The following is a 50,726-nucleotide window of genomic DNA, read 5'->3' as shown; positions in this document are numbered from 1 at the left end:
CCTGTGAGGCGCCGCCGGGCCACCGCGGGCCCTGACCGGCCACGCGGGGACGCTCAGTCCCGGCCGCCCTTGTCCTCGGCCGGCCACACGCCCGTGGACCGTTCGATCGCCTTGGCGCCGGTGCGGTCGGCCACGCTGCGGACCGCCGCGAAGATCGCACCCTGGACCGCGGCGGCCACCACGATCTCGCCCCAGCCGCGGTCCCGGTCCAGGGCGTCCGGCGCGTTGTCCTCGTGGCGGATCACCTTCCACGCCTTGCGGAACGCGAGCCCCGCCAGGGCGCCGCTCGACCAGCCCAGCAGAAAACCGACGGGCTTGTAGACGAGGGGGAGCTTCGTCTTCTTCTTGGCCACGTGTGTCTCACTCCTTCTGTGATGCGTGAACATGTGATGCGTGAACAGGGGTCTCAGGGCCGTCCCCGCGCCGGAACCTCCTCGTCGGCGCGGACCGGACCGGGCGGTGTCCCGGCGCCGAACGGACGGCCGCCGAGCTCCTCGCGGGCGTGGGAGGTGTGCCAGCCGGCCAGGTCCGGGCCGAGGGGGACGATTCCGGTCGGGTTGATACCGGTGTGCACCTGGTAGTAGTGCCGCTTGATGTGGTCGAAGTCGACGGTGTCGCCGAAGCCGGGCGTCTGGAAGAGGTCCCGCGCGTACGCCCAGAGGACCTGGTTCTCCGTCAGCTTCCAGCGGTTGCACTTGAAGTGACCGTGATAGACGGCGTCGAAACGCACCAGCGTGGTGAACAGCCGGATGTCCGCCTCGGTGATCGCGTCACCCACCAGGTAGCGCTGCCGGGCCAGCCGGGACGTCAGCAGCTCCAGCCGCCGGAAGACACCCGCGCACGCCTCCTCGTACTCGCCCTGCTCGCTGGCGAAACCCGCCCGGTACACCCCGTTGTTGACGTCCTCGTACACCTCGGCCATGACCGTGTCGATCTCGTCGCGCAGCCGGTCGGGGTAGAGGTCCGGGGCGCCGGGGCGGTGCAGGGCCGTCCACTCGGTGGCGAGGTCCAGGGTGAGCTGCCCGTAGTCGTTCGTCACCAGCTCGCCGCTGGGCACGTCCACGATCGCCGGCACACTGACGCCGCCCGGGTGGCCGGGCTCCCGCCGGTCGTACGCCTCTCCGAGCCAGCGGATGCCGAGCACCGGATCGAGGCCGCCCGGATCGAGGGTGAAACGCCAGCTTCGGTCGTCCTGGACCGGGTCGGCGATCGCCATCGACAGGGAGTCCTCCAGGCCGAGGAGCCGCCGGGAGATCACCGCCCGGCTCGCCCACGGGCAGGCACGGCTGACCACCAGACGGTAGCGGCCCGCCGTCAAGGGCCAGTTGTCCCGGCCGTCCGCGGTAATCCGGTCGGTGAAGTGACTCCGGGACCGCTTGAACGCCCCGTGCCCGTACGCGCCGTTCCCGTCACCCCCACCGCCACTCATGGTTCCTCCTGCCTGCCGTCGATCTCTCGTCCCTGTCTGCTGACCGCGTTCCCCGATTTCGGCCGACGGCACGGAATGACCTCGACCGGCCGGGGCAGTCGGCGTAGGTGACCGGGACACCTTCAGCGCGCAGCGCCGAACAGACAGCCGAACGGACCACCGAACGGACCACCGAGCGGGATGCCGGACGGGCAGCCGCGGACAAACCCCGGGAGGGAGGGGATCAGGCAGCGGAACCGAGCGCCGACCGCAAGACACGCGTCACCATTCTCGTAGCGCTCGCCGCCAACCTGGTCATCGCCCTCGCCAAGGCCCTGGGCGGTCTCTTCGCGGGTTCGCCCGCGCTGTTGTCGGAGGCCGCGCACTCCGTGGCCGACAGCCTGAACGAGGTCTTCCTGCTCGCCGCGCTGCGCCGCAGCCGGCGTCCCGCCGACGCGCGGCACCCCTTCGGCTACGGCAAGGAGCGCTTCTTCTGGTCGTTGCTCGCCGCCGTGGGGATCTTCGTCATGGGCGGCTGTTTCTCCTTCTTCCAGGGCGTCGAGGCGCTCCGCAGCGGCGCCGACGAGGAGTTCAGCGGCTATGTGGTGGGCCTGATCGTGCTCGGCGTCTCCTTCCTCGCCGAAGGCGTGTCGCTCCTGCGGGCCCTGCACCAGGTGCGCCGGCAGGGCGGTGGGCTCGCCGCCCTGCGCGACCCGGCCCTGCGCACCGTCGTCGCCGAGGACGGCACCGCGGTGCTCGGCGTCACCCTGGCGGCGATCGGCATGGCGCTGCACATGGTGACCGGGCAGGTCGTGTGGGAGGCGTCCGCCTCACTGGCGATCGGCGCGCTGCTCGTCTATGTCGCCTACCGGCTCGGCCGTGAGGCCCGCGACCAGCTCATCGGCGAGGCCGCAGATCCGGAGACCGGGGCGCGGATCCGCGCGCTGCTCGAAGCCCAGCCCGAGATCGACAGCGTGGAGGCGCTCTTCACGATGAAGATGGGCCTGGACTCGGCCCTGGTGGCGGCCCGCGTCGACCTCGTGCCGGGCCTGGAAAGCGAGCGGGTCGAGGAGATCGCCGTGCGCATCAAGCGCTCGATCGCCGGAATGATTCCCGAGGCGGACCAGATCTTCCTCGACGTGACCGACCGCAGCGCGGGAGAGGCAGCACAGAGCCCCGCCGCGACGGGGGAGCGCGGCGGGGCCTGACTGTCGGTTTCCCGGTGCGAGCACCTTCATGCGTACCGGAGACAGATTTTTCTACGGAAACCCTTGGAGGGGTTCGTTCCGCGTTCGTGGAACGAACCCGTCCAAGTGACGGCGGCCGGCGGCCGCCGTCTCAGCCCGCGTCGGCGGGCTCCACGACGAACACCGGGATCTCCCGGTCCGTCTTCTTCTGGTAGTCGGCGTACGGCGGATACGCGGCCACGGCGCGCTCCCACCACTCGGCCTTCTCGGTTCCGGTGACCTCACGGGCCGTCATGTCCTGCTTCCGCGGGCCGTCCTGGAGCTCCACCCGCGCATCGGCCTTGACGTTGAAGTACCAGACCGGGTGCTTCGGCGCCCCGCCGAGCGAGGCGACCAGGGCGTACCGGCCGTCGTGCTCCACCCGCATCAGCGGCGTCTTGCGGAGCTTGCCGCTCTTCGCGCCCCGGGTCGTCAGCAGGATGACGGGCATTCCGGTGTCCAGCAGCGTCGTCCCCTCGGTGCCGCCGGAGCGCTCGTACTGCTCCACCTGGTCGCGCACCCACTGCGTCGGGCTGGCTTCGTACTCGCCTTCGAGAGGCATGGCATCCGTCCCCTTCGTCATGTCGTGGCATCGTCCGCGTCACGTACGTCCGACCCGCACGGTGCTTCAACACCGGTGGCCGCGAGATTCATCCGTCCCCCAGGACACTCGCACATCTACACCACCATCCGTACGGCCAGCACCGTCATCACCGCGCTCGACACCAGCGCCGTCACCAGCCGGCCCCGGTGACCGGTCAGCGCGCGCCCCAGCAGCGCGCCGCCCCCGGCGAGCAGTACCTGCCAGCTCGCGGACGCGAGGAAGGCGGCCAGCACGAACACGCCCTGTTCCGTGGGCCGTGCGGACTCGGTAGTGCCGTTGCCGAGGACCAGCGCGGCGAAGTAGATCACGGTCGTCGGGTTCAGCAGGGTGATGCCGAGGAGGCTGAGGAAGGCCCGGGCCGGGCTCGGCGGAGCCGGCGCGGACCGGGTGCTGAGCCGGTGGGTCCGGTACCGGCGTACGGCCGTGACCGCGCCCCGTGCCGCGAGCGCCAGCAGGACCAGGGCCGAGGCCCAGCGCAGCGGTGTCAGCACCGGCCGCAACACCGCGGCGAGGGCCGATCCCCCGACCGTGGCGGCCAGGGCGTAGAGGCCGTCCGCCAGGGCGACGCCGAGCGCGGCGCACACGCCGGTGCGCAGCGAGGTACGGGCCGTGAGGGAGACGACGTAGGTCGCGACCGCGCCGACGGGTACGGCGATGCCGTAGCCCGCGACCAGGCCCGCGACGAGTGCGGCCGTCACGGTCGCGCGGTGCCGGGCCTCCGGGGACGGCCGGGCTGCTGCTGCGCCCGCACCGGAAGAGCGGCGGCGGAGGTCAGCGGCAGGAGGGCATCGCAAAGGGACATGGCCGGATCCTGCGGGCAGGAGCGGACCGGCGGCAACCGGATTTCCGCCCGCGCCCCCGGGAGGGCGGTTTCGGAGCGAATGGTTCCGGCCGTATCGCCCCATTCGTCGATCTGGCCGAACTGTGCGTCGCCCTATAGGTGCCCAGGGCATCTAATGAAGATCGGTACGACGCACTCTTCGTCTGCGAGGTCACCCATGACGAACACGACAGGCACGAACACGACAGGCACGACGAACAAGGCGAACACGGCGGGCACGACGGACCTGCTGGACGCGGCGGACACGACGGACGCGGCGGACACGGCGGACACGACGGACACGGCGGACACGGCGGACACGGTGGACCTGCTGGGCATGGCGAACACGGCGGGCACGGCGAACACGACAGGCGCGACGGATCTGCTGGACGCGGCGGACACGACGGACACGACGGACACGGCGAACACGGCGGGCACGACGGACCTGCTGGGCGCGGCGAACACGGCGGGCACGGCGGACCTGCTGGGCGCGACGGACAGGGCGGACCCGACGGAAGTCACGGGTCCGCCGGCCGCGACCCACGACACGGATGTCACGGACCCGCCGAACGGGGCGGCCGCCACGGAGGGGCCGGACTCGGTGCGAGGTCCGGCTCCCGTCGCCTTCCCGCAGGACCGCACCTGCCCCTACCGGCCGCCCGCCGCCTACGACTCCCTGCGCGCCTCCCGTCCGCTGGCCCGCGTCAGCCTCTACGACGGCCGCACCGCCTGGCTGGTCACCGGGCACGAGGCGGCCCGCGACCTGCTCGCCGACCCCCGCCTGTCGACCGATCGCACCCGTCCCGGCTACCCGGCGACCTCGCCCCGCTTCACGGCACTCCGTGACCGCCGGGCCGCCCTGCTCAACGTCGACGACCCCGAACACCACGCCCAGCGCCGGCTGCTGGTCGCGAACTTCACCCTCAAACGGGCCACCGCCATGCGCCCGGCCATCCGGCGGATCGTCGACGAGCGGATCGACGCGATGCTCGCCCAGGGACCGCCCGCGGAACTCGTGAACGCCTTCGCGCTGCCCGTGCCCTCCACGGTGATCTGCGAGCTGCTCGGCGTCCCGTACGCCGACCACGAGTTCTTCGAGGAACAGTCGCGACGGCTGTTGCGCAGCCGGGTGCCGGAGGAGGTGCGCGACGCGCGCGACCGGCTCGACGCCTACCTCGGCGCGCTGATCGACCGCAAGCTGGAGGGGCCGTCAGGCGACGGCGTACTCGACGCCCTGGTCCACGAGCAGGTGCGCGAGGGCGCGGTGGACCGGGAGGAGGCGATCGCGCTGGCCACCATCCTGCTGGTCGCGGGCCACGAGACGACCGCCAACATGATCTCGCTCGGCACCTACACCCTGCTCCAGCATCCCGAACGGCTGGCCGAGCTGCGCGCCGACCCCTCGCGGCTGCCGACGGCCGTCGAGGAGCTGATGCGGATGCTCTCCATCGCGGACGGGCTGCTGCGGCAGGCCACCGAGGACATCGAGGTGGCCGGGACGACGATCCGGGCGGGGGAGGGCGTGGTCTTCGCGACCTCCGTCATCAACCGCGACGAGAGCGCCTACCCCGCACCTGACACCCTCGACTGGCACCGCTCCGCCCGCCACCACGTGGCGTTCGGCTTCGGCGTCCACCAGTGTCTCGGCCAGAACCTGGCACGCGCGGAGCTGGAGATCGCCCTCGGCGCCCTCCTCGAGCGGCTCCCCGGTCTGCGGTTGGCCGTACCGGCCGACCAGGTCCGCTGGAAGCCGGGCGACACGATCCAGGGGATGCTGGAACTCCCCGTGGCCTGGTAGGGAGCAGCCGAGATGCACATCCACATCGACGCGGACATCTGTATCGGCGCCGGCCAGTGCGCCCTGGCCGCCCCGGGTGTCTTCACCCAGGACGACGACGGCTTCAGCGCCCTCCTGCCCGGCCGGGAGGACGGCGGCGGCGACCCGATGGTCCGGGAAGCCGCGCGGGCCTGTCCGGTCGGCGCCGTCAGGGTGTCCGGGACGGCCGCCGGCTGACGTCCGTCCAGGGGCGCTTCTCAGCCCAGGAGCAGCCGCGCCGCCTCACGTGCCTCCGCCGCCGGGGCGGCGCCGCCGCTGATCCCGGCCGTCACCATCGCGCCCTCCGCCAGCAGGAACAGCGGGCCGGTGAGCGCGTCGGGGAGCCCCGCCTCGGCCACGAGCCGGCCGAGGTACTCACGGAACGCCCGCTTGTGCGACCGCACCTGACCCGCGACCCGCTCCGAGGTCGCGCCCAGCTCGCCGTACGCGTTGATCCAGGCGCAGCCGCGGAAGTCCGGCTCGCCGAACCACTGCGCCAGCCAGTCGAAGACGGCCAGGATCCGCTCCCCGGGGTCCTGCCGCCGTGCGACGGACTCCGCCAGCAGTTCGCGCCAGCGCTCGTCCCGCCGCTCCAGATACGCCTCCACCAACTGCTCCTTGGCCGGGAACAGCTGGTACAGCCGCTTGAGCGACACACCTGAGGCGCCCCGGACGTCGTCCATGCCGACGGACTGCACGCCCCGCCCGTAGAACAGCTTCTCCGCGGCGTCGAGCGCCTGCTCACGAGCTGTTGCGCTGTCCATGGGCGACCACCGCTCCTCAGGGTTCCTTGACGGGAGAACGAACGTTCTCTACGTTAGCGGCCGCGTTAGATGACCAGAACTCGGCGCCCGCGCGTGTGACCGGTGCGGCTGTCGATGTGGGCCGCCGCGGCCTCGGCGAGCGTGTACGACTTCTCGATCGGGATGTGGAACTTGCCCCGCGAGATGAGGTCGGCGGCTTCGGCGAGCGCGGCCGGCATGCTCCCGGCCGCGCCGGAGAATCGGACACCGAGCTCCGGCGCAGCGAGATCGGCGATGGAGATCACCTTCTGTGGGTCCCCGGTCAGCTCGACGAGCTCGCGGATTACGCCCGAGCCGGCCAGGTCGAGGGCCGCGTCGACACGGCCGAGCTGCCGCACACGCTCGACCCAGCCCTTGTCGTACGTCGTGGCGAGGGCCCCCAGGCTGCGCAGGTAGTCCTGGTTCGCGGCCCCGGCCGTACCGATGACCGTGATGCCGCGGTCGCGGGCGATCTGCAGCACCGCCGATCCGACTCCGCCGGCCGCGCCGCTGACCAGGAGCGTCTGCCGAGGCCGCACCCCGACCTCGCGGAGGATGCGCAGCGCGGTCTCGACCACGGAGGGGTAGCCTGCCGCCTCTTCGAACGAAAGCCCCTCGGGCATGTGGGCCCAGGCCGACAGCACGGCGAACTCGGCATATGTACTTGCCCCTTCGCCGAAGACGTGGTCGCCGACCGCGATCCCTTCGACGTCCTCGCCGACCTCGTCCACCACCCCGGCGGCGTCCAGTCCGACCCCGGAGGGCAGCTCGATCGGATGAGCCCCCAGGACCTGGCCTTCGCGGATCCTCCAGTCGACGGGGTTCACGCCCGCCGCCCGCACGGCGATGCGTATCTGGCCGGGGCCCGCGTGGGGCTCCTCGGCATCGATGAGTTGCAGAACGTCCGGACCGCCGAACTCGGCGAAGCTCACTTTCTTCATGCGGCCGACCGTAACACTAACGGTTAGTGTTTAGTAACAGTTGCTGTTTTGGATCTGGTAGTGTAAGAGCATGACCGTGCCGACGACCGGACGCCGTGAGCGCAAGAAGGCCGCGACCCGCCAGAGAATCGCTGACACCGCCCTGCGGCTCTTCCTGGAACGCGGGTACGACGCGGTGGGTATCCGGGACGTGGCCTCCGAGGCCGACGTGGCCGTCACCACGCTCTTCTCCCACTTCGCCTCGAAAGAGGCCCTGGTGTTCGAGCGGGACGACGATTTCGAGCAGCGCCTCACGCAGGCAGTTACCGATCGGGCACAGCACGAGTCACTCATCCCTGCATTGCGCCGCGAGATCCACGCCCTGGTGCGCCATTGCACGGCCAACGGCGCCGCCCCGGTCTGGCGCCTGATCGACGAGTCGCCCGCCCTGCGGGAGTACGAGGAATCGATGCGGCTGCGCCACGCGGAGTCGTTGGCAACGGCGCTCGTCGCCGCCCCCGACCTGCGGCAGAGCACGACGGCCTGCCGCACGATCGCGAGGTTCGTGATCGATGCCTATTCACTGGCGCGTGAAGCGGTCGACCCACAGGCCGCGGTGGACGAGATCTTCCACATGATCGAGGCAGCCTGGAATGTCACCTGCCCGTCTGCGAGCGGTCGTCAGGGACCCGACGGGTCGCGGCTACGGGCCTGACAAGGCGTCGCTTACCGCGGCGACGCACGAGGTTGGCGTCGCCGCGGTAAGCGACGATGATCTGCTCGAACTCGTTGGCGGCCTGTGGCGCGGTGGTGACTGCAAGGACCGCCGAGGAAACGCCACGAAGTTGAGACTCCGACGTCCGACCCCACGTGAGACCACGGAAGAAGCTGCAGGCTACGAGGGCGCACTCCGACACCGGCCGCGGGACCCTACAGGAGCCGCCATGCCGGACGCCCGTCCACCCCTGCCGCCGTTCACCCGGGAGACCGCTCTCCTGAAGGTCCAGGCCGCCGAGGACGCCTGGAACACCCGCGACCCGCACAGGGTCGCCCTCGCCCACTCCGAGGACTCGGTCTGGCGCAACCGCGACACCTTCCTCACCGGCCGCGCCGCGATCGTCGCGTTCCTCACCGGCAAGTGGGCCCGCGAGCACGAGTACGCGCTCCGCAAGGACCTCTGGGCGTACGACGGCGATCGCATCGCCGTCCGGTTCCAGTACGAGTCCCGCGACGACGCCGGGCAGTGGTGGCGCTGCTACGGCAACGAACTGTGGGAGTTCGACGAGCGCGGGCTGATGACCCGCCGCGAGGCGAGCATCGACGACGTGCCGATCGAGGAGGCGGACCGCCGCGTCCACGGACCGCGCCCCGAGGCCGAACGAGGGCTGTCCTTCCCGCTTGAGTAGGGTGCGCGGGTGACCGAACAGGACGAACAGCCGCCCTTTCTCTACGTCGTCGTCTGCGCCGCCGGTATCGCCGCGGACGTCGGCAGGCTGATCGCCGCCGCCCGGGACCGGGAGTGGCAGGTGGGCGTCATCGCGACGCCGCACGCCATGAACGGTTTCTTCGACACCGCCGCCGTCGAGGCGCAGACCGGGCGCCCGATCCGCTCGGCCTGGCGTCGCCCCGGTGATCCGCGGCCGTTCCCGGAACCCGACGCGGTCGTCGTCGCCCCGGCCACCTTCAACACCATCAACAAGTGGGCCGCGGGCATCGCCGACACCCTCGCCCTGGGCACCCTGTGCGAGGTCTCGGGACTCGGCGTCCCCGTCGGGGTCCTGCCCTGCGTGAACGAGACCCTCGCGGGCCACCCCGCCTACCAGGACAGTCTGATACGGCTGCGCGGCATGGGCGTCCGGTTCGGGTATCCCCACGACCGGTCCGAGGGTGAGGAGTTCGGGTGGGAGCGGGCGCTGGACCTGATCGAGTGAGCCGGATCGAGCCGGCCGTACGGTGACCGCGCGGCGGCGCCGAAGCGCCGGCTCGGCCCCCGGAACGGTTCCGCCGGGCCGAAGTACGCTCCCCTCCTGTACCCCACACCGATCTCAGGAGCGGCGACGATGCAGTACGTGAAGCTCGGCTCGACGGGTCTGGACGTGTCACGGATCGGTCTGGGCTGTATGACCTACGGACTTCCCGACCGGGGCGCGCACGAGTGGACCCTCGACGAGGAGGCCTCACGTCCGCTCATCCGGCAGGCCCTGGAGGCGGGCGTCACCTTCTTCGACACCGCGAACGTCTACTCCGACGGCACCAGCGAGGAGATCGTCGGCAGGGCGCTGCGCGACTTCGCGCACCGTGACGACATCGTGCTCGCGACGAAGGTGCACGGCCCGATGCGGCCCGGACCCAACGGGGCCGGTCTGTCCCGCAAGGCCGTCCTGTCCGAGATCGACCACAGCCTGAGCCGCCTCGGCACCGACTACGTCGACCTCTACCAGATCCACCGCTTCGACCCGCACACCCCGGTCGAGGAGACGATGGAGGCGCTGCACGACCTGGTGAAGGCGGGCAAGGTCCTCTACATCGGGGCGAGTTCGATGTACGCCTGGCAGTTCTCCAAGATGCAGTACACGGCCGAGCGGCACGGCTGGGCCAGGTTCGTGTCGATGCAGAACCACTACAACCTCCTCTACCGCGAGGAGGAGCGCGAGATGCTGCCCCTGTGCGCGGACCAGGGCGTCGGTGTGCTGCCGTGGAGCCCGCTGGCCCGCGGCCGCCTCACCCGCGACTGGGGCACCGAGACCGGCCGCAGTTCCACGGACGGCTTCGGCAACTCCCTCTACCTGGAGGGCGATCGCGGCACCGTCGAGGCGGTCACCCGTATCGCCGCCGACCGGGGCGTCCCGCGTGCCCAGGTCGCCCTCGCCTGGCTCCTGCACCAGCCGACGGTGACCGCCCCGATCATCGGAGCCGCGAAGTCCCAGCATCTCGAGGACGCGGTGGCGGCCACCGAACTGGTTCTGACCGAAAAGGAGTTGGCGGAACTGGAGGAGCCCTACGCGCCCCACCCGATCGCCGGCCACTGAAACGCGCCCGTCAGGGGCGCGGGGAACTGCGCGCCCGGCTCCCGCGGACCCGCAACCGAGAAGCGGCAGGGCGCGCGGAGCGCTGGTGCGGGCCCTGCGGTACGAACTCGGTACCGCGGGGCCCCGCCCCCTCGCTGACCGCCGGCGGCACCGGGAATGCACGCGGCAATTACCGTCCCGACCCTCCCGAAAGGCACATGAAAGGGGCGTCAAAAGGGACACCGATACAGGGACCACCCCACAGGGCGTTCCGCCGTTGACGTTTGGTCAAAATTATTCGGGTCGCAGGCAATGCATGAAACCGCTGTATCCCTTGTTTCGCCTGGTCCGGCTGTGCAAAGGTGTGCCTTGTCGGCGCACGGACAACGTTTTCTCCACTGTGCGCGCGAGACACCTCCCGTTCACACCCCCCACGCTTCAAAAGAGCCGCCCCCCGCGGACGTCAGAGGTGCCGAACCCTGTGCGAGTCGATCCCGCTTCGTGCGGCGGGATCGCATACCCGATGGTATGTACTTTATGCCGCATGCCCCCGGAAGGAATGCAGACCGTGAATGACGCAGGCCTGTCGAATTCCCCTTCGGCGCGCCGCTTCGACGCGACGGACGAACAGCTGAGCTCCGAACTGAAGAAGTGGACGGGGGCTTCACCCGCACTGCATCCCGTCGGTGAGTTGCTGGACCGCCACTGGGCGGCCGCCTTCGCCTACGCGGGGCTGTGCACCGACGGCGAGCGCGCGGCGGGCATGCTCACCACGGCCGCCTTCACCCGGCTGTTCGGCGAGAGTCTGCGGCAGAACGGGCCGACGGCCGCCTGGCGCCCCCATCTGCTCGTCACCGTGCGCCGCATCGCCGGCGAATGGGACGCCGACGGGCGCCGTGACCTGCTGCACCCGGCGCTGCGCTCCGAGGGCGAGGACCGCGACCGCGCGGCCGCCCGGCTGCTGCCGCCGCTCAACCGGCGCATCCTGTCCCGGGCGTTCCAGCGGCTGCCGCAGTCCGCCCGCTGCCTGCTCTGGCACACCGAGGTCGAGGCCGAGCCGCTGGCGGTCCCGGCCGGACTGCTGGGCCTCGAGGAGGAGGGCGCCCGCGTCGAACTGCGCCGGGCCCGCGAGCGGTTGCGCGAGGAGACCCTCCAGGTACACCGCGAACTCGCCACCGACGACGAGTGCCACCGCTACGACCGGCTGCTGGACGTCACCTGCCGCCGCGGCGGCGCCGACCTCGACCCCGACCTGCGCGCCCACCTGGAGCAGTGCCGGCACTGCTTCCACACCGCCGACCAGTTGCGGCAGTTCGAGGGACTGTTCGGCGCCGCCCTGGCCGAGGGCGTCCTGGGCTGGGCCGCCACGGCCTACCTGGAACTCCGGATGTCCGGTGACGGCGAGCCCGTCGAGCCCCCCGCCGAGCAGCCCCGCGGCTACGCGGGTGAGGCCTTCACCGACGGGACCACCGCCCCCGCGGCGCCCCGCACCGGGGCGGGAGCCGGCGCGACCTCCCGCGCCGGACTGCGGACAGGGGCGATCTCCCGTATCGCGTCGCGGGTCGGCGCGACCTCCCGCACCGGGTCCGTTCCCGGCGACGACTCCCGCCCCGCGTCGAGCCGCTCGGCCCAGAAGGCGGCCCGCCGCGCCCGCCGGCGCAACCTCGCCGCCGCGGTCCTGACCGTGAGCGGGCTGGTGGTTCTTCCGCTCGGCGTATGGGCGGCCGTCGGCTCCGGGGACGGAACCGCCCCGACGGCAGGCAACGAGGCGGCGAAGACCAGGGCCCCGGGGACGGACACCGCCACCTCCGACCCGTCCCTGATCGGGGTCGGCGACGACACCCAGGGCACCCTGCGTGGCCGGCTGCACAACGTGGCCTCCGGGCTGTGCATCGGCATCGTCGGCTCCAAGGCTGTCAACGGCGCCGAGGCCGAACTCGCCACCTGCTCCTCCGTGGCCGGCCAGCAGTGGTCGTACGAACCGGACGGGCTGGTGCGCAGCGCCGCGAACGCCGATCTGTGCCTCGACTCCCACCTCGGCTACTCGGTGCGGCTGGCCCCCTGCGCGGGCGCCTCCCAGCCCAACCCCAAGAACGTGCGGTACGACTTCACCCTCCAGGGCACGCTGGTCCCGCGTTCGGGCCAGAACCTCGCGCTGGCGCCCGCCGCCACCGACGGATCGGGCGCCCTCGTCCTGAAGAACCGGGTGGACAGCGCGGCCCAGCGCTGGGTGATCGACACCTCACAGCCCGACCCGCAGATGCAGTTCGTCAACTGGGGCGCCGACAGCACCGCCTCGGACACCCCGGCGCCGGCCGCCACACCCAAGGCCGCGAAGTCCCCGGCGCCCGCGCCCACGCCGACCCCGTCCACCACTCCGAGCGCCAGCGGCCCGACGAGCTCCTCCTCGGGCTCGAACACCACGCCCTGCTCGTACTACTGCGCGCCGGGCAGCTGGCCGGGCTCGTCCGGCGGCTACGGCGGCTCCGGATACGGGTACGGCGGTTCCGGCTACGGCGGCTACGGCGGCTACGGGGGATACGGCTCCGGACGCCACTGACCTGGACGCCACTGACCTGGACGCCACCGACCAGAGCGGCCGGCGGTCAGCCGCCGACCACCTGGAGCGAGGCCCACAGTGCCACGACGGCCGGGACCAGCGCGGCCGGCACCGTGAGCAGACCCAGCCGGGTGAACTCCCCGAGCCCGACACGCTCCTCCCGCGCCTGCACCACGCGCCGCCACAACAGAGTCGCCAGCGATCCGGCGTACGTCAGGTTCGGGCCGATGTTCACCCCGAGCAGCACGGCGAGCACCGCCCCGGTCCCGGCCGGGGCGGCGAGCGGCACCAGGACCAGCACCGCGGGCAGGTTGTTGATCAGGTTGGCCAGGACGGCGGCCAGCGCGGCGACGGCGAGCAGGGCCGGCAGGCCCGAGCCGTCGGGCAGAACGTGCCGCAGCGCGTCGGCGAGCCCGTTGTCGACGACCGCGCGCACGACGATGCCGAGCGCCAGCACGAACGCCAGGAACCCCGGCGCGGCGGCCCGCACCACGGCGACCGGGGTCACCCGCCGCCGTACCAGCGCGCGCCCGGCCATGACCAGCGCCCCGGCGAAGGCGGCCCACGCCGGTTCGATCCCGACCGCGGACGCCACCACGAATCCGACGAGCGTGCAGCCGACGGTGACCAGCGCGAACAGCGGCAGCTCGGGTGCCGGACCGTCGTCGTCGGTGGGCTCGGCGGCGGGCAGGTCGTCGGCGAAGAAGCGCCGGAAGACCAGGTACTCGGCGCCGACCGCGACCACCCAGGGCAACGCCATCAGCGCGGCGAACCGGGTGAAACTCAGCCCGCTCGCCTCGAACGCCAGCAGGTTGGTGAGGTTGGAGACCGGCAGCAGCAGCGAGGCCGTGTTCGACAGGTGGGCGCACGCGTAGACGTGCGGCCTGGAGCGCACCCCCATCCGGGCGGCGGTGGCGAACACCACCGGTGTCAGCAGCACCACGGTCGCGTCCAGGCTGAGCACGGCCGTGATCACCGAGGCCAGCACGAACACCGCGACCAGCAGCCGCCGGGGGCTCCCCGCCGCCCGGCGGGCCATCCAGGCCCCGCACGCGGTGAAGAGGCCTTCGACGTCGCACAGGTGCGCCAGTACCAGCACCGCAGCGAGGAAGCCGACGACCGGCCCGAGCCGCTCGGCCTCCGCCAGCGCGTGCTCCGGCGAGACGGCCCCGAGGGCGATCACCACTGCGGCGGCGGGGACGGCGACCAGGGCCTCGGACCGCCCCGCGGGGCGCAGCACCGCCCAGCCGAGGGCGGCGGCGAGCAGGACGACGGACAGCGTTTCGGCGAGCGGGGCGTTGATGGGGATCTCCGGGAGCGGGGTACGGCGGTGCCCGCCCATCGAAGTGGTCCGGGTGTTCCTCCATGAAAACACGCGCGGGTAAAACGCCCGCCAAGTGGGCGGAAGGGCGTCTCACTCCTCTTCGGACAGGCTCAGCTCCGCCCAGATCGTCTTGCCCTCGGCGGTGTGCCTGCTGCCCCAGCGCTGGGTCAGCTGGGCGACCAGCAGAAGGCCGCGGCCGCCCTCGTCCCAGGTCTTCGCCCGGCGCAGGTGCGGGGCGGTGTGACTGGTGTCGGACACCTCACAGATCAGTGTCGTCGCGTCGTGGATCAGCCGGAGCCGGATGGGGTGGGAGCCGTACCGGATGGCGTTGGTGACCAGTTCGCTCACCACCAGTTCGGTGGTGAAGGACGCCTCGTTCAGCTCCCAGCGGGTGAGCTGCTCGACCGCCTGTCTGCGGATCGGCGCGACCAGAGCGGGGTCGGCGGGGATGTCCCAGGTGGCCACCTGGGAGGAGGGCAGGCCCCGGGTGCGCGCGAGCAGCAGGGCCACGTCGTCGGCGGCGCCGCCGGGCGGGAGCAGGGTGTGCAGGATCCGGTCGCAGGTCTCGTCCAGGGAGTCCGAGTGGGCCGCCAGCGTCTCGCTCAGCAGCCGGTGACCGGCGTCCACGTCCCGCTCGCGGGACTCGATCAGACCGTCGGTGTAGAAGGCGAGCACACTGCCTTCGGTGAGCTCCAGCTCGGCCGACTCGAACGGCAGCCCGCCCAGGCCCAGCGCGGGACCGGCGGGCAGCTCGACCCGCCGGGACGCGCCGTTCGGCCGGAGCACCACGGGCGGGGGATGCCCGGCCCGCGCCATGGTGCATCGCCGCGACACGGGGTCGTACACCGCGTACAGGCAGGAGGCGCCGACCTCGCCGGGGCTGCCCTCGCCACCGGCCTCCTCCGACAGCCGGACGACCAGATCGTCCAGGTGGGTGAGCAGTTCCTCGGGGGCGAGGTCGATGTCGGCGAGGGTGCGCACGGCGGTGCGCAGTCTGCCCATGGTGGCCGAGGCCTGGATGCCGTGTCCGACGACGTCGCCGACGACCATGGCGACGCGCATCCCGGACAGCGGGATCACGTCGAACCAGTCGCCGCCGACCCCGGCGCGGGCGGCCGGCAGATAGCGGGAGGCGGCATCGACGGCGGCGGTGCGCGGCAGGGTGCGCGGGAGCAGGCTGCGCTGGAGCGCGAGGGCGGTCTCGCGCTCGCGGGAGAACCGGCGGGCGTTGTCGATGCAGACGGCGGCCCGGGCCGTGACCTCCTCGGCCAGCAGCACGTCGTCCGGGGTGAACGGGTCCGGCCGGCGGAACCGGGTGAGGACCGCGACGCCGAGTGTGATGCCGCGGGCCTGGATCGGGACGGACATCGTGGAGTGGATGCCGAGCTCCCGCACGCGGGCGGCGCGTGCCTGGTCCCAGGCGAGCCAGGCGTCCAGACCGCCGCCCGCCAGGGTGGCGATGACGGTGTGCCCGGCGACCAGCGAGTCGGCCTGCGGCGATCCGGCCGGGTACTCCTGCGCCTCGCCGGGCTTGGCCACCGCCTCCGGGCTGCCGGGGTTCACCGAGTGGTGCGCGGCGCGCCGCAGGCTCAGCGGCGGGGCGAAGCGGCTCGGCGGCTCCCCGCCGTCCTGCGGGTCGAGCAGGTCGACGCTGACGAAGTCGCCGAGCGCGGGGACGCATACCTCCGCCAGTTCCTGCGCGGTGCGGATGACGTCGAGGGTGCTGCCGATGCGCACGCTCGCCTCGTTGACCAGCTGGAGCCGTTCGCGGGCGAGGTGGTTCTGGGTGAAGTCGTGGGCTACCAGGCACACCCCCCGCACCCGGCCGTCGGCGTCGGTGACGGGTGCCAGCCGGGCCAGCCAGGCGTGCGCCCGGGTCTCGCCGCCGGAGCGCGCGTACGTCTGCACGTCCTGCGGGCGGCCGCTGGTGAGCACGCGCAGCATGTGCTGTTCGATTTCCGCGCTGTGCGGGCCGCCGCTGATCTCGGCGAGCCGCAGCCCGCGGATGCGCTCCTCCGGCAGCCCGATGACCTCACGCATCGCGTCGTTGATCCGGCGCAGCCGCAGACGTTCGTCGTAGACCGCCATGGCGCAGGGGGACTGGACCAGCCCCGCCGTGGCGAGGAGGTCGTCCGAGGAGCCGGGGCCGCCCCCGGTCAGCGGGGTGACGACGAGCCAGTGCCCCGGATCGCCGGCCCGGGCCGGCGAGTGGTGGGCGAGCAGCCACACCCGGACCGGTCGGCCGTCGCGATGGCGCAAAGTGACCGTCCCGTCCCAGCGTGGTCCGGTGAAGACGGGCTTTCCGTCGGCCAGCAGTTCCGCGGCGGGCCGGCCCATGACATCGGCCGGGGTCCAGCCCAGCAGCGTCCGGGCTCCCTCGTTCCACCCGATGAGCGCGCCGGAGTCGTCGACGACCGCCCGGGCCGTCGCAGCCTCGTCGAACGGATACTCCGGGCTCATCTCGGCACTCCATCGCGGACACTCACAGTGAACAGGCACGTCACCTCCGTTCCAGCCTAGTGTGTCCCGCTCCCGCGTGGACGGGAACCCCCATGGCTCGGTACGACAGCGAGTTCCCGCCGAGGTCAAGGGGTAAAACCGGCCTATCTCGAGTGAGGGCGCCCGAATGCGCCACCGGGACGGGAGGCACCTCCGGGCCCTTGACGGACGGGAGTGGCCCGTCGTCAGATTCTGTTTGTTAACGATCAGTTGTGAGTACTTCTGGTTCCTGATGAGGGAGAGTCGACCATGACGGTCACTCGCAGATCGGTACTTCTCGCCTCCGCGGCCGCACCGGCCGCCGGCGCGCTCCTCGGCACGCCGGTGGCCCAGGCCGCCGGGGCGGCCGTGAGCGCCTCCGGCCGCCGCACGGTCACGCTGCGCGACGGCTGGCGCTTCGCGCTGGTCAACCCGGGCGGGATCACCGACCCGACCGGCCAGTACGCGGACGCCGCCGCCCCCGGCCACGACGACTCGACCTGGCGTGAGGTGGCGGTCCCGCACGACTGGAGCATCGAGCAGACGCCCACCACCCAGAACGGCACGACCAGCGGCACCGGGTTCTTCCCCGGCGGCCTCGGCTGGTACCGCCTCGCCTTCACCCTCCCGCCGGGCCACACGGGGCGGCGGATCTCGGTCGAGTTCGACGGTGTCCACATGGACTCGTACGTCTACTGCAACGGCACCGAGGTCGGGCGCCACCCGTACGGCTACACGGGCTTCGCCTTCGACCTCACCGACCTGCTGCACACCGACGGCACCACCGAGAACGTGATCGCGGTCAAGGTGCAGAACCGGCTCCCGAGCAGCCGCTGGTACTCCGGCAGCGGCATCTACCGCGAGGCCCGTCTCGTCGTCACCGAGCCGGTGCACGTGGCCCGCTGGGGCACGTACGTCACCACCCCCGAGGTCACCGACGAACGGGCCGTCGTCCGGGTCGCGACCACCGTGGCGAACGCGTCCGGCGCGAGCGCGGACGTCGAGGTCGTCTCCCGTGTCGTCACCCCGAACGGCCGCACCGTCGCCCGTACGTCCTCCACGGTCGGCGTCGGCGACCGGGACACCGAGACCCATGAACTCACCGTGACCGATCCGCTGCGGTGGGACTTCGAGACGCCGCACCGCTACACGCTGGAGACCGAGCTGCGCGTCGCGGGCCGGGTCACCGACACCTACCGCACCCCGTTCGGCATCCGCACCTTCCGCTTCGATCCGGAGGAGGGTTTCCACCTCAACGGCGGGTACGCCAAGATCAAGGGCGTCGACCTGCACCACGACCTGGGCGCGCTGGGCGCCGCGCTCAGTGTCGACGCCGTCCGCCGACAGATGACGATCATGAAGTCGATGGGCGTCAACGCCTTCCGTACCTCCCACAACCCGCCGTCGCCCGAGATGATCCGGGTCTGCGAGGAACTGGGCATCGTGATGCTGGTGGAGGCCTTCGACTGCTGGAGGACCGGCAAGACGCGGTACGACTACGGGCGGTTCTTCGACGAGTGGTGCGAGCGGGACGCCACCGAGATGGTGCTCGCGGCCCGCAACTCGCCCGCCGTCCTCCTGTGGTCCATCGGCAACGAGATCCCCGACTCCACCTCCACCGCCGGACTCGCCATGGCGGACCGGATCATCACCGCGATCAGGGCGGCCGACGACACCCGCCCCCTCGTCATCGGCTCGGACAAGTACCGCACCCCGCCCGCCAAGGGCTCCGCCGCCGACCTGATGCTCGCCAGGCTGGACGGCCTCGGCCTGAACTACAACACCGCCAGGTCCGTCGACATCCTGCACACGGCCTACCCGCACCTGTTCCTCTTCGAGTCCGAGTCGTCCTCACAGACCTCGACCCGCGGCACCTACCAGGAGCCGGAGCACCTCAACACCGGCGAGAACCACACACCCGGCCGGCGGGCCACCTCGTCCTACGACAACAACCTCGCCTCCTGGACGATGAGCGGCGAGTACGGCCACAAGAAGGACCGCGACCGGAAGTGGTTCACCGGGCAGTTCCTGTGGTCCGGCATCGACTACATCGGTGAGCCCACCCCGTACAACGTGTTCCCGGTGAAGGCGTCCTTCTTCGGCGCCGTCGACACGGCCGGGTTTCCGAAGGACATGTACCACCTCTTCCGGAGCCAGTGGACCGACGAGCCCATGGTCCATCTGCTGCCGATGACCTGGAACCACGAGGCGGGCGACACGGTCGAGGTGTGGGCGTACTCGAACGTCGACACCGTCGAGCTGTACCTCAACGGGAAATCCCTGGGTGTGCGGAGGTTCGAGACCAAGAGGACCACCGACGGCCGCGCCTACCTGGAGACCACCGAGGCCACCGGCGACGACAAGACCTTCACCACCGGCCCCTACCCCGGCAGTTACACCAGCCCCAACGGCAGCGCGGGCAAACTGCACCTGACATGGCAGGTGCCCTACCGGCCGGGCGAGTTGAAGGCGGTGGCCCGCCGGGGCGGCAGGACGGTCGCCACCGACGTCCTGCGCACGGCCGGCGCCCCGCACGCCGTACGCCTCACCCCGGACCGCAAGTCCCTTCCGGCGGACGGCCGTTCGCTGGTCTTCGTGACCGCCGACGTGATCGACGCGCACGGCACGGTGGTGCCCGACGCCGAACACCTCATCTCCTTCGAGGTGACCGGCGGATCCCTGGCCGGCCTCGACAACGGGCGGGAGGAGAGCGCCGAGCGCTACCAGGCCAGTACCCGCACCGCCTTCCACGGCAAGGCCCTCGCCATCGTGCGCTCCGGTACCGGGGCCGGCGCCCTGAAGGTGACCGCACGGGCGGACGGCCTGCGCAAGGGCACGGCCACCGTACGCACCACGCACGCCCGCTCGGTGGCGACCACTCCGGCCGCCGCCTTCGCCCCCGAGCACCCGGAACCCGTGAGCTACCCGTACGCGGACGCCAGTTACTCCGGCCGCCCGGACACCCTGCCCGCCGCCCTGCTGGACGGCGACCCGGCCACCGGCTGGTCCAACGCCTTCACCAAGGCAGCCACCGCCCTGCTGCCCGCGTTCGGCGGGGCCCGGCCGCGGGACTGGGTCTCCGTGGACTACGGGCGCGTCCGGGACTTCGACCGGGTGGAGGTGTCCTTCACCGTCGACGCCACGCACAGCCTGCCCGCGTCGGTCGAGGCCGAGGTGTGGGACGGCGAGCGCTACCGGCCGGTCACCGGGGCGGCCGTCGCCTGGGCCACCGCCTCGGACACCCCGACGGCTCTCACCTTCGACCCGGTACGCGGCTCCAGGCTGCGGCTGACGCTGATCAGCGGCGCACCGGGCACGGTCCAAGGGGCGGCCCGCATCACCAGGTTCGAGGCCTGAGCGCCTGAGCGGCGGGCCACCGGCGAGTCGCCCCGTCCGGACCGGGCCGAGCCAGGCCTGGTCCGGACCGGGTCGCCCGGCGCGGCGCACCCCGGCCCGGACCGCCCGAGGCCAGGAGAGCCCGGTCCCACCGCCGTCCGAGCCTCACTGCGGCGCGGGCCCCGGAGCCCGGATGCCGCCGCCTCAGCCGGCGTCGGCCGCCTCGAACGTCACCTTCGCCGTGTCCACCGTGCCCGCGCGGCGTCCGGGCGCCCGCTGCCCCGACCAGTACAGATTGGTGTGGGCTATCACCTGCTCGGGGGCGGGAGCGCCGTACCTGCTGAGGTCCTCCGTCACGTGCGCGTCGCCGACCAGTGTCACGTCGTACCCCCGCACGAAGGCGCCGTGCAGGGTCGAGCGGATGCAGGCGTCCGTCTGCGCGCCGGTGACGACTACCCGGCCCACCCCGTGCTCGGCGAGCACCGACTCCAGCTCGGTGCCCTCGAAGGAGTCCTGGTAGTTCTTGTGGACGAGGGGCTCGGCGTCCAGGCGGACCAGTTCCTCGACGTACTCCCAGTCCGCACTGCCCTGTTCGAGGTCCTCGTCGGAGTGCTGCACCCAGATGACCGGCACGTCCTGCGCGCGGGCCGCTCCGAGCAGGGTGTCGATGTTCGCGATCACCTCGTCGCGCCGAGGCACGCCCGCCACCACACCCTTCTGGACGTCGATCACGAGCAGGGCGGTGTTCGGCCGGTCGGGCAGGGTGGTCATGAGGACCTCCGGTTCCTTGTCGTCCGCGTGACGGGTGTTCGGACAGTCCAGATTAGGGCGCCCCACTGACAACGCCTCCGGAAGCCATCTCGTCCGGACCGTTGACGGGGTGTCATGACTCCAACAAGCATGTCCTCCGACCCCGCTCTGGGAGCGCTCCCATGCGATGGCACCCGGATCGCGTACGGAGCGTCCCGCACTCCCCGAGGAGCCTGGACGTGAAACGACGCAGAACCACCCTGCTGTGCCTCGCGGCCCTGCTGGGCGCGGCGCTCACCGCGCTGCCCGCGCAGCAGGCCGGCGCCGACGAGGTGGAACAGGTCAGGAACGGCGGCTTCGGCACGACCGCCGACCCGTGGTGGACCAGCAACGTCACCGCCGGTCTCAGCGACGGCCGGCTGTGCGCGGACGTGCCCGGCGGAACCGTCAACCGCTGGGACTCCGCCGTCGGTCAGGACGCGATCACCCTGGTGAAGGGATCGTCGTACCGGTTCTCCTTCAGCGCCTCCGGAGTGCCCGAGGGGCACGCGGTGCGGGCGGTCGTCGGGCTCGGGGTGTCGCCGTACGACACCTGGTACGAGGCGACGCCGGTGCTGGACGGGTCGGGGGACGCGTACACGTACACGTTCACCTCGCCGGTCGACAGCACCCAGGGGCAGGTCGCCTTCCAGGTCGGAGGCAGCGCCGATCCCTGGCGGTTCTGCCTGGACGACGTGTCGCTGCTGGGCGGGGTGCCGCCGGAGGTGTACCGGCCCGACACCGGACCACGCGTGCGCGTGAACCAGGTCGCGTATCTGCCCGCCGGACCGAAGAACGCCACTCTGGTCACCGATGCCACCGCGAAACTGCCCTGGCGGTTGAAGAACGGCGCCGGGAAGACGGTCGCACACGGCTGGAGCGTGCCGCGCGGCACCGACGCCTCCTCCGGACAGAACGTCCACTCCATCGACTTCGGCGGCTACCGCACACGCGGGACGGGCTTCACGCTGGTCGCCGACGGCGAGACCAGCCGCCCCTTCGACATCGGCACCGCCGCCTACGAGCGGCTGCGCCTGGACGCGGTGAAGTACTACTACACGCAGCGCAGCGGCATCGCGATACGGGACGACCTGCGGCCCGGTTACGGCAGGGCGGCCGGTCATGTGGACGTGGCCCCCAACCGGGGCGACTCCGCGGTGCCCTGTCAGCCCGGGGTGTGCGACTACACCCTCGACGTCACCGGCGGCTGGTACGACGCGGGCGACCACGGCAAGTACGTCGTCAACGGCGGCATCGCGACCTGGGAGCTGCTGAGCACCTACGAACGTTCCCTGCTGGCCCGTACCGGCGACCCGGCCGGCCTGGGAGACGGCACGCTCGCGATCCCCGAGAGCGGCAACAGGGTGCCGGACATCCTCGACGAGGCCCGCTGGGAGCTCGACTTCCTGTTGAGGATGCAGGTGCCGGACGGGCAGCCGCTCGCCGGCATGGCCCACCACAAGATCCACGACGAGCGGTGGACCGGCCTGCCGCTGCTGCCGGGCGACGACCCGCAGAAGCGCGAACTGCACCCGCCGACCACCACCGCGACCCTCAACCTGGCCGCCACGGCCGCCCAGGCGGCCCGTCTGTACCGGCCCTACGACAAGGCCTTCGCGGCAAAGGCGCTGGCGGCCGCGCGCAAGGCCTTCGCGGCGGCTCTCGCGCATCCGCAGGTGTACGCCGACCCGAACGACGGCACCGGTGGCGGCGCCTACAACGACGAGGACGCGACCGACGAGTTCTACTGGGCGGCCGCCGAGCTGTATCTGAGCACGGGGGAGAAGCAGTTCGCCGACCGGGTGCTGAACTCCCCGGCACACACCGCCGACATCTTCGTCCCCAACGGCTTCGACTGGTCCCGCACGGCCGCCGCGGGCCGCCTCGACCTCGCCACCGTCCCCAACCGGCTGCCCGGCCGCGACAAGGTCCGCGGGTCGGTCGTGCGGGGCGCCGACACCTACCTCGCCACGCTGGCCGCGCAGCCGTACGGCATGCCCTACGCCCCCGACGGCAACCGCTACGACTGGGGCTCCAGCCACCAGGTCCTCAACAACGCCGTGGTCATCGCCACCGCCTACGACCTCACCGGCGCCTCGAAGTACCGGGCCGGGGCCGTCCAGAGCATGGACTACGTCCTCGGGCGCAACGCGCTCAACGTCTCGTACGTCACCGGCTACGGCGAGGTGAACTCCCATCACCAGCACAGCCGCTGGTACGCGCACGAGCTGGACCCGAACCTGCCGGACCCGCCGCCGGGGACCCTCGCGGGCGGGGCGAACTCGGGCATCCAGGACCCCTATGCGCAGGGCAAGCTCCAGGGCTGCGTGGGCCAGTTCTGCTACATCGACGACATCCAGTCCTGGTCGACGAACGAGACCGCGATCAACTGGAACGCGGCGCTGGCCCGGCTGGCCGACTTCGTGGCGGACCAGGGACAGCGCACCAGCGGGGGCGGGCCAGGGGCGCGGTAACGGATACGGCAGGTCGGGGTCGGCTGCTCTCCGATCAGGAGCGGGCAGGCCCTGACACCCTGCGGTACCGCGTGGTCATCCGTTTGACCTGGGGATATTTACGAGTAAGTACCCGCGCGGTACCGTGCAGGGCATGCCAGCCCTCAATGTGGAATTCAGCGATCGCGAGCTGGAGGACCTGCGGCAGATCGCCAAGGAACGCGGTACGTCGATGAAGGCACTCGTGCGGGAGGCGGCCGCGGCCGACATCGCACGGCACCGGGCGCTCCAGGAGGGCGCGGAGGCCTTCCGCAGGTTCTTCGCGTCCCACGCGGACGAGTTCGCCGCGGCCTTCCCCGACGACGAACTCTCCGTGCAGGGCGAGGGGCGGGTCGCCTGACCGATGACATCCGTCATCCATATCGACGTGCCCTGGCTGCTCCAGCGCCACGAAGAGGTTCTCCCCGAGCAGCCCACCGTCAACGACTTCTCGGCGCTGGTCGCCGCCGTGGCCCGGCACCGGGTCGATCCGCCCAAGCTCGGCGTGGACTCCGACCCGGCCTGGCGGGCCGCCGCACTGCTGCACACCCTCACCCTGCTCAAGCCCCTGCCCGCGGCCAACGCCCGCTTCGCCTGCGCGACGGCGGTGGCGTACATGTTCACCAGCGGGGTGGGCATCGACCCGCCGTACGGCGCGCTCGTCGACCTCGCCAGGGATCTGCTCGACGGCAAGACGGACGTCTATGGCGCGGCGGACCGGCTGCGGTCGTGGCAGATATAGGCGGGTGCAAAGGGTTCAGGGCCGCCGGCCGAGGGCGGGAGGAACAAGGCCGGCGGCCGTTTCGCGCAGGAGAGCCGCCGTCCTGCGCGGGGCCTCCGAGGAAGTGGCCGGTTCCAGCCAACTGCGTCGGCCGGTGTGCCGGGAGCGTGTACGGCGCACCGCCGTGTGCGCGTGTTTCACACGGGGCGCGAGGGCGGTATTCGGCCGGACGGCCGTAGGCCCTCGAAAGGCGCTGTCGAAATGCGCGAGGCCCGATGTGAGCCCGTTTCGCCTATCGACTTTTCATCAACAAAGCACGGCTGCAGCCCTCGCCTTGTTGTGCGTGACTCAGTTGTGCAAAGGTGAGCCACCCGTGCGGGGGGTCATGGCCGGGTCCCCGGCGTTCGTCGGCGGAGGCGAATTCGCGCTCCCTGCCGCACCGAACAGGTACGTACCAAAGGAACTCGCTCAGTGCCCACCCCCCAGCCTCCTCGTCCGCCCTACCCTCCGCCCGGCGGAGGTCCCGGAGAATCCGACGAGTCGCTCGCCGCGGGGATACGTGGCGGCGCGGACAGTGAGGTCGCCCAGTCCACCGCCCTGCTGATCGCACGGCACTGGCGACCGGTGCACGAGTACGCGGTGATCTGCCTCGCCTCCGCCGGGAGCGTCGCGTCCATGGTCACCGCGGCCGCCTTCCACCAGGTCCTCGACCGGCTCAAACTGGGCGAACCGGGGACCGCGCTGCGGCCCCGGCTGCTGGTGACGGTGCGGGACACGGCCCGGCTGTGGTCCGCCGACGAGGGACTGTCCGGCGTCCTGCCGGTGCTGCGCAAGCCGGCCGGCGCCCGTGGGATGCGGGCCGCGAAATCCCTGATACCTGACAACCGGGTGCTGGCGGAACGCTCGTTCCAGGGCCTGCCCCCGGTCGCCCGCTGCGTCCTGTGGCACGTGGAGGTCGAGGCCGAGGACGTCACCGTCGCCGCCGGTCTGCTCGGTATGGACACCGAGACCGTGTCCAGCGCCCTGGAGCAGGCCCGGGACAAGCTCCGCGAGGGTGTCGTGCGCGCCCACCGGGACCTCGCGCCGAGCAAGGACTGCCGCTTCTACAACCGGCTCCTCGACGTCCCCATCCGCCGCGGCGGCGACCTCCTGCCCGACGTGCGGCGGCACCTGGACGAGTGCCGTTACTGCCGTGCCGCCGCCGAACAGCTCGGCCACTTCGAGAACGGCCTCGGTGTGTTGCTCGCCGAGGCGGTGCTCGGCTGGGGCGCCCGCCGCTACCACGACACCCGCCCGGGCCGCGCCAAGCAGCAGACGGTGCGGCTCAAGGGCTCCGCTCGGCACCGGGGCGGCGGCGGGTCGCGCGGCCGGGGCGGCAACCTGCTCTCCCGCATCCCCTCGCCGCGCCGGCGGGCGTCGGGCGAGCCCCGCTCGCCGCGCGCGCTGTTCACCGGCGTAGGCCTGGCCTCGGCGGGGCTGCTGACCACGCTGCTCGCCGCCGGCATGTGGTCGGACGACGGCGGTGCCGATCCGGCCGCCTCCACCAGCGGCAGCGTCCCCGGCATCGACTCGCAGGCCGCCAGCGCCTCGCCCACGGCTCCCGACACCGCCCAACTGCCCACCGCGCCCCGGCAGACGAGGCTGCGCAACGCCGCCGCCGACCTCTGCCTGGACATCCGGGGCGAGGCGAAGGCGGGCGCCGCCGTCGAACTGCAGGACTGCTCCTCCGACGTGACCCAGCAGTGGTCGTACGACGACGACGGGCAGGTGCGCAGCGTGGCCCAGTCCGGCCTGTGCGTGGACTCCCACGCGGACGCCGGGGTGGTCATCCTCGGCGCGTGCGCGGACACCACCGAAGCCCGCGCGGACGACGTGCGCTACGACCTCACCGTGCAGGGCGAGTTGCTGCCCCGCTGGGACGACGCGCTCGCCCTCGCGCCGGCTGGCGAGCAACCCGGCGCCGACCTGGTCGTCAGGGTCCGTGACCACTCCACCGGCCAGCGCTGGCTCACCGACGTCACCTCCGCCACCCCCGGTTCCCTCGCGGTCACCGGCACGGACGCGCCTCCGTCGGCCCAGCCGGTCAACCTGGCGGACGGCACCGCCTGACGGACGAGCGACCCGGCCCAGGGCCGGCGCCGACGGACGGCCGCTGCGCGGCTGCGTGGCGCCGGAGGGCCCGGCCCCCACTCGGCACGCACGCGTGGCTGCGATGGGCGGTCGCGTGCGGCGGCGAGGGATCCGGCCCGCGCTCGCACGCACGCGTGCTGCGATGGGCGGTCGCGTGCGGCGGCGAAGGACCCGACCCGGGTCGGACGACCCGGTCCCGGTCGGGACGCGGGAGGTGGGGACCGGTAGCCACGTACGGCGCCGGAGGTCCCGGGTCTCGGTCGGTACGCGCGTGTGTGGCCGTGGTCGGTGGCCGCGTGCGGCGCCGGAGGTCCCGGGTCTCGGTCGGTACGCGCGTGTGTGGCCGTGGTCGGTGGCCGCGTACGGCGTCGGAGGCCCGACCCCCGGGTGGCACACGCGTGTGTGGCTGTGGTCGGTGGCCGCGTGTATCGCCGGTCAGGACGCCCGTGCGGGGGTGCCGCACGGCCGCCGTCAGCCGGCGTTCTCGGTGAGGTCCGACAGGCCCACGGTCGCGGGGCTCGCGTGGCCCGAGAGTGCCAGGGTGAGGTCGAACTCGGCGAGCAGACAGCGGATCACGTGCTCGACTCCCGGCTGCCCGTCCAGCGCGAGGCCGTAGACGTAGGGGCGGCCCAGCAGCACCGCCCGTGCGCCGAGGGCGAGCGCCTTGAAGACGTCGTCGCCGGTGCGCACCCCGCTGTCGAACAGCACCGTCAGGCGGTCACCGACCGCACGCGCCACCCCGGGCAGCGCGTCGGCTGCCGCGACCGACCCGGCGACCTGACGGCCCCCGTGGTTGGAGACCACCACGCCGTCCATCCCGGCGTCGGCGGCCAGCCGGGCGTCGTCGGGGTGCAGAACACCCTTGAGGACGATGGGCCCGTCCCAGTTCTCCCGCAGGAACGCCAGGTCCGGCCAGGTCTTGCCGGGGTCCGCGAAAAGGCTGACGAAGTGCAGGACGGCCGCGTTCGGGTCCTCGTGCACCGGCTTGGCCAGGCCCGCCAGGAACGCCGGGTCGGTGAAGTGGTTGGCGGTGCCCACGCCGTGCAGGAAGGGCAGATACGCCTGGTCGAGGTCGCGGGGCCGCCATGCGAGCAGCGGGGTGTCCAGGGTGACGACGAGCACCGTGAACCCGCTCGTCCGCGCCCGCCGCAGGAAGCTGCGGGTCACCTCACGGTCCTTGGACCAGTACAGCTGGAACCAGCGCTCGGCGTCCCCCATCGCCTCGGCCACCTGCTCGATCGGCGTGCTGGAAGCCGACGACAGGATGTACGGCACCCCCTGGGCCGCCGCCGCCCGGGCCGCCGCGGACTCGGCCTCCGGATGCATGATCGACAGCACGCCGACGGGTGCGAGGGCGAGCGGCGCGGGCAGGGCGCGACCCAGCACCTCCACCGACAGGTCCCGCTCGTGCACGTCGCGCAGCATGCGCGGCACGATCCGGCGGCGCTCCAGAGCCGCCCGGTTCGCCCGCGCCGTGCTGCCGTCCCCCGCGCTGCCCGCCACATAGCCGACCGGCCCCGGCCCGAGGCGCTGCTCGGTGAGTTCCTCGAGCCGGGTCAGATCGGTGGGCAGGCGGGGGACCGCGCCGGTCATCCCGTTGAGATAGATCTCGTACTGGAAGTCCGCCCAGTGCTTCGCCATCCGTACGTCCCGCCTTTCGCCGTCCCTTGGTCGAGCGTGCGTCGCCGTCGCAGGGCGACCATACCGGCGGGTAGGTGGGGACGGTCCGGTGGATCGTGTTCAGCGGATCGGTCTTCACCGGATCGGTGTTCAGCCGTCGACGGCCGACGGCCGACGGCCGACGGCCGACGGGGACGGTACGGCGGCGGCTTCGCCGGCCTGCGCGCCGGACCGGTGATCGGCGGCACCGGCACCTCCACGGTCCGGGCCGGCCGGGCTCCCTCGACCCCGTATACCAGGCCCCTGCAACGGGCGGTCGGCGGTGGATCGCGGGGTGGCGCGGCACAGGGAACGGCTGTCCCGTCACCGGATGGGTGATCTGGGCGGATGCCGTCCTGAAGGGGATGCGCCGAACGTACGGCGTGGCACAGGACCCCGGCTGGAGGACGAATCATCCTTCTTTCACGTCGGGAATGGACGAATCCGCCGCCTCCTCCGGGTCGGGGTCCGTGTCCGGCCCCTGGGCCCGCACCCGCTGAACGTGTTCGAGGGAGTCCCGCAGCTCGCCGAGCCAGTCGTCGGTGTGGCGCTGCACCAGTCGGACGCACCAGGCGAGCGCGTCGCTGCGGCTGCGGGCCACCCCCGCGGCGATCAGGGTGTCGAGGACCTGGCGCTCGGGCTGCCGCAGCCGGGTCATGACGGGCGCGGCCACGTGGGTGAACAGCGCACGCTCTCCGTCGCACAGCACACCCCAGGACACCTTCCGCCGGAAGTGGTGCTCGGCGTCGCGGGCCACGGCCATCCGGGTCTCCCGGGTGCGCTCCCTGAACTCCTGGATCCGGGCGGTGACGGCGGCCTCCCGCTCGGCGGCCGGGGCGCCCTCGGCCAGCCGGGGAGGAGCGACGCGGCCGACCACGGTGATCTCCTCGCGGTCGACGGTCACCTCGGCGAGTTCCTCGAAGAGGTCGTCGGGCAGTCGACACGCGAACCAGCCCCTCAGCTTCTCTGTCTGCTCGGTCGTAATCATGTAATGACGATTACTCCGCAGGTACATGAACGCAAGGGGTCGCGAAGAAGTCCGCCGAGAGCGGAACGGGACCGGACCGGACCGGGAGCGGAATGTTTCAGGCCGATTAACGAAGCTATGAAAACCGGTCATCGAGCCAACCGAAGGGATCATGAAGCGCTTGCTTACGGCGTTGCGGCGCTCGAATTCTGTTACTTCTCGCCACTGATTCAATACGCAAGGTTACTGAAACCCATGGGGTCGATGTGAGATTCGGCTGCGGACTAGGCAGACTCGCGCTCGTCGCGTTCGGCACCGACCGAGCCGGACCGGCACCCCCGAATCGAGCGGAAGGATGCACACAATGCGGAACACCGCGCGCTGGGCAGCGACCCTCGGCCTCACGGCCGCCACCGTCTGCGGATCCCTCACCGGGTCCGCGCTCGCCGCCCCGGCCGCAGCGCCCACCTCCCTGTACGCCCCGTCGGCGCTCGTGCTGACCGTGGGCCACGGAGACAGCGCCGCCACCGTCGACGCGGCCCGGGCCGTGACCCTGAACTGCGCCCCGACGCCCTCCGGCACCCACCCGGCCGCCGCCCTCGCCTGCGCCGAACTGCGGGCGGCCGGCGGGAACCTCGACGTCCTGGCCGGGCCGGGTGACGCCATGTGTACCAAGCAGTACGACCCGGTGGTCGTCACCGTCGACGGCGTGTGGCAGGGCAAGCGCGTCTCCTTCGAGCGCGCCTTCGCCAACGAGTGCGTGAAGAACGCTGCCAGGAGCAGCCTCTTCGCGTTCTGAGACCGGGATCGCGGAGTCCTCGTGGACGCCGAGAGAGGCTCGTGAAGTGGGGAGTGCGAGCCCCTGGCACGGGAGCACCGTGATCCCGTAACCCGGAGGCCGTCGGGCGGTGTGGGGCTGCCCGCCGGCCTCCGGTATCACGCGTTGAGCAGGACGCGGCGAAGGACGCGGCGCGTCGCAGGCCGCGGCGGAATGTGTGGCGGAGGGTTTCCGGCAGGGAACCTCGGGGACTGCTAGGAGCGCTCCCGGTGGCTGGTGTCGCACCAGGGATAGCGGCGGCTGCGCCGGCACGTGCACAGGGCGACCCGGAAGCGGTCGGAGGCGACCGTGGTGCCGTCCTCCAGTTCCACCTCGACCGGCCCCTCGACGAGCAGGGGACCGCGTCGCTGGACGCTGATCCGGCAGGGTCTGTCAGCAGGGGAGTTCGGCACGGACGACCACCAGCTCCTCGTTCTCGTCGGCGGCGGACAGCAGACCCCGCTCCCGCAGCCAGCCCTTCCGCTCGCGCAGGACCGGGCCGAAGGGAATGCGATGACGTCGCGTGACGGACGCCTTCAGACCGGACGCGCGCAGGACCGTGAGGGTGCTCGCGGGGTCATTGAGCGCGGAGTGCACCATCAGCAGCACTCCGCCGGGGCGCAGCAGCCGGGGCGCCTCGAGACAGATCCGGTCGACCAGCAGCCGTCCGTCGCCGCCCCCGTCCCAGGCCCGGGCCGGTCCGCGTCCCGTCCCGGCGGCCGGCGCGGGCACATAGGGAGGGTTGGTCAGGATCAGGTCGAAGGACCGGCCGTGCACCGGGGCGAAGAGGTTGCCGCGGTGGACGCGCACGGGCAGCCGCTCGCGCCAGGCGTTGAGGCGGGCGGAGTACACCGCCCGCCACGACACGTCGATCGCGGTGACCCGCGTGCCGCGCCGCGCCGCGGCCAGCGCCAGCGCGCCGGTGCCGGTCCCCACGTCGAGGACGTCGGCGCCCGGCAGCAACGGTTCTTCGGACAGCGCCCCGGCGAGCAGGGCGGTGTCCTCCTGTGGGGCGTAGACGCCCGGGAGTACCAGGGGATTCACGATCACCGGGTACCCCGGCCTTCACGAAATATCGGCTTTTTCCCGGTCGGTGATCGGCGTGCGCAGGGAGGACTCGCCCGTGCGCCAGGCCGCGAGCAGGCGGGCGCCGAGACGGTCCTCCAGATACCCGGTGGCGTCGAGACCGAAGGTGATGTCGGGGGCCAGGTGCGGTTCCTCGACGAGCAGACCGCCGATGACGTCGTGACGGACGACCTGCTCGTGCACCGCGTCGGCCTCGACGTGCTCGTCGTAGAAGTGCACGGCGGCGGGTCCGGCGTCCACGCGGCGCATCGCCTGCGCGAGCCGCCGGGAACCGGGCGAGGAGGTGATCTCGACCGCAGCGAAGTGGCCCACGAGGGCGCCCCTGAGGGACCGGTGCAGGCCGAAGAGGGACATCATGTTGACCGTGGCCAGCGTCTCGGCGCACGCGGCGTCCAGATAGCGGCCGTAGGTGGTGTCCAGCCCCAGGTCCGTCATCAGGTCCGCGAACAGTTGCGCGTGGACGCGCTCGGGGCGGCCGCCGCCCCACTCGTCGAACTCCACCGCCGCCATCGCCGCCTTGGCCCGGCCCCACAGCCTCGGCAGCACCCACGCGTGCGGGTCCGCCTCCTTGAGGTGGTACAGGGACCGTTGGGCCGCGTACTCGCGCACCTGCCACAACTCGCCCTCCGCCGCGAGGAAATGGCTGACACCCGTACCCTCCACGGGCTCGACGAGCAGCTCCGCGAGCGCGTCCTCGACAGAGTCGTGGACCGGTGTGTCCTCGCGCAGGGCGGTCAGAAAACGGTGCTCCAGCGCGGCCCGGACCCGCAGCAGGGCGGGATCCCACTCACGGTCGGGCGGCACGCCCGCGAAACCGCGGTAGTGCAGCTCGTAGCAGAGATACAGGGCCAGCTGGAGGTCGTCGCCGTACGGGGACGCCGACGCGACCGTCTCGGCCGGCGGGAGCGGACCCGCGCCCGTGAGGTACCCGTGGACGGCCGCGGAGACCGGTCCCCGGGTGACCGGCAGCCGTGGCCCTTGGGAGTCATGTGCCATGCGTGGCGGGTACCCCTCGGAGGCCGGGTCACCCACGCGCGTAGAGACCGAGGCCGACCGCACACCGCGACGATCGCCCTCCGGTCCACGAAACCCCGGGGGCGGCCGGGCCCGGTCGCCCTGGGACTCCTCCCGGGCGCGTCGGGGTCAGGGGCAGGGTCAGGGTCCGTGTTGCGCGAGGCGCAGCGGCACCGGCTCCGGGATCGCGGCCTCCTCGTCGTCGGCGAGCCGGGCGACCTCCGCCCACCAGGCCGGGCCGTCCTCCATGTGCCGCAGCATGACGCCCTCGCGGATCGCCCACGGGCAGACCGTGACCGAGGTCAGTCCGGTCAGTTTCATCGCCGTGTGTCCGATCACGGCACCGGCGAGGCTCTGCGCGGCGCGCGGCGCGGAAATGCCGGGCAGCCGGGCGCGTTCGGCGGCGGGCAGGGCGGCCAGGGTGGTGATGGCCTCGCCCAGGTCGCTGCGGTGCAGGGTGCGGTCCATGAAGGGGCCGTGCCGTCCGGGGGCGGCCCCGCACAGCCTGCCGAGCTGCTGGAAGGTGCGGGAGGTGGCGACCGCCGTGCGCGGACCCTCCCAGCGGACCCGGGCGGCCACGTCCCTGAGCTGGTGGCGGATCCTGCGCCGTGCCGCGCGGAGGGCCTCCGCGGGCGGCGGGTCCTGCTCGGCGAAGAAGTCGTGGGTGAGGCGGCCCGCCCCGAGGGGCAGTGAGGCCACGAAGTCCGGCAGCCGGCCCCGGCCGAAGGCCACTTCGAAGGAACCGCCCCCGATGTCCAGCAGGGCGAGCGGTCCACAGCGCCAGCCCATCCAGCGGCGGGCCCCGAGGAACGTCAGCTCGGCCTCCACCTCGCCCGGCAGGGTGCACAGCGCGACGCCGGTCCGTGCGCGGACCGTACGCAGCACCTCGTGCCGGTTGGGGGCCGAGCGGACCACGGCGGTCGCGAAGGCCAGCGGGCCCGCCGCCCCCCACCGGTCCGCGGTCCGGGCCGCCGCGGCGACCGCGGCCACGAGGCGTTCCACGGCCTCGTCCGGGATGGAGGCCCCCGGCGCCACCTGCTCGGACAGCCGTAGCCGCCACTTGGCCGTGTGCACGGGCAGCGGGACCCCGCCCGCCGCGTCCGCCACCACCAGCCGCACGGTGTTCGACCCCACGTCCAGCACGCTGATTCTCATGGACCGCGAGTACCCAGGCCTAAACCTCTGCCTGCCGAGCCCTTCGGCGTCACGGCACGGAGGGGCCGCCGTCCCCGGTGGACGGCGGTCCCTCTCCCCGGTGCGGCTCCCGCCGAAGGCCCGTCACATATGGACCACCGGCGCCGCGTTCGCGTCCTGCTCCGGCACCCCTCGGCGGAAGAGCGCGAACGCGATGGCCGCGCCCGCCGCGAAGAAGCCGGCCGACCACCAGAAGGCGGTGGTGTAGCTCTCGATGGTCGCCTGCGCCCGGACCAGCTTGTCCGCCGGGTTCTTCCCCGCGAGGTAGTCGGCGGCGGCGCTCGCGGCCAGCGTGTTCAGCAGGGCGGTGCCGATCGACCCGCCGACCTGCTGCATGGCGTTGACCGTGGCGGAGGCCACGCCCGCGTCCTCGGCGGCGACCCCGCCGGTGGCCAGCTGCATGGCGGGCGGCATGACCAGACCGAGGCCGAGACCGGTGATGACCAGCTGCGGCAGCACCGCGCTCAGGTAGTGCGAGCCGACGCCGATCCCGGTCAGCCAGGCCATGCCCACCGCGGCGATCGCGAAGCCCAGCGGGATGACCGTCTTCGGACCCAGGCACGGCACCAGGACCGTCGTGCCGATCTGCGCCGCCACCATGAGCGCCGCGACCATCGGCAGGAAGGCGACACCTGTCTTCGTCGGACTGAAGCCCAGGTTCAGCTGGAGGTAGTACGTGAGGAAGAGGAACACGCCGAACATGCCGGCGCCGGAGATCAGCACGGCGAAGAAGGAGGCCGCGCGGTTGCGGTCGAGGAGGATGCGCAGCGGCAGCAGCGGGTGCGCGGCCCGCGTCTGCCACCAGGCGAAGGCCGTGAGCAGCACCCCGCCCGCGATCAGGAAGCCCCAGGTGCGCGGCGAGTCCCAGTCGTGGGTCTCGGCGTTGGAGAAGCCGTACACCAGGGAGAACAGACCGGCGGCGACCAGGACCGTACCGGGCACGTCCAGCTTGGAGTTCTGGGCGTCGCGGTGGTTGGACAGCAGCACCCAGCCGCCCGCGAAGGCGACGACGGCGATGACCACGTTGACGTAGAGCGTCCAGCGCCAGTCGAGCGCGTCGGTCAGCACGCCGCCGAGCAGCAGGCCCACCGCGCCGCCCGCACCGGCGATGGCGCCGTAGACGCTGAACGCCTTGGCGCGTTCCTTGGCGTCGGTGAACGTGGTGTTCAGCAGCGAGAGCGCGGCGGGCGCGAGGAGCGCGCCGAAGGCGCCCTGAAGTGCGCGGGCGGTGACCAGCATCTCGAAGTTGGTCGCGGCGCCGCCGAGGGCGGAGACGGCGGCGAAGCCGACGACACCGATCAGGAAGGCCGTCTTGCGGCCGAAGAGGTCGGCTGTCCGGCCGCCGAGCAGCAGCAGGGAGGCGAAGGCCAGGGCGTAGGCGGTGACGATCCACTGCCGGTTGCCGTCGGAGAAGCCGAGGTCGGCCTGGGCCGAGGGCAGGGCGATGTTCACGATGGTGGCGTCGAGCACCACCATCAGCTGGGCCAGGGCGACGACCGCGAGGATCCACCACTTCTTGGTGGACGCTGCGGACGGCCCCTGTTCGGCGCCCGCGAGGGTGCCGTCCGTCAAGGTCTTCGGGGACATGGGGAACCACTCCAGGACGTGAGGGCAAAGAGCACGTAAACGAAACGGTTTCGTACACATCGAGGCTAGAGCAGTTTCAGCGAAACGGCAAAGTTTCGTTAGTTGGGGGAGGGAGACCGGACCTCAGGCCAACTGGCGCCGCACCAGCTCGTGCAGCCGTCCACCCGTGTCCGCGAGGAGCTGGGCGGGCGGGCCCTGCTGGGCGACCTTGCCGTTCTCCATCACGACGACCCGGTCGGCGTCCAGCACCGTCGAGAGGCGGTGGGCGATGACGATCCGGGTGGCGTTGAGCTTGCGGGTGCTCTCGATGACCGTGCGCTGGGTCTCGTTGTCGAGGGCGCTGGTCGCCTCGTCGAAGAACAGGATGCGCGGCCGGCGGATCAGCGCCTGCGCGATCATCAGACGCTGACGCTGGCCACCCGAGACCGACCCGCTGTCCGAGACGATCGTGTGGAGCCCCATCGGCATGCGCTTGATGTCCTCGGCGAGACCCGCCATCTCGGCCGCCGCCATCGCCTCCTCGGGCGTGTAGGCCTCGGTGCCGCAGATGACGTCCAGCAGGGACCCGGTGAACGGCTGGGCGTGCTGGAGCACCACCCCGCACTGCCGCCGTACGGCCGACTGGTCGAGCGCGGCCAGATCCTGGCCGTCGTACAGCACGCTGCCCGAGACCGGCCTGTCGAAGCCGATGAGCAGCCTGAGAAGCGTCGACTTCCCGCAGCCGCTCGGGCCGACGACCGCCACGAACTCGCCCGGCCGCACCTCGAAGGAGACGTCGTCGAGGACGAGGGGACCGTCGTCGGAGTAGCGGAACGACAGGCGGCGGGCCTCGAGCGCGCCGGTCAGCGGGCCGGGGCGGGTGTTCGCCGTGCGGACCTCGGGCACCGCCTCCAGCACCGGCCGGATCTCCTCGAACAGCGGCAGCGCCGCCACCGCCGAGACGAAGGCGCCGGTCAGCGAGGTCACCGCGGTGAGCAGCATCGTCATGGACGTGTTGAAGGTGAGGAAGTCCGCCGCCGACAGGGCGCCCCGCGCCGGACCGGCCAGCAGCATGAACATCAGCAGCGAACACAGCGGCAGATACACCGAGCCCAGCACCGTGTTGAGGTTCTTGATCCGGCCGAGGCGCTGCTGGAGCTCACGGCTGCGCGCGAACTGCGCCGCCCAGGCCGCGTACGCGTAGTTCTCGGCGGCCGCCACCCGCAGCTTCGGCAGGCCCCGCAGGGTCTGGAACGCCTGGTTGTTGAGCTTGTTGGAGAGCACCACGAGCCGCCGCTGCCAACGCACCTGCCACAGCCCGAGCGCCAGGAACACGGACGCGATGACGACCAGCATGCCGATCGCGGCCAGCGCCATCGGCACGCTGTACCAGAGCAGCAGCCCCAGGTTCATCGCGCCGACGGTGACGGACTGCGCGACCGACGGACCGAGTCCAGCCAGCAGCCGGCGGATCGCGCTGATGCCCATCGCGGCGCTCGCCAGCTCACCCGTGGAACGCTCGGCGAAGAACTTCGTCGGCAGCCTGAGCAGCCGGTCCCACACCGCCGGCTGGAGCGTCGCCTCGATCCGGCCCTCCATGCGCAGCATGGTCAGGTTCTGGAGCAGCATGAACGCCGCGGCCACCACGCCGCTGACCATCACCGCCAGACACACCTGCACGATCGGCCCCTGCTGGGCCTTCGGCACGTACTCGCCGAGCACCTTGCCGGTGGCGATCGGCACCAGCGCCCCGATCACCACCGTCACCAGCCCGCTGAGCAGCAGGCTCGTCAGGTCCCCCGCCGTACCCCGCATGCTGAACCGCAGCAGCCCGAGGGGGCCGAGGCTCCGTTCCGGCAGCGGGCGGTAGAACATGACCGCACGCGGCTCGAACTCCTCCGCGTTGGCCTTCTCGACCGGGGTCTCCCGCCCGGTCCCGGGATGCACGGCGACATACCCGCCGCGCCGCCAGAGCAGCGCGACCGGCGCCCCGGACAGGGCCCGGTGCCCCACCAGCGGCCCCACGTCGTCCCGCCACCAGCGGCCGTCCAGGCGTACCGCCCGGGCGCGCACCCGGGAGGCGAGGGCGACCCGCTCGACCGGGTCGAGCCGGTCGCTGTCGGCGCCCATCCGCGCGGGCTCGGCGAGGGTGATCCCGGCGGCCCGGGCGACGAGTCCGCAGGCCGCGTAGGTGGCGTCGGCGTCGGCGGCCGTGGCGCGCCGGTCCGCACTCCTGCCGCCGTTGCGGTCGCTCCTGCCGCTCTTCCCGATCGACGCGAGCAGGGTCCGGTCGGCCTGGTCGCGGACCGCCTCACCGGCCTTGATCCCGGCGGCCGCACGGGTCTCGTGGGTGTGCTCCAGCTGCTCGATCCAGCGGTCCAGCGTGGTCAGCAGCCGGTACTGCTGGTCGACCATGCTCTGCCACACCGCGGGGTCCATCAGCAGGTCGGCGGCCGCCTCGGCGCCGTACAGCGAGCCGTACTGCACGCTGCCCGGTGGGACCTGCATCCAGAACACGTCGTCGTCCTGGACCTCCGCCGCCCGCTCGGTGGCCATCGGGGCCTGGAAGAGGATCGACAGACCACGGCCGACACCGAGCGCGAGCGCGTACTCCAGCGGGCTCGAAGTCGGCGGCACGTACTGGGGGTTGCCGTACTCGTCGTAGGACCAGGTCTGGGTGTTCGCGGGCTGGTACAGCTCACGCAGACCGACGCGGTGCACCACGCAGTCGCGCAACGGACGTGCGACGAGGGTGTGATGAGGGCCGGTGACCGGACCCAGCAGCAGGGCGCCCGCCTCGAGCCGGCCCAGGTGGTGCCAGTGGCCCTGCTGTTCGGCGTCCACCGCGAACAGGTCCAGCGCGCCCGACGCGACCAGCCACAGCACCTGCGGACCCTCCAGGTCCAGGCGGCCGAGGCCGGCGCAGTCGATCCGTGCGCCCAGCTGCTCCAGCGCGGCGAGTACGACATCGCCCTCGGGTACGGCAGTCATCTCAACGCTCCCTGACCAGTGCCGCGTACGAGCCGCCGCGTGCCACCAGTTCCTCGTGCCGCCCGCGCTCGACGACCGTGCCGTGCTGGAGTACGACGATCTCGTCGCTGTCGCGGACCGTGCTGAGCCGGTGCGCGATCACCACGCACGCACAGCCGCGCCGGCGCAGGTTGTCCATCACCACCTGCTCGGTCTCCGCGTCCAGCGCGCTGGTCACCTCGTCCAGCACGAGGATGCTCGGCCGGCGCACCAACGCCCGCGCGATCTCCAGGCGTTGGCGCTGACCGCCGGAGAAGTTGCGGCCGTCCTGCTCGACCCTGCTGTGGATGCCGCCGGGCCGCCGCAGGACCGTGTCGTGGAGCGCCGCGTCGCGCAGCGCGTCGACGACGGCTTCGTCCGGGATCGACGGGTCCCACAGCGCCACGTTGTCCCGCACCGAGCCCTCGAAGAGGAACACCTCCTGGTCGACGAAGGACACGGAGGAGGCGAGCGCCCCGCGCGGAATGTCCTCCAGCCGCTGCCCGTCGATGCGGATCACCCCCTCCCAGGGCGCGTACAGGCCCGAGATCAGCCGGGACACCGTCGACTTGCCGCTGCCCGAGCCGCCGACCAGCGCCACCTGCTGCCCCGGTCCGACGGTCAGGTCGAAGCCGCTCAGCAGCGGCTTGTCCAGCGGGCTGTAGCCGAAGGTGATGTTCTCCAGCTCGACGTGACCGTGCAGCCGGCGCGTGGACTCGGCGCCGGAGCGGCGGTCGTGGAGCGGGTCGGCGCGGAAGTTCTCGACGTCCTTCAGCCGGGCCACGTCCGCCGCGAAGTCCTGGATCCGGCCCGCGACCCCGTTGAGCCGGGTCAGCGGGGCGGTGAAGCGGGTGACCAGAGCCTGGAAGGCGACCAGCAGACCCACCGAGATATGGCCCTCGATCGCCCGCATACCGCCGATCCACAGGATCAGCGCGCTGTTGAGCGTCGCGAGCGTCGGCGCGACCACGCCCAGCCAGGCGCTCGGCACCCCGAGCCGCTGCTGCTCCTCCAGCGTGGTGGCGTGCTGCCCGGCCCACTTGCGGAAGTACCCTTCCTCGCCGCCGGTCGCCTTCATCGTCTCGATCAACTGAAGCCCGGTGTAAGCCGTGTTGGTGAGCCGGGCGTTGTCCGCGCGCAGTTTCGCCGTCCGGGTGGCCCGCAGCCGGATGACGATCCGCATCGCGACGATGTTCAGCAGGGCCACACCGATCCCGACGAACGTCAGCTGCGGGTCGTAGGTGTAGAGGAGGACGGCGTACAGGACGACGACGATCGCGTCCACGCCCGCCGACGCCAGATCGCGGGCCAGGGTCTCGGCGACCGCGTCGTTCGACTGGAGCCGCTGGACCAGGTCGGCCGGGCTGCGCTGGGAGAAGAAGGTCACCGGCAGCCGCAGCAGATGGCGCAGGAAGCGGGCGCTGGAGAGGGTCGAGGAGATGATCCGGCCGTGGTGCAGGTTGGCCTGCTGCAGCCAGGTCAGGACCACCGTGAGGGCCACACACGTCGCCATCGAGGCGAACAGCACGCCGAGCAGCGAGGTCTGCCGGCCTATCAGGAACATGTCGATATAGGTCCGGCTGAGCGCCGGCACGGCCGAACCCACCAGGACCAGCAGCAGGCTCGCCAGCACGGCCGCCGGCAGGGTGCCCGCGGTGCCCCGCAGCCGGGCCGGCATCGCGCCCAGCACACCCGGTCTGCGGCCGCCCCGTTCGAAGTCCTCGCCGGGCTCCAGCACCAGTACGACGCCGGTGAAGCTGCCGTCGAAGTCCTCCATCGGTACGAACCGCCGGCCCTTGCCCGGGTCGTTGATGAACACGCCCCGGCGGCCGAAGCGACGGCCCAGGCCCTCGTAGACGACGTAGTGGTTGAACTCCCAGAAGAGGATGGCGGGCGACTTCACCCCGGCGAGGGCCGCCAGGTCCATCTGCATGCCCTTGGCCGTCAGGCCGTAACCGCGGGCAGCCTTCAGCAGGTTGCTGGCCCGCGAGCCGTCCCGGGAGACACCGCACGCGATGCGCAGCTCCTCCAGCGGGATGTGCCGGCCGTAGTGCCCGAGGACCATGGCGAGCGAGGCCGCCCCGCACTCCACGGCCTCCATCTGGAGCACGGTGGGCGTACGGACGGTCCTCACCCGGCTCTTGGGGACGGGACGCCGGGGCGGCGCGGCACGCCGTCGGGTGCGCGGCTGCTCGGTGGTGGTCACGGGAGCAGCCAATCGACGGGACGCTGGTCGGCCAGCCGGATCGAGCCCGTGGCCATGGTCATGGAGGTGAGGGTGTACGGCGGCCCGTCGGCGGACGACCACTTGTAGCCGCTCTTCGTCGCGGACGACTTGTCCAGGCGGACCAGGACCGCCACCGGGCGGCCGTCCTTCGTGAACTGCTCGCCCAGCTGGCTGTCGCCGAGGAAGGCGGCGATCGCCTGCGCCGACCGGGGCGCACGGTCCACCGACTTCACATGGCCGCGCAGCACGCCGTACTCCTGCGACGGGACGGTCTGCACGGTCAGGTCGACGGCCGCGTCCTGCGGGATGGCGGCGGCGTTCTCGGCGGGGACGTACACCGTGGCGTACAGCGGATCGCCGGCGTGGGCCACCTTCTCCACGGCGGCGACGTTCGCGCCGGTGGAGATGATCTGCCCGATGGTGGCGGCGAGCGCGGTGATCCGGCCCGCGGCGACCGTCCGCACCACGGAGTCGCCCTCGGCCGTCCGCACCTTCAGCACGGGCGAGCCCGCGGAAAGCCGCTCGCCCTCCTTCGCGAGGACCGCGGTGACCTGGCCCGCGGCGGGGCTCTGCAGGATGTAGCTGCCCTCGCCGTGCGTGAGGACGGCGGGCGCGCTCACCGTCGAGGCGACCGAACCGGTCACCGCCCACACGGACGCGGCCGTCATGACGACCAGCGTCACGGACAGCGCCAGCCAGCCCTGGGGGCGCGCGAAACGCACCGGCAGGTCGAGCTCCTCCGGCGACTGGAGCTTGGCGAGGGCCTGTTGGCGGAACTGCACGGGGCTTACCTCGGGAGGTTCAGGGCACCGAAGAGTCCCGGAGCCGGGTGACGGCTCCGGGACTCGAAGGAGTCACAAAAGGGCGCGATCAGAGACCGGCGACCAGGTTGGCGACCGGGGCCGTGTTCAGGCCGGTGACACCCTCGACGGTGCCGACGGCCGTGTTGACCAGGCCGGAGACCGGGGCGATGCCGTCCACCAGGCCGGTGACGGTGCCGACCGCGTTCAGGGACAGACCGCCGGAGACGTTGTCCAGCTCGGCGTCGGAGATCTCAGCGGTCTGAACCTGGGGGGTGGAGTTCATGGTGGAACTTCCCTTCACATGGATATCTCATCAGGGGGAGCGGCCCCCTCTGGGGACAGATGACGGCCGCGACCACGGGCACCGGAACTCCCGTTTCCGGGAGACCGCGGTAGCCCTGCGGTGCGATGGATCAAAGCAGGTCCGCGGTCGGCGCAGCCAATCAATCACTGGCTTCACCTGCGAATTTGTGTCACGGGAGCGTCAAACGGTGCAGGTGCGCCCACCACTTGTCGGCGACTTCTTCACACCATGGGCGGGATCTGCTCGGATGAGCGTCCGGCGCCGTCGCGGCGAATGCGACACTCCCGCCCCAAAGGCGCGGGGGGCGCCGACGAGTTGTGCAGAACCCCTGCTTCCGGTGACCCGCTTGGGCATTCGATGTGCAGATTCTCTGAAGCGGGGATTCCGCCCGGCGTTCTCCACGCGGTGTCATCGACCGGACACGTACGGTTGCGCGCGCGTCCGCCCGGGCCGGTGTCGCACAGCCGGTGCACATGTCTGCGATCGCGATGCGCTGGCCCGACTTCGTCGGCACCGATCGAATCAAGCCATCCGAACCTGTCGCCGCCCACCGGAACGAAGGAGGCGGCCGCGCCGTCTTCATCCGTTCGGGGTTCCGCACGTGGACGGCGCGGCCATCCCCCGCGGCGTCGTCCGCGCCCGTCGTCCGCGCCCGCCCCGCGATTCCGCCGTCCTCCCGTAACAACGCCTGTGACCAGGGGAGACGCGGGCTCGGGCGATGCTCGCGGACGCCCTCGACGGGCCCGTCAGGGGCGAGTGTCCAGGGCGCGAAGACGGCCGAACGGATCTTGTCGGCTTGGGCGGTCGTCGTCGTCATTTGGGCGATTGTTCCCGGGACCGCGAGCCCCGACCCGGGTCCTGGCCGATTCAGGGGCTGGCAAAGGAAGTTGGCAAACGCGATTGAACGCACCCGGTGAACCCCGCGTACTCATGGCCAACCAGGCGCCGCTGTACGGAGCTGCCGAACCCGGCAGCCGGACCCCGTCCCCCAGGAGGTCGAGTTTTTTGAGTCACAAGCGAGTTACGAAGCGCAAGGCCATCATCGCGGCAGGCGGTGTGGCGGCGCTCGGAGCGGCGGCCATCCTGCTTCCCCAGGCCAACGCCTCCCAGGACGGCGGCTCCAACGACGCCGCCTCGGTGAAGACCCTGAAGGCGGGCGACGCCTCGGACCTCGCGTCCCAGCTCCAGAAGCTGCTCGGTGACGCCTTCGCCGGTTCGTACTACGACGGCGCCGGCAAGCAGCTGGTCGTCAACGTCGTGAACGTCTCCGGCGACGACAACAACGTCGTCGCGCAGGCCGAGAAGGCGGGCGCCAAGGTCCGCGAGGTCGAGAACAGCACGGCCGAACTCAAGGCGGCCGCACAGACGCTGAAGACCAAGGCGACCATTCCGGGCACCTCCTGGGCCGTCGACCCCAAGACGAACAAGATCCTCGTCACCGCCGACTCCACGGTCACCGGCAGCAAGTGGGACACGATCGACTCGACCGTGAAGACCCTCGGCACCGGCTTGGCGACGATCAAGAAGTCGGGCGGCACCCTCAAGCCCCTCGTCTCCGGCGGCGACGCGATATTCGGCGGCGGGGCGCGCTGCTCCCTCGGCTTCAACGTGACGGCGGGCGACGGTTCTCCGGCCTTCCTGACGGCCGGTCACTGCGGTGTCGCGGCCAAGCAGTGGTCCGACAGCCAGGACGGCCAGCCCATCGCCACCGTCGACCAGGCCACCTTCCCCGGTGACGGCGACTTCGCGCTCGTGAAGTACGACGACCCCAACACGCAGGCGCCCAGCGAGGTCAACACCGGTCAGCAGACCGTCGCGATCAGCCAGGCCGCCGAGGCGACGGTCGGCACACAGGTCTTCCGGATGGGCAGCACCACCGGTCTCAACGACGGTCAGGTCCTAGGCCTCGACGCCACCGTGAACTACCCCGAGGGCACCGTCACGGGCCTCATCCAGACGAACGTCTGCGCCGAGCCCGGCGACAGCGGCGGCTCGCTCTTCACCCAGGACGGCCAGGCGATCGGTCTGACCTCGGGCGGCAGCGGCGACTGCACGGCCGGCGGCGAGACGTTCTTCCAGCCGGTGACCACCGCTCTGGCGGCGGTCGGCGCGACGCTCGGCGACGGTGGCGTCGGCGCCGGTGACGCGGTCGGCGGCGACCAGGCCGGTGCCGTGGACGCGAACGGCGACGGTATCGACGACAACACGGGTGAGGCCATCCAGGGCGGCAACGACCAGGCCGGTGCCGTGGACGCGAACGGCGACGGTATCGACGACAACACGGGTGAGGCCATCCAGGGCGGCAACGACCAGGCCGGTGCCGTGGACGCGAACGGCGACGGCATCGACGACAACACGGGTGAGGCCATCCAGGGCGGCGGCGACGCCGCGGCCGACGGCGGTGTCGACGAGAACGCCAACGGTGGCGCGGACGAGACCGGCAACGCACAGGACCAGTCCGGCAACGGCCAGGAGAACGGCTCGGGTGTGAACGAGTCGCACTGACACGGCATCACCTGAACGGTCCGGCCCTCCGGCGGGGGCCGGACCGTTCGTGTGCGCGCCCGGCGACGGCCGTCAGTCGTCCCCCAGCGCCCTCAGCAACAGCAGCGCCACGTCGTCCAGTCGTTCCTCCGCCGCCGCGTAATGTCCCACCAGCTCGTCCGCCAGCTCCTCCAGCGGACGGTCCCCGGCCTCGCCGAGCCGCCGGCCCAGGTCGGCGACCGCGTCCTCGATGTCCACCCCCGGCGTCTCGATGAGCCCGTCCGTGTAGAGGGCGAGGACACAGCCGCCGGTCAGTTCGACCTCCGTCGTCGGATAGGTCGCCGAGCCGTCGATGCCCAGCAGTGGACCGCCCGCGAGGTCGAGCACGCGCACCCGGCCGTCCGCCCGGCGCAGCAGCGGCGGGGGATGCCCGGCCCGGGCCATGACCGCCCGCCCCCGGGCCGGGTCCAGTCGTAGGTACAGACAGCTCGCGAACAGCTCGGAGCCGAGGTCGATCAGCAGCCGGTTGGTGCTGCGCATGACCTCCGCGGGCCCCTGTCCCACCGTGGTGTACGCGCGGACGGCGGTGCGGATCTGCCCCATCAGCCCGGCCGCGGTCACGTTGTGCCCCTGTACGTCCCCGATCACCGCCGCCGCGAGCGGGGGCGAGGGCACCAGGTCGTAGAAGTCCCCGCCGATCTCCATCCCACGGGTGGCGGGCAGATAGCGGGCGGTCGCCTCGATCCCGGCCAGCGACGGCAGCGAGGGCGGCAGCAGCGCCGCCTGCAACCCGTGCGCCAGCTGGTGTTTGACGTCGTAGAGCAGGGCGCGGTCCAGGGCCTGCGCGATCAGTCCGGCCAGGCTGGTCAGCACCGCACGCTCGTGCGTGGAGAAGACGCGCGGTTCGGCGTAGGCCAGCACACAGGCACCCACCGGGCGGCCGGAGGCGATCAACGGCAGGAAGGCCCAGGCGCCGAAGCCGTCGGGGGTGGAGTGCCGGGCGGGGTACAGGCGCTCCAGGTGCTGCCGGGAGTCGAAGAACGCCGGGACGCCATGGGCGACGGCGCGCGCGCCCGGCGTCGGGGAGGTCAGCGGCGTCCGGTCGAACCGTTCCACGACATGCGGGTCGGGATACCCGTGGTGTCCGAGCACGTGCAGCCGGCCGGCCCGGGCGCCCAGCAGCGCCAGGGCCTGACTGCCCACCGCCGGCGCGATCTCGTCCGCCACCAGCCCCACCACGTCCTGCACACTCACCGTCTCGGTGAGCGCCCCGGCCAGGCTGAGCGCCTGCGACATCGAGACCAGCCGGGTCGGCGCGTCCTCCGAGCGGGGGTCGGACGGTCCCATCTCCGACACCGCCCGGGCCCGGCTGATCCGCACGCTGATCCCGGTGGTACTCGGATACAGCCGCAGGGACAGCCACTGCGAGGGCGGGCGCAGCGCCACGAACGAGGTGGCCTCCTGGCTGATCAGCGCGGCCCGGTAGCGCTCCTCGTACAGCGGATCGTTGAGCCACGGCACGGCCGCCCACAGCTGCGAGCCCAGCAGCGCGCCGACCGGAACGCCGAGCAGTTCGGAGGCCGCCGCGTTCGCGAAGCCGACCCGCCCGCTCACGTCCAGCGAGCACATTCCGTACGGCAGCCGCGCCACCATCCGGGCCGCCTCGACGGTTCCCAGTGTGTCGGCGGCGCCGCCCAGCGAGCCCGTGTCCAGCAGATCGGACTCGGCCCGCAATGAACGGTTCCTCGACGCGGCGCGTTCCAGCCGCAGTGCGAGCCGCTCGCAGGCCGCCGTCAGCTCCTGGCGCTCCCGGTCCGACAGCTCCGGCGGGTGCGAGCCCGGCCAGGTCACGAAGACCGCGCCGTACACCCGGGACGCGGTCCGCACCGGGAGCGCGGCCAGCGCGAAGGGATACGGCAGGACGACGGCGATACGCGGATAGCGGCGGGCCATGTCCTCCGCCCCGCCCACCCACACCAGCCGCCGTTCGCGCACCGCCTCGGCGACCGGGATCGGCGCGCTGAGCCCCACCCGCTCCCAGGGCGCAGCGAACGCCCGGGGCAGCCCTGCCATCACCGCCATCTCCAGCACGGACTCGTCGCCGGGAAGCAGGTAGACGGCACCCGAGTGCGCCCCGACGGCGTCCATCATCGACGTCAGCGCCAGGGAGAGCAGCGGCTGGCCGACCGGCGCCCACACGGTCGCGGGCGCCTGACCGGACGACGTCTGCCCGTCCGACACGGCGACCACCTCCTCGCCCGGCGCCGCGCGAGCCCCAGGGTCCAAATCTGCCCCCTGGCGGCCCGGCGCGCACGGCGAGCGGCGCCTGCCGAAGGCCGCTCCTTACCCCGTCGGACCATCTCCATGCGCCCTCGGCAGAAGCGCACGACGGCGTACGAGCGCCCCGCGTGCGCCCCCGCGCAACCTGATGGCTGGATCTTCGCGGGTGAGAAGTGGTCCCGGAGCCCAAGAATGGGCACGCGTTCAGCACCACGGGCAACAGCACGTAACCGGCGTACGGCGAGCTGAAGGGGCGGCAGTGATCCAGGTACTTCTGGTGCACGACGCGTGTCTGGTCAGATCGGTTCTCGCGCAGTGGCTCTCCCGGGAACCCGATCTGCGGGTGGACGACGTCCCGTGGCGCAGCGCGGCCGGCCGCGTCGGGACGGTGCGCCCGGACGTGTGCGCGGCGGATCTCGACTGCTCCGACGAGTACGGTCTCCCGCCCCTGGACGACCTGTGCCCGCGGGGCGCTGGACGGGTGCCTCCGCGGTTGCTCGTGCTTGCCAGTGCGAACAGGCCGGGCCTGCTGAAACGGGCGCTGGAGGCGGGGGCGCTCGGCTACGTCGACAAGGCGGGCACGCCGGAGCAACTGCTGCACGGCATCCGGAAGGTCGCCCAGGGGGAACGTTTCGTCAACAGTTCGCTGGGCTTCGGATTCCTCAAGGCCGCCGAGATGCCGCTGACCCGTCGCGAGCTGAGCGTCTTAACCCTCGCCGCCGAGGGCGCCTCCGTCGCGGAGATCGCGGGGAACCTGCACCTGTCCCACGGCACCGTGCGCAACTACATGGCGGCGATCACCCGCAAGACCGGCGCCCGCAACCGCGTCGACGCCATCCGTATCTCCCAGGGACAGGGCTGGCTGTGAGGTGGACCCGGCCGCCCCGGCCGCCCCTGCTTGCCCGACTTCCCCTGCTGCCCGTGCTTGCTCGACGTCTCCGGCCGCCCCTGCTTCCGCGACTTCCCCGGCCGACTCCCAGCCGCCGACGAGGTCGCGGTACAGCGCGGAGCGTCGCACCACCTCGTCGTGCGTCCCGTGCGTCGTACGCGGCCCGTCCATGACCAGCACCCGGTCCGCGCGCCTGGCCGAGCTGATGCGGTGGGCGACGACGACCAGCGTGCCGCCCGCCCGGACGGCGAAGGCCCGCTCGGCGCGAGCCTCCGCCTCCGGGTCCAGATGACTGGTCGCCTCGTCGAGCAGGGCGAGCGGGGCGGACGACAGGTACGCGCGCGTGAGGGCGATCAGCTGGCGTTCGCCGCCCGACAGCGCCGCCGGATCCACCTGCGCGCCCGGTCCGCCCAGCGCGTCGAGCAGCGGGGCCAGCCCGACCGCCTCGGCCGCGGCGAGCAGCTCCCTCGCGGGCACGGGATCCGGCCGCAGGTGCGTGAGATTCTCGCCGAGGGTGCCGCTGAACACGTATGCCTCCTGCGGGATGAGCACGCGCCGAGCGGCGGCGTCACCGCCCGGCACCGGCCGGCCGCAGATGCGTATCTCGCCGCGCACCGGTGCCAGCAGCCCCGCGACCAGCCCGGTCAGCGTGGACTTGCCGATCCCGCTCGGACCCACGACGGCCAGATGGGCCCCGGCGGGCAGGGCGAGCGTGAGGCCGTCGACGACGGGCGCCGAGGCGGAGCCGTAGGCGAAGGTGAGGGAGTCGAGGGAGAGCGCGGGTGGCAGGGGGCCCCGCCGCACGGTGCTCGGCACGGCCACCGGAGCCGCGGTGCGAGGGGCTTGCTCCGGCGGGCCCCCGCCCGGCGGGGAGTGGCCGGTGGCGCTGGGCAAGGGGTGGCCGGTGGGCGGGCAACGATCGTCAGGCAGGTGGTGGCCGGGTGCTTCGCGGGGTTGGGGCGGGGTGGGGTCGGTGTGGCCGGGTGTTTCTTGGGGCTGGGGCGGGGGAGGGCCGGTGTGGCCGGGTGCTTCGCGGGGTTGGGGCATGGTCGGGTCGGTGTGGCCGGGTGCTTCGCCGGGGCGGGGTGCGGTCGGGTCGGCGTTCGCGGTCTGCCGGGGATCGGGCGGTCGGAGGCGCCGGGTCGCCGTCCGGGCGCCGGCGGCCGGGGGTTCCGCCGCCTCGCCGTGCGGTGCCAGGCGCCGTAGGACGACTGTCAGGCGGGAGCCGCTGGTGCCCAGACCGTGCACGAGACCGGTCAGGGCCGGGAGCAGGGACTGGGTGACATAGGCGAGGGCGCCGACGAGGGCGCCGGGGGTGACGCCGTGGTCCAGGAGCCAGGGGGCGCCTGCCAGCAGCAGGACCAGCGGCAGTTGGCCACCGAGCGCCAGGCACGCGACCCGGGCCACGCCCCACCGGGCCAGGGCGCGGGCGGCGCGCAGCTCGGCCTCGACGAGGGCGCCGGTGTCCGCCGCGATCCGGTCCTCCGCGCCGGCCGCCGTGACGTCCCGCAGCCCTGGGCAGACGACCCCCAGGCTCCCCGCCAGCGCCTCGTCGGCGGTGAGGAACACCTCCTGCCGGCGGGCCAGCGGACGCAGGGTCACCACGAACAGGCCCACCCCGGCGACGAGCGGCGGCGCGACGACCACGAGCAGCCGCGGCGCGAGCGAGCACAGGCCGGCCAGGGCGCCCGCGGAGGTGAACACGAACGAGCGCGAGACCATCACCAGGCCCGCGAAGCTGTCCCGGGCGATCTCCACCTGCTGGGTGAGTCCGGACAGCGCCCCGGCATCGGCCTCGCGCACCCCTCTGCGCACCACCCGGGTGACGAGCCGGTCCCGCAGCGGCTCCACCAGGGCGGCGACCGACCCGTACACCCGCCCGGTGCCGTACGCGCCCACCAGTACCCCGAGCCCGGCCACCGCGAGCCATCGCAGCCCCACCCCGGCCCGCCCGGCCAGGAATCCGTCGTCCAGCGCCCGGGCCAGGGCGTATCCGAGCAGGAAGGTCTGCCCGGCCTCCAGCACCGACCAGCCGACGAGCCCCGCCAGGGCCCGCCGGCGGCCCAGCAGGAATCGGAGCCCCCTGGCCCGCAGCCCGTCCGGGCCCGCCGCCCGACTCACCGCCGTGTCTCCGGGCCGGGCGCGGCCTTCGCCCCCGCACCCGGCTGCGCACCGGACCCGGCCCTCTCACCTGGCCCGCTGCCCGTCCCGGCACCTGTCGTGACGCCCGTTCCGGCACCTGTCCCGAACACCGCCCGGTACCCCGCCGTCCGCCAGAGCTCCGCATGTGTCCCGAGGGCTCGGACCCGCCCCCCGTCCAGCCAGGCCACCGCGTCGGCGCGGGCGGCCGTGGAGGCGCGGTGGGCGACCACGAGACGGGTGGCGGTCGTGGTGCGGCCGAACACGGCCTGGGTGACCTGGCGTTCGGTGATCGTGTCGAGGCTGGAGAGGGCGTCGTCGAGGATGAGCAGACGGCCCCCGTGGGCGAAGGCGCGGGCCAGGCCGAGACGCTGGGCCTCGCCGCCGGAGTGCGGGGCGTCCGCGCAGGGTGTGGCGTAGCCGTCGGGCAGGCGGCGGACGAAGTCGTCGGCGCGTGCCGTGCGAGCGGCCTCCCGGACCCGGGCGGGGGAGGCGTGACCGAGGGAGACGGTGTCCTCGATCGTCGTGCCCAGCAGGGCCGGACGGTCGAAGGCCTGGGAGATCGCCGCCCGCAGTTCGGTCCGGGGGAGGGCGGACAGCGGTACGCCGTCCAGCAGCACCTCTCCGCCGTCCGGGTCGGCGAGCCTGCCCGCCAGCGCGGCCAGGAGCGACTTGCCCGCGCCCGAGCGGCCCACCACGGCCAGCGTCGTCCCGCCCGGCACCACCAGATCGACTCGGTCCAGCACTGTACGGTCACCGCGGCGGGCGGTCACGCCGCGCAGTTCCAGCCGGCCCGGGCCGTCCGGAGGGAGGCCGCGGTCGCCGTAAGGAGGTGCCGGTTCGGTCAGGACCTCGCCGAGACGGGTGGCCGCCGTCCGGGAGCGGACCAGGCCGGAGAGCTGTCCGACCATGACGCCGACGCCGGTGGCGAGCACCGCGTAGCGCGACGCGGCGAGGACGTCGCCCGGCGACAGCCGGTGCCGGGTGAGCAGCAGGCCCGCGACGGCGACGACCCCGAGGTGCAGCAGGGGAGCCACCGCGGTCGCCCGCGCAGCGGCCCGGCCCTGGACCCGCCACATGCCCCGGCCCGCCCGGGACAGCTCGGGCAGTGGTCGCAGGATCCGAGCGGTGTCCCGGGCCGTGGTGCCGGCGGCGCGGATCGTGCGGGCACCGCCGACCGCCTCCGTGAGCGCGGCCGCGATCCGACCCTGTGCGCGCAGGTAGTCGGCCACGCACGCCGAGGTGTCCCGGGCGAGGGAACGCAGCAGGAGGGTCAGAACCGGCGCACCGGTCAGCAGGACGGCCGCGAGCCACGGGTCGATGAGGGCCAGCGCCGCCACCGCGCCGACGGGTCCGGCGAGCGCGGCCAGCAGCGCGGCGCGGGCGCCCGGCGCCGTACCGGCCTGGGCGGCGCTGCCGACGACCCGCGCGACCAGGTCCCCGGCGCCGAACCGGTCCGTGGCGCGTGGGCCCACGGCCAGGACATGCCCGATGATCCGGCGGCGCAGGAAGGCGGTGGTCCGGGCGTCGAGAGTGCCGGCGAGAACGGTCTCGCCCGCGTCGAGCAGGGCCAGCAGCAGGACGAGGGCCGCGCAGCACAGCACCCAGCGGGTCGCGGGGCCGTGGGTGAGCAGCAGGTCCAGGGCCCGGCCGAGGGCGGCGGGCAGCAGCAGTCCGGCGCCGGTCGCCGCCACGCTCACCAGGGCCAGCGCCACGCAGCGCGACCCGCTGTGCCGGGTCGCCGAGCCGAGCAGTTCACCGGTCGTCCGGTCCATCGGCATCCTGCTCCCGCACTTCCTCGGAGGTTCTGGGGAGGCCGGCCCCGGGCGGCCCGCTCCCGGAGGAGCGGACCGCCCGGAGCGTTCAGCACGTGG

Annotated in this window: 38 protein-coding genes and 1 pseudogene; 16 read left to right on the top strand and 23 right to left on the bottom strand. The window is 72.5% G+C overall.

Annotated elements, in window-relative coordinates:
* Positions 1 to 53: 53 nt before the first annotated feature.
* Together ACFWBB_RS31770 and ACFWBB_RS31765 are read right to left on the bottom strand one after the other, a co-directional pair.
* A complete protein-coding gene (locus ACFWBB_RS31770) occupies positions 54 to 353 on the bottom strand; it encodes a DUF4235 domain-containing protein (protein ID WP_385279209.1) in 300 nt (99 codons plus the stop codon).
* 53 nt (positions 354 to 406) lie between these two features.
* Positions 407 to 1,429 (bottom strand): glutathione S-transferase family protein, encoded by a 1,023-nt coding sequence (locus tag ACFWBB_RS31765; RefSeq protein WP_385279207.1) that lies wholly within the window; start codon positions 1,427 to 1,429, stop codon positions 407 to 409.
* Positions 1,430 to 1,536: 107 nt separating this feature from the next.
* Between ACFWBB_RS31765 and ACFWBB_RS31760 the strand changes: the two genes are divergently transcribed.
* Positions 1,537 to 2,616, top strand: coding sequence for a cation diffusion facilitator family transporter (locus tag ACFWBB_RS31760; protein ID WP_385279205.1), 1,080 nt, complete (start codon positions 1,537 to 1,539; stop codon positions 2,614 to 2,616).
* A 130-nt stretch (positions 2,617 to 2,746) separates the two neighbouring features.
* On the opposite strand, the gene ACFWBB_RS31755 is transcribed toward ACFWBB_RS31760, so the two are convergent.
* On the bottom strand, positions 2,747 to 3,196 hold the full coding sequence (locus ACFWBB_RS31755; RefSeq protein WP_385279203.1) for a nitroreductase family deazaflavin-dependent oxidoreductase: 450 nt from the start codon (positions 3,194 to 3,196) through the stop codon (positions 2,747 to 2,749).
* 116 nt (positions 3,197 to 3,312) lie between these two features.
* Positions 3,313 to 3,936, bottom strand: a complete 624-nt coding sequence (locus ACFWBB_RS31750; protein WP_385279201.1) for a LysE family transporter — start codon at positions 3,934 to 3,936, stop codon at positions 3,313 to 3,315.
* Positions 3,937 to 4,659: 723 nt separating this feature from the next.
* Between ACFWBB_RS31750 and ACFWBB_RS31745 the strand changes: the two genes are divergently transcribed.
* Both ACFWBB_RS31745 and ACFWBB_RS31740 read left to right on the top strand, forming a co-directional pair.
* On the top strand, positions 4,660 to 5,856 hold the full coding sequence (locus tag ACFWBB_RS31745) for a cytochrome P450 (RefSeq protein WP_385279215.1): 1,197 nt from the start codon (positions 4,660 to 4,662) through the stop codon (positions 5,854 to 5,856).
* A 12-nt stretch (positions 5,857 to 5,868) separates the two neighbouring features.
* On the top strand, positions 5,869 to 6,072 hold the full coding sequence (locus tag ACFWBB_RS31740) for a ferredoxin (RefSeq protein ID WP_385279199.1): 204 nt from the start codon (positions 5,869 to 5,871) through the stop codon (positions 6,070 to 6,072).
* Positions 6,073 to 6,092: 20 nt separating this feature from the next.
* On the opposite strand, the gene ACFWBB_RS31735 is transcribed toward ACFWBB_RS31740, so the two are convergent.
* Complete coding sequence (locus ACFWBB_RS31735; RefSeq protein WP_385279197.1) at positions 6,093 to 6,638, bottom strand: TetR/AcrR family transcriptional regulator; 546 nt, start codon at positions 6,636 to 6,638, stop codon at positions 6,093 to 6,095.
* A gap of 65 nt (positions 6,639 to 6,703) precedes the next feature.
* On the bottom strand, positions 6,704 to 7,597 hold the full coding sequence (locus ACFWBB_RS31730; RefSeq protein ID WP_385279195.1) for an NADP-dependent oxidoreductase: 894 nt from the start codon (positions 7,595 to 7,597) through the stop codon (positions 6,704 to 6,706).
* A gap of 70 nt (positions 7,598 to 7,667) precedes the next feature.
* Here ACFWBB_RS31730 and ACFWBB_RS31725 point away from each other — a divergent pair, with 70 nt between their 5' ends.
* The 5 genes from ACFWBB_RS31725 (at position 7,668) to ACFWBB_RS31705 (ending at position 13,144) form a co-directional block, all read left to right on the top strand.
* Entirely contained in the window at positions 7,668 to 8,291 is a 624-nt protein-coding gene (locus ACFWBB_RS31725) for a TetR/AcrR family transcriptional regulator (protein WP_385279193.1), read from the top strand.
* A gap of 229 nt (positions 8,292 to 8,520) precedes the next feature.
* On the top strand, positions 8,521 to 8,982 hold the full coding sequence (locus ACFWBB_RS31720) for a nuclear transport factor 2 family protein (protein WP_385279191.1): 462 nt from the start codon (positions 8,521 to 8,523) through the stop codon (positions 8,980 to 8,982).
* Positions 8,983 to 8,991: 9 nt separating this feature from the next.
* Complete coding sequence (locus ACFWBB_RS31715) at positions 8,992 to 9,507, top strand: flavoprotein (RefSeq protein WP_385279189.1); 516 nt, start codon at positions 8,992 to 8,994, stop codon at positions 9,505 to 9,507.
* A 129-nt stretch (positions 9,508 to 9,636) separates the two neighbouring features.
* Positions 9,637 to 10,605 (top strand): aldo/keto reductase, encoded by a 969-nt coding sequence (locus ACFWBB_RS31710; RefSeq protein WP_385279187.1) that lies wholly within the window; start codon positions 9,637 to 9,639, stop codon positions 10,603 to 10,605.
* Between the two features lie 538 nt (positions 10,606 to 11,143).
* Positions 11,144 to 13,144: an RICIN domain-containing protein gene (locus tag ACFWBB_RS31705; RefSeq protein ID WP_385279213.1), complete on the top strand. Its 2,001-nt coding sequence runs from the start codon at positions 11,144 to 11,146 to the stop codon at positions 13,142 to 13,144.
* A gap of 46 nt (positions 13,145 to 13,190) precedes the next feature.
* Here the strand turns inward: ACFWBB_RS31705 and ACFWBB_RS31700 are convergent, their stop codons facing one another.
* Together ACFWBB_RS31700 and ACFWBB_RS31695 are read right to left on the bottom strand one after the other, a co-directional pair.
* Positions 13,191 to 14,486, bottom strand: coding sequence for an arsenic transporter (locus ACFWBB_RS31700; RefSeq protein WP_385279185.1), 1,296 nt, complete (start codon positions 14,484 to 14,486; stop codon positions 13,191 to 13,193).
* Positions 14,487 to 14,558: 72 nt separating this feature from the next.
* Complete coding sequence (locus ACFWBB_RS31695; protein WP_385279183.1) at positions 14,559 to 16,928, bottom strand: SpoIIE family protein phosphatase; 2,370 nt, start codon at positions 16,926 to 16,928, stop codon at positions 14,559 to 14,561.
* A 288-nt stretch (positions 16,929 to 17,216) separates the two neighbouring features.
* Between ACFWBB_RS31695 and ACFWBB_RS31690 the strand changes: the two genes are divergently transcribed.
* Complete coding sequence (locus ACFWBB_RS31690) at positions 17,217 to 20,303, top strand: glycoside hydrolase family 2 TIM barrel-domain containing protein (protein ID WP_385279181.1); 3,087 nt, start codon at positions 17,217 to 17,219, stop codon at positions 20,301 to 20,303.
* 183 nt (positions 20,304 to 20,486) lie between these two features.
* Here the strand turns inward: ACFWBB_RS31690 and ACFWBB_RS31685 are convergent, their stop codons facing one another.
* A complete protein-coding gene (locus ACFWBB_RS31685; protein WP_385279179.1) occupies positions 20,487 to 21,053 on the bottom strand; it encodes an isochorismatase family protein in 567 nt (188 codons plus the stop codon).
* A gap of 218 nt (positions 21,054 to 21,271) precedes the next feature.
* Here ACFWBB_RS31685 and ACFWBB_RS31680 point away from each other — a divergent pair, with 218 nt between their 5' ends.
* From ACFWBB_RS31680 to ACFWBB_RS31665, 4 genes are all read left to right on the top strand, one after another.
* Positions 21,272 to 23,545: a glycoside hydrolase family 9 protein gene (locus ACFWBB_RS31680; RefSeq protein ID WP_385279177.1), complete on the top strand. Its 2,274-nt coding sequence runs from the start codon at positions 21,272 to 21,274 to the stop codon at positions 23,543 to 23,545.
* A gap of 133 nt (positions 23,546 to 23,678) precedes the next feature.
* On the top strand, positions 23,679 to 23,924 hold the full coding sequence (locus ACFWBB_RS31675) for a hypothetical protein (RefSeq protein WP_328477119.1): 246 nt from the start codon (positions 23,679 to 23,681) through the stop codon (positions 23,922 to 23,924).
* A 3-nt stretch (positions 23,925 to 23,927) separates the two neighbouring features.
* Entirely contained in the window at positions 23,928 to 24,305 is a 378-nt protein-coding gene (locus tag ACFWBB_RS31670) for a toxin Doc (protein WP_385279175.1), read from the top strand.
* Between the two features lie 450 nt (positions 24,306 to 24,755).
* A complete protein-coding gene (locus ACFWBB_RS31665; RefSeq protein ID WP_385279173.1) occupies positions 24,756 to 26,393 on the top strand; it encodes a ricin-type beta-trefoil lectin domain protein in 1,638 nt (545 codons plus the stop codon).
* Between the two features lie 492 nt (positions 26,394 to 26,885).
* Here the strand turns inward: ACFWBB_RS31665 and ACFWBB_RS31660 are convergent, their stop codons facing one another.
* Both ACFWBB_RS31660 and ACFWBB_RS31655 read right to left on the bottom strand, forming a co-directional pair.
* Entirely contained in the window at positions 26,886 to 28,055 is a 1,170-nt protein-coding gene (locus ACFWBB_RS31660; protein WP_385279171.1) for a lactate 2-monooxygenase, read from the bottom strand.
* 430 nt (positions 28,056 to 28,485) lie between these two features.
* Positions 28,486 to 29,061 carry a hypothetical protein gene (locus tag ACFWBB_RS31655; protein ID WP_385279169.1) on the bottom strand — a complete coding sequence of 192 codons (576 nt, stop codon included), beginning with the start codon at positions 29,059 to 29,061 and terminating at the stop codon, positions 28,486 to 28,488.
* Positions 29,062 to 29,404: 343 nt separating this feature from the next.
* Between ACFWBB_RS31655 and ACFWBB_RS31650 the strand changes: the two genes are divergently transcribed.
* Positions 29,405 to 29,839 carry a protease inhibitor gene (locus ACFWBB_RS31650; protein ID WP_385279167.1) on the top strand — a complete coding sequence of 145 codons (435 nt, stop codon included), beginning with the start codon at positions 29,405 to 29,407 and terminating at the stop codon, positions 29,837 to 29,839.
* Positions 29,840 to 30,072: 233 nt separating this feature from the next.
* Here ACFWBB_RS31650 and ACFWBB_RS31645 read toward each other — a convergent pair whose 3' ends face one another.
* From ACFWBB_RS31645 to ACFWBB_RS31605, 9 genes are all read right to left on the bottom strand, one after another.
* A complete protein-coding gene (locus ACFWBB_RS31645) occupies positions 30,073 to 30,270 on the bottom strand; it encodes a CDGSH iron-sulfur domain-containing protein (RefSeq protein WP_307166705.1) in 198 nt (65 codons plus the stop codon).
* Positions 30,251 to 30,901 (bottom strand): HemK2/MTQ2 family protein methyltransferase, encoded by a 651-nt coding sequence (locus ACFWBB_RS31640; RefSeq protein WP_385279165.1) that lies wholly within the window; start codon positions 30,899 to 30,901, stop codon positions 30,251 to 30,253. Before ACFWBB_RS31640 ends, ACFWBB_RS31645 begins: the two co-directional genes overlap by 20 nt.
* A gap of 21 nt (positions 30,902 to 30,922) precedes the next feature.
* A complete protein-coding gene (locus tag ACFWBB_RS31635; protein ID WP_385279163.1) occupies positions 30,923 to 31,939 on the bottom strand; it encodes an iron-containing redox enzyme family protein in 1,017 nt (338 codons plus the stop codon).
* 159 nt (positions 31,940 to 32,098) lie between these two features.
* On the bottom strand, positions 32,099 to 33,112 hold the full coding sequence (locus ACFWBB_RS31630) for a Ppx/GppA family phosphatase (protein WP_385279161.1): 1,014 nt from the start codon (positions 33,110 to 33,112) through the stop codon (positions 32,099 to 32,101).
* Between the two features lie 123 nt (positions 33,113 to 33,235).
* The gene (locus ACFWBB_RS31625; protein WP_385279159.1) at positions 33,236 to 34,738 is read right to left on the bottom strand and encodes an MFS transporter; all 1,503 of its coding nucleotides are present in this window, start codon (positions 34,736 to 34,738) and stop codon (positions 33,236 to 33,238) included.
* Between the two features lie 123 nt (positions 34,739 to 34,861).
* The gene (locus ACFWBB_RS31620) at positions 34,862 to 37,708 is read right to left on the bottom strand and encodes an NHLP bacteriocin export ABC transporter permease/ATPase subunit (RefSeq protein WP_385279157.1); all 2,847 of its coding nucleotides are present in this window, start codon (positions 37,706 to 37,708) and stop codon (positions 34,862 to 34,864) included.
* Between the two features lies 1 nt (position 37,709).
* Positions 37,710 to 39,932 carry an NHLP family bacteriocin export ABC transporter peptidase/permease/ATPase subunit gene (locus tag ACFWBB_RS31615; protein ID WP_385279155.1) on the bottom strand — a complete coding sequence of 741 codons (2,223 nt, stop codon included), beginning with the start codon at positions 39,930 to 39,932 and terminating at the stop codon, positions 37,710 to 37,712.
* A complete protein-coding gene (locus ACFWBB_RS31610) occupies positions 39,929 to 40,735 on the bottom strand; it encodes an HlyD family efflux transporter periplasmic adaptor subunit (RefSeq protein ID WP_385279153.1) in 807 nt (268 codons plus the stop codon). The genes ACFWBB_RS31615 and ACFWBB_RS31610 overlap by 4 nt, the downstream gene beginning before the upstream one ends.
* Before the next feature lie 88 nt (positions 40,736 to 40,823).
* On the bottom strand, positions 40,824 to 41,039 hold the full coding sequence (locus ACFWBB_RS31605; RefSeq protein WP_385279151.1) for a type A2 lantipeptide: 216 nt from the start codon (positions 41,037 to 41,039) through the stop codon (positions 40,824 to 40,826).
* 1,026 nt (positions 41,040 to 42,065) lie between these two features.
* Between ACFWBB_RS31605 and ACFWBB_RS31600 the strand changes: the two genes are divergently transcribed.
* On the top strand, positions 42,066 to 43,565 hold the full coding sequence (locus tag ACFWBB_RS31600; protein ID WP_385279149.1) for a S1 family peptidase: 1,500 nt from the start codon (positions 42,066 to 42,068) through the stop codon (positions 43,563 to 43,565).
* Positions 43,566 to 43,637: 72 nt separating this feature from the next.
* Here ACFWBB_RS31600 and ACFWBB_RS31595 read toward each other — a convergent pair whose 3' ends face one another.
* Positions 43,638 to 45,794, bottom strand: a complete 2,157-nt coding sequence (locus tag ACFWBB_RS31595) for a SpoIIE family protein phosphatase (protein WP_385279211.1) — start codon at positions 45,792 to 45,794, stop codon at positions 43,638 to 43,640.
* A gap of 178 nt (positions 45,795 to 45,972) precedes the next feature.
* Between ACFWBB_RS31595 and ACFWBB_RS31590 the strand changes: the two are divergent.
* Positions 45,973 to 46,608, top strand: a pseudogene (locus ACFWBB_RS31590) (LuxR C-terminal-related transcriptional regulator); the annotation flags it as partial.
* On the opposite strand, the gene ACFWBB_RS31585 reads toward ACFWBB_RS31590, so the two are convergent.
* On the bottom strand, positions 46,531 to 48,834 hold the full coding sequence (locus tag ACFWBB_RS31585; protein ID WP_385279147.1) for an ATP-binding cassette domain-containing protein: 2,304 nt from the start codon (positions 48,832 to 48,834) through the stop codon (positions 46,531 to 46,533). The pseudogene ACFWBB_RS31590 and the gene ACFWBB_RS31585 sit on opposite strands and share 78 nt — an antisense overlap.
* Positions 48,831 to 50,633, bottom strand: coding sequence for an ABC transporter ATP-binding protein (locus ACFWBB_RS31580; protein WP_385279145.1), 1,803 nt, complete (start codon positions 50,631 to 50,633; stop codon positions 48,831 to 48,833). Before ACFWBB_RS31580 ends, ACFWBB_RS31585 begins: the two co-directional genes overlap by 4 nt.
* Between the last annotated feature and the right edge of the window lie 93 nt (positions 50,634 to 50,726).

It is taken from the genome of Streptomyces sp. NPDC060000 (assembly GCF_042737375.1).
Classification (GTDB): domain Bacteria; phylum Actinomycetota; class Actinomycetes; order Streptomycetales; family Streptomycetaceae; genus Streptomyces.
This window is presented reverse-complemented; position numbering and strand designations above follow the sequence as displayed.

Coding starts and splice junctions, on each gene's coding strand:
- ACFWBB_RS31730 (WP_385279195.1), bottom strand. CDS start 7,597: ATGAAGAAAGTGAGCTTCGCCGAGTTCGGCGGTCCGGACGTTCTGCAA.
- ACFWBB_RS31630 (WP_385279161.1), bottom strand. CDS start 33,112: ATGAGAATCAGCGTGCTGGACGTGGGGTCGAACACCGTGCGGCTGGTG.
- ACFWBB_RS31710 (WP_385279187.1), top strand. CDS start 9,637: ATGCAGTACGTGAAGCTCGGCTCGACGGGTCTGGACGTGTCACGGATC.
- ACFWBB_RS31660 (WP_385279171.1), bottom strand. CDS start 28,055: ATGGCGAAGCACTGGGCGGACTTCCAGTACGAGATCTATCTCAACGGG.
- ACFWBB_RS31725 (WP_385279193.1), top strand. CDS start 7,668: ATGACCGTGCCGACGACCGGACGCCGTGAGCGCAAGAAGGCCGCGACC.
- ACFWBB_RS31705 (WP_385279213.1), top strand. CDS start 11,144: ATGCAGACCGTGAATGACGCAGGCCTGTCGAATTCCCCTTCGGCGCGC.
- ACFWBB_RS31700 (WP_385279185.1), bottom strand. CDS start 14,486: ATGGGCGGGCACCGCCGTACCCCGCTCCCGGAGATCCCCATCAACGCC.
- ACFWBB_RS31625 (WP_385279159.1), bottom strand. CDS start 34,738: ATGTCCCCGAAGACCTTGACGGACGGCACCCTCGCGGGCGCCGAACAG.
- ACFWBB_RS31740 (WP_385279199.1), top strand. CDS start 5,869: ATGCACATCCACATCGACGCGGACATCTGTATCGGCGCCGGCCAGTGC.
- ACFWBB_RS31755 (WP_385279203.1), bottom strand. CDS start 3,196: ATGCCTCTCGAAGGCGAGTACGAAGCCAGCCCGACGCAGTGGGTGCGC.
- ACFWBB_RS31720 (WP_385279191.1), top strand. CDS start 8,521: ATGCCGGACGCCCGTCCACCCCTGCCGCCGTTCACCCGGGAGACCGCT.
- ACFWBB_RS31580 (WP_385279145.1), bottom strand. CDS start 50,633: ATGCCGATGGACCGGACGACCGGTGAACTGCTCGGCTCGGCGACCCGG.
- ACFWBB_RS31765 (WP_385279207.1), bottom strand. CDS start 1,429: ATGAGTGGCGGTGGGGGTGACGGGAACGGCGCGTACGGGCACGGGGCG.
- ACFWBB_RS31695 (WP_385279183.1), bottom strand. CDS start 16,928: ATGAGCCCGGAGTATCCGTTCGACGAGGCTGCGACGGCCCGGGCGGTC.
- ACFWBB_RS31690 (WP_385279181.1), top strand. CDS start 17,217: ATGACGGTCACTCGCAGATCGGTACTTCTCGCCTCCGCGGCCGCACCG.
- ACFWBB_RS31655 (WP_385279169.1), bottom strand. CDS start 29,061: ATGATTACGACCGAGCAGACAGAGAAGCTGAGGGGCTGGTTCGCGTGT.
- ACFWBB_RS31675 (WP_328477119.1), top strand. CDS start 23,679: ATGCCAGCCCTCAATGTGGAATTCAGCGATCGCGAGCTGGAGGACCTG.
- ACFWBB_RS31635 (WP_385279163.1), bottom strand. CDS start 31,939: ATGGCACATGACTCCCAAGGGCCACGGCTGCCGGTCACCCGGGGACCG.
- ACFWBB_RS31620 (WP_385279157.1), bottom strand. CDS start 37,708: ATGACTGCCGTACCCGAGGGCGATGTCGTACTCGCCGCGCTGGAGCAG.
- ACFWBB_RS31670 (WP_385279175.1), top strand. CDS start 23,928: ATGACATCCGTCATCCATATCGACGTGCCCTGGCTGCTCCAGCGCCAC.
- ACFWBB_RS31685 (WP_385279179.1), bottom strand. CDS start 21,053: ATGACCACCCTGCCCGACCGGCCGAACACCGCCCTGCTCGTGATCGAC.
- ACFWBB_RS31735 (WP_385279197.1), bottom strand. CDS start 6,638: ATGGACAGCGCAACAGCTCGTGAGCAGGCGCTCGACGCCGCGGAGAAG.
- ACFWBB_RS31650 (WP_385279167.1), top strand. CDS start 29,405: ATGCGGAACACCGCGCGCTGGGCAGCGACCCTCGGCCTCACGGCCGCC.
- ACFWBB_RS31605 (WP_385279151.1), bottom strand. CDS start 41,039: ATGAACTCCACCCCCCAGGTTCAGACCGCTGAGATCTCCGACGCCGAG.